The following is a 46,825-nucleotide window of genomic DNA, read 5'->3' as shown; positions in this document are numbered from 1 at the left end:
GGCGCCGGACCGACGGTAGGGGGGGGGTCGCCCGGGGGGGGGCGGCCCGCCGCTTCGTCGTACCCCCGGGGTGTGACGCCCGGATGTGCGCCGATCGACCGGTTGGCGACCGACCGCCGTCCGGCCGGTCCGGGGGCCGGTAGGCTGACCGCGCCGTGCTCCCGACCCCGAGGGTTGACATGAAGATCGCCGTGACCGGCTCGATCGCGACCGACCACCTGATGAGTTTCCCCGGCCGCTTCGCGGACCAGCTCATCGCCGACCAGCTCGACAAGGTCTCGCTGTCCTTCCTCGTCGACGAACTGGTGCTCCGGCGCGGCGGCACCGCGGCGAACATCGCCTTCGGCATGGCCCAGCTCGGGCTGCGCCCGGTGCTGCTCGGCGCGGTCGGCGCCGACTTCGCCGACTACCGCTCCTGGCTGGAGCGCCACGGCGTCGACTGCGACTCGGTGCACGTCAGCGAGGTCGCCCACACGGCACGCTTCGTCTGCACCACCGACACCGACATGTGCCAGATCGCCTCGTTCTACGCCGGGGCGATGAGCGAGGCCCGCAACATCGAGCTGGCCCCGGTGGCGCAGCGCCTCGGCGGGCTGGACCTGGTGCTGGTCAGCGCCAACGACCCGGCCGCGATGATCAGGCACTCCGGGGAGTGCCGGGACCGCGGCTACTCCTTCGTCGCCGACCCGTCGCAGCAGCTCGCCCGGATGGAGGGCGAGGACGTGCTCGGCCTGGTCGACGGCGCCGACTACCTGATGACCAACGAGTACGAGAAGTCGCTGCTGCAGAGCAAGGCCGGCCTCACCGACGAGCAGCTGCTCGACCGGGTCAAGGTGCGGGTCACCACGCTGGGCAAGCAGGGCGTGGAGATCGTCGGCCGGGAGATCGGCACGATCCGGGTGCTGATCGCGCGGGAGATCCAGGCGGTCGACCCGACCGGCGTCGGCGACGGCTTCCGGGCCGGTTTCTTCGCCGCGCTCGGCTGGGGCGTCGGCCTGGAGCGGGCGGCCCAGGTCGGCTGCCTGCTGGCCACGCTCGTGCTGGAGAACTTCGGCGGCCAGGAGTACGAGGTCCGCCGCGACCTGTTCGTGAAGCGACTCGCCGAGTCGTACGGTGACGCGGCCGCCGAGGACGTCCGGCCGCACCTGCTGTGACCGCCCCGGCCGGCGGGGTGGACCCGGAGGTCCGCCCCGGCTCCGGCGGTCCGGTGCTCGTCGCGTTCGCCGGGCTGCCGGGCGTGGGCAAGACCACGCTCGCCGCCCGCGTCGGCACCGCCCTGCGCGCCCCGGTGCTGCCGGTCGACCCGGTCGAGCGGGCCCTGCACCGCTACGGCCTCACCGGCGACGTACCCGGCATGGCCGCCTACGGCGCGGTCGCCGGGCTGGCCGAGGTGCAGCTCGGCCTCGGGCTCAGCGTGGTCGTCGACGCGGTGAACCCGGTCGCCAGCGCCCGGGGCCTCTGGCACGACGTGGCCGAACGGGCCGGCGTGCCGCTGCGGGTGATCGAGGTGCACTGCGGCGACGAGGCGGAGCACCGCCGCCGGGTCGAGGCCCGCCCGCCCGAGGAGCACGGCACCTGGGAGCAGACGCTGCGCCGCCGGGCCGAGTACGAGCCGCTGATCGGCCCGCGCCTGGTGGTCGACACCGCCGTGGCGGCCGACCCGCTGCCCGGCATCCTCGCCTACCTGCGCTAGCCGCTCACCCGGACGTCGTAGGCGGGCCCCGGGCGCTCGGCCAGGAACTCGTGGCCACGCATCCGGCACCAGGCCGGGATGTCCACCGCCGCGGCCGGGTCGTCGGCCAGCACCCGCACCACCGCACCGGCCGGCAGGCCGGGCACCAGCCGGGCGAGATTGATCACTGGTAGCGGGCAGCGCTGCCCCCGGCAGTCCAGCACCTCGTCCGGCTCGCTCACAGGTCCGTCACCCCCGCCTCGGCCCGCAGGTCCGCCACGATCCCGGGCAGTTCGGCCAGGAACCGCTCCACGTCCGCCTCGGTGGTCTCCCGGTGCAGCGACACCCGCACGTTGCCGTGCGACAGCACCCCCATCGCCTCCAGCACGTGTGACGGACGCAACGTCGACGACGTGCACGACGAGCCGGAGGACACCGCGAACCCGCGCCGGTCCAGCGCGTGCAGCAGCGCCTCGCCGTCGACGTACAGGCAGGAGAACGTCACCAGGTGCGGCAACCGGTCCACCGGGTCGCCGACCACCTCCACGTCCGGCACCTCGGCCGCCACCCGCGCCCGGATCCGGTCCACCAGCGGACCCAGCCGGGCCGCCTCCGCCGCCGCGTCGGCCGCCGCCGCGCGCAGGCTCGCCGCCGCCGCGACCACCGCCGGCAGGTTCACCACCCCGGGGGTACGCCCCGACTCCCGCTCGTCGGCCGGGTACGGCGACTCCCAGCGGGTGCCCTTGCGCACCACGAGCAGCCCGACGCCGGGCGGCCCGCCCCACTTGTGCGCGCTGGCGGTCAGCACCGACCAGCCCGACGGCAGCGGCGCCCGGCCGGCCAGCTGCGCCGCGTCCACGTACAGCGGCACACCCGCCTCGGCGCACAGCTCCGCCGCCGCGGGCACCGGCTGCACCGTGCCCACCTCGTGACTGGCCCCGATCAGCGCCGCGAGGGCCACGCCGGGCGCGGCCACCGCCGCCGCCCAGGCGTCCAGGTCCAGCCGGCCCCGCCGGTCCACGGGTACGGACACCGCCGCGCCGCCGCCGGCCGTGTGCCGCTGCGCGGCGTGCAGCACCGCCGAGTGCTCGATCGCCGAGTGCACCAGCGTCGCCCCGGCCCGCCGCCGCCCGGCCAGGCCACCGAGCACGGCGGCGTGCGCTGCCGTCGTACCGCTGGGGGTGAAGGACAGCTCGTCGGCGCGGACGCCGAGCGTCTGCGCGGCGGCCTCCCGCGCGGCGTCGAGGAGCTGGCGGGCCCGGCGGGCCGGCGCGTACAGCCGGGCCGGGTCGGCCCAGCCGTCGTCCAGGGCGGCCAGCATCGCCTGCCGCGCGACCGGATGCAGCGGCGCCGCGCTGGCGGCGTCGAGGTAGACCGGGGAGACGCTCATGACGCTCCACGCTATCGCCCGGTTACGCCCAAGATCCCCCCGATGGGGGTGGACAGCGACCCCAAGACGGCCTGGCCGGTCATGGTCGAGTAATCTGCGACCGTCGGTGACGCCTTTGCCGTCGGTGTCAAGGAGAACAACCGCCGCGGCGCGCTAGGGAGGCAGGACCAGGTGGTCGCAAGGAGTTCGGAGGTACGGCGCTCGGCCGTACGGCACAGCGCTTCCCCGGGGGCCGGTGGACGCCGGCGGCGTGGTGCTGGTCGAATCGCCGGGCTCGGTCTCGGCGCGGCGGCGCTGCTGGTCTCGCTCACCGGCTGTGACGTCGGTAAGGCGTTCGGCGGGTTCGGCTGGCCGCAGGGCGGCATCACGCCCGAGTCGCACCGCATGTACGACCTGTGGATCGCGTCCTGCATCGCGGCGCTCGCCGTCGGTGTGTTCGTGTGGGGCCTGATCTTCTGGTGCGTGGTCCGCTACCGCAAGCGCGGCAACGAGCTGCCGGTGCAGACCCGCTACAACCTGCCGATGGAGTTCCTCTACACCATCGCGCCGATCCTCGTGGTCTCCGTGCTCTTCTACTACACGGCGGTCGTGCAGACCGACGTGGTGAAGGAGTCGAAGAACCCGGACGTCACCGTCGAGGTCGTGGCGTTCAAGTGGAACTGGCAGTTCAACTACCGCGACGGCCAGGGCCGCGACGCCAACACCGTCGCCTCGGTGCTCGGCACCAGCGAGGTCATCCCGGTGCTGGTGCTGCCCAGCGGCCGCTCGATCCGCTTCGAGGAGACCAGCCGCGACGTCATCCACTCGTTCTGGGTGCCGGAGCTGCTGTTCAAGCGGGACGTCATGCCGGGCAACGTCCGCAACACGTTCGAGGTCTCCAGCATCGACCAGGAGGGCGCGTTCGTCGGCCGCTGCGCCGAGCTGTGCGGCAGCTACCACGCCTTCATGAACTTCGAGCTGCGGGTCGTCTCGCCGGAGAAGTACGACCAGTTCCTGGCGGCCAAGAAGGCCGGCAAGTCGACCCAGGAGGCGCTCGGCGAGATCGGCGAGCCGGAGTACGCCACCGAGACCAAGCCGTTCGACACCCGGCGCGACGTGAACAACTTCAACCCGTCCGACGCGACGGCCGGCGCGGGAAGCTGAGGGGTCCGGCATGAAGACCGAGTGGAAGATCTTCCTGACCATCGCCACGTTCCTCCTCGGCGCGACGATCCTCTACGGCGCCTGGACGTACGCCGACAGCGACGGTCGCATCGAGTGGATCGGCACTGTGGCGCTGCTGCTGTCCTTCCTGCTCTGCGCGATGTGCGGCGGCTTCTTCTGGTTCGTCTCCCGCCGTATCGACCTGCGTCCCGAGGACCGGCCGGACGGCGAGATCGCCGACGGCGCCGGTGAGGTCGGCTTCTTCAGCCCGGGCAGCTACTGGCCGTTCGGTCTGGCGCTGGCCGCCGCGATCGCCGGTCTCGGCCTGGTGTTCTGGCAGTTCTGGCTGCTGGGGCTGGGCCTGGTGGCGGTCGTGTTCGCCACCTGCGGGCTGCTGTTCGAGTACTACTCGGGCACCCGCCGTACCGCCGAGCACTGACCCGAAGCACCCCGCAGGCCCGCTACCCCCTCCCGGGGGTGGCGGGCCTGCGGCGTTCCCCCGCCCGCGCCCTCCCGCCCTCCCGCCCGCCCGCGCTCGCTCCGGCTTCCGCCTCGCCCCGGGGCTTGCCCCGTCGATCATGAAGTTAGCGGTGTCGGCGGTCCCTTTTGTCCCCGCCAACCTCATGATCACCGCTCGACGCGGCTTGGCCCGGTGGGCGGAACCGCAGTCCGCTCCCGAGACGCGGGTGTTGTCACGGGGCCACCGCCGACACTCACGCCCAAGCCCAGCGCCCGATGCGCTCCCGGCGCCCGCCCTGCCTCATTGATCCGGGGGAGCACCACCACCTGCCGGTCACCGGGCGGTGATCAAGGAGTTTGTGTCCGCCTGGACGACCGCGTGGGACACCAACTCCTTGGTCACGACCGGCGGACGGCTGGGCTGTCGGGCGTCGCGGGGACGGAAGGGTGGCGGGCGCGCGCGGCGCGGAGGCGTAAGAGTCGCGGACAGTCGCGGCGCGGTGTGCGGGAAGGGTGCACAAGGGCCGCGGCGCGGAAGGGAGCGGCGGTCAGGCGGCCTGGGGGTGAGAAGGGCGGCGGGCGCGGCGGCCGGACAGGCGGGTCTCGCGGAAGGCGAACGTGGCGATCACCACGGCAGCGCCGCAACCGGTGCAGATCAGCTCCGGGCAGTCGGCGCCGTGCCCGTCGCCGCACGGCGGCGCCTCGAACAGCACGACGCCCTCGCAGGTGTCACAGTGCAGCTCGCGGTCAGACACGGGTGGCTCCTCTCGCTCCGGGCGCCGGCCGAGGCGGGAGGCGCCGGCCGGTGGACCGAAGACGGATAGACCGAAAACGGAAAATAACTCCCGTGTAGTTTGGCACGCGGGTACGACAACGACCCGCGCCAGGCCGCCGTCAGGCGGCGCGCGCCACCTCGAGCCAGCGCTCCAGCGCGGCCGCGGCGGCGCCCGAGTCGACCGCCTCGGCGGCCCGGTCCAGGTTGGCCCGCAGCACCTCGTACAGGTCGCCGTCGAGCGGGCCCTGGGTGGCCAGCGCCACAGCGGCGTTGACCAGTACCGCGTCCCGCGCCGGGCCGGTCTCACCGGCGAGCAGCCGGCGGACCACCTCGGCGTTGTAGACCGCATCCCCGCCGCGCAGGTCGGCCAGGGTGGCCCGGGGTACGCCGAGCTCCGTCGCGTCCAGCACGGACTCCGTGACGGTGCCCTGCTGCGCCACCCAGACCCGGGTGGGCGCGCCGGTGCTGAACTCGTCCAGGCCGTCCTCGCCGCGTACCACGATCGCGGAGTCGCCCCGGGCCGCGAAGACGGCGGCCATCACCGGGGCCATCCGCTTGTCGAAGCAGCCCACCGCGCCCGCGCGGGGCCGCGCCGGGTTGGTCAGCGGGCCGAGGAAGTTGAACGCGGTGGGTACGCCGATCTCGCGCCGGACCGGGCCGGTGTGGCGCATGCCGGGGTGGAAGCGGGCGGCGAAGCAGAAGCCGATACCGGCCTCGGTGACGCAGCGGGCCACCTGCTCGGGTGCCAGATCGAGGGGTACGCCGAGCTGCTCCAGCACGTCGGCGGTGCCGCAGGAGGAGGAGGCGGCCCGGTTGCCGTGCTTGACCACGCGGACCCCGGCCCCGGCGACCACCAGCGCCGCCATGGTGGAGATGTTCACCGTGTGGGCGAGGTCGCCGCCGGTGCCGACCACGTCCAGCGCGGTCGTGCGTACGTCCTCGGGCAGGTGCACCGGCACCGCGCGGGTCAGCATGGCCTCGACGAGGCCGCCCAGCTCGGCGGGGGTCTCACCCTTGGTGCGCAGCGCCACGGCGAACCCGGCGATCTGCGCCGGGGTGGCCGAGCCGGCCATGATCTCGCCCATCGCCCACGCGGTGTCGGCGGTGGAGAGCTCCTCGCCGCGCAGCAGCGCGTTGAGCAGAAGCGGCCAGGTCCGTTCGCCCATGGCGGGCCTCCCGAGCGGCGTGAGGAAAGCGGTTGGGGCGCGCCACGGCCGCGTCGCCGTGACGCGCGAAGGCCGGGGGATCAGGCCGCGGCGTGGGTGCGGCGCAGCAGCTCCGCCACGGTGCTGCCGGCGACCACCGGGTCGAGCGGGTGGGTCAGCGTGGCGTCGACCTCGGCGTACGCGGCCAGCCAGCGGTCGGCGGCGCGGGCGAGCACCACGCAGGTCGGGGGCGCGTCGTCCCGGTCGTCCTTGATCTGGCGGGCGATGCCGATGCCGCCGCCGGGGCTCGCCTCGCCGTCGAGCAGCATCAGGTCGATCTCGTAGTCGTCGACCAGCCGGATGCAGGCGTTGTACTCGTCGGCCTCGACGAACTCGATCTCGATGCCGGGCGCCGGCCGGGTGCCCACGGCGAGCCGCATGCGGTCGCGGACCTTCGGGTCGTCGCTGTAGAGCAGGACGGTGCAAAGACGATCGCTCATCGTGACGTGGCTCCCACCTCGTAGCTGCCCGCTGATCGTAGCGGGCGTCACATCCGGCCTGTCGCCCCGCCCGGGCGTGCTCGGGGCGTACCCCGGAACGGGCCTCAGGCGCTCGCCTCCGCGGCGCGCTCGCGGGCCTCCTGGCGGTCCAGCTCGCGGTCGAGCCGGCGGGCCTCGCGCTCGGACTGTTTGACCCACTGGACGACCAGGACGGCGAGCATGGTGACGCTGACGAACTCGCCGCCGGCCCACAGGATGCCGCCGGCCACCACCTGGTCGTTCCAGGGGTCGGACCAGGACAGGTTCAGCGACGGGTACCAGTCGCCGCCGAACAGCGTGGTGCTCTGCATGATGGTCAGGCCGAGGACGGTGTGGAACGGCACCGAGAGCAGCATGAGCAGCGCGCGTCCCGGGTACGGCCAGCGGCCGGGCAGCGGGTCCAGGCCGAGCAGCGGCCAGAAAAAAACGCAGCCGGTGGCGATGAAGTGCGCGTGGACCAGCTCGTGCGCCCACTCGTGGCGCAGCGTGAACTCGTAGAGGTCGGTGAAGTACAGCGCGAACGGGTTCACCACGAAGATGGCGAACGCCACAAGCGGGAAGCTGTAGATCCGGATCACCTTGCTGTGCACGATCGCGAGCAGCCGCTTGCGCGGGCGTACCGGCAGCGTGCGCAGCGCCAGCGTCACCGGCGCGCCGAGCGCCAGGAAGATCGGCGCGATCATCGACAGCACCATGTGCTGCACCATGTGCACCGAGAGCAGGGCGGTGTCGTACGCGCCGAGCCCGGTGAGCGTGACCAGGGCGATTCCGCCAAGGCCGGGGCCGAGGAACGACACGGTACGGATGACCGGCCAGCGGTCGCCGCGCAGCCGCAGCCGGTGCACCCCGTAGAGGTAGAGGCCGGCGGCCAGGACGATGCCCAGCGTGAGCCAGCTGTCCAGCCGGGTCTCGGTGAGGACCCGGGCCACGGTGAACGGCGGCGGGGCGCCTTCGCCTCCCGCCGCCAGCGTCGCCGGAACAGCCGAGGTGACGGCGCGGATCTGATCGACGTGCAGCACGCTTTTCAGGGTAGGTCAGGCGAAGCGGACCTCCACTATCGGGCCACGGAAGGGCTCGGTTTGGCACCCCGCTGATCGTCGGTCCCGGTCAGGGGCAATAATGACCGCGTGACTGCGGCCCCAGCCATTGACAAGAGCCGGATCCACTCCCTGACCCGACCCAACATGGTCAGCGTCGGGACGATCGTGTGGCTCTCCAGCGAACTCATGTTCTTCGCGGCGCTGTTCGCGATGTACTTCTCCATCCGCGCGGCTGCGCCGGAGCAGTGGGAGAAGCACACCGAGGTGCTGAACATCCCGTACGCGACCACGTTCACGGTGATCCTGGTGCTCTCCTCGATCACCTGCCAGATCGGCGTGTTCGCGGCCGAGCGCGGCGACGTCCACGCTCTGCGCCGGTGGTTCACGATCACCTTCGTGATGGGTCTGATCTTCGTGCTCGGTCAGCTGAACGAGTACCGGACCCTGGTGCACGAGGGCGTGAAGATCAACGAAGACGGTTACGGGTCGATGTTCTACCTCACCACCGGCTTCCACGGTCTGCACGTGACCGGCGGTCTCATCGCCTTCGTGATCTTCATGATCCGTACCACGATGGGCCGGTTCACCCCCGCCCAGGCGACCTCGGCGATCGTCGTGTCCTACTACTGGCACTTCGTGGACGTCGTGTGGATCGCGCTCTACGCCATGATCTACTGGCTCCAGTGATCTTGGCGCGTCACGAACCGCGCCGCTGCTCCGTCCCCTGAGACAAGGTCCAACCGGTTAAGGACACAGGTCATGACTTCTGACAACGACCGCCGACGCGGTCTGCTCGCGCGGCTGCGCGGGCGGCCCGTAGTGCGCAGCAGGGGCCGCCGCCGGCTGGGCGCCGCGGTCCGGCTGTTCGCCGCGCTGATGCTGGCCGGCGGTGCCTACACCGTCTTCGCCCCCGGCGTGCAGGCGCAGGACAACCCTCCGTTGACCGCCGCAGGCAACGAGGGCAAGGCGCTGTTCGACGTGAGCTGTGTGACCTGTCACGGTCGCAACGCCCAGGGCGTCGAGGGCCGTGGTCCGAGCCTGATCGGCGTCGGAGCGGCCTCGGTCGAGTTCCAGGTCAGCAGCGGTCGCATGCCGATGGCCCGGCAGGAGGCCCAGGCCATGCGCAAGCCGCCGCAGTTCACCGACGAGCAGGTGCGCCAGCTCGGGCAGTACATCCAGGAGCTCGGCGGCGGCCCGGAGGTGCCCAACGGGAACCTGCGTGAGGGCGCCAACCTGTCCACCGGTGGTGAGCTGTTCCGGATCAACTGCTCGCAGTGCCACGCCTTCAGCGGCGGCGGCGGCGCGCTGTCCTCCGGCAAGTACGCGCCGAGCCTGGCGCCGGCCAGCGACCGGCAGATCTACGCCGCGATGCTGAGCGGCCCGCAGAACATGCCGGTGTTCGGCGACAACCAGATCACGCCCGAGGAGAAGGCGGACATCATCGCCTACATCCAGGAGACGCTGAAGCACGACGGCGACCCGGGCGGCTTCAACCTGGGCCGCTACGGCCCGTCGACCGAGGGTCTCGCGATCTTCCTGGTCGGCATCGTCGCGCTGGTCTTCGCGAGCCTGTGGATCGCGGGCAAGTCGTGACCGGACGGATCAATGCTTCCAGTGCTGTGGCGCCGACCCCCGGCGTCACCCGTAGCGAGGTGACGGCATGAGCACCCACACCGAGCACCAGGCCCAGCAGGGCCCGGAGCCGCTCGACGTGAACGACCCCCGGCTCTCCCGGTTCGACATCGTCCAGGAGGGTGCGCGTCGGGACGACATCGAGATCGTCCACTACGAGCCGCAGGTGGTCCCGGGCAGCAAGGCCGAGCGCCGGCTGACCCGTACGGTCGCCCTGATGTTCCTGCTGACCGGCGTCTTCGCGACCGCCTTCCTGGTGGTCTACATCTGGTGGCCGTGGCAGTGGGAGCCGGGCACCGGTGGCGACAAGCTCTACACGCCGCTGCTCGGCGTGACGCTGGGCCTGGCGCTGCTGGGCATCGGCTTCGGCATCCTGACCTGGGGCAAGAAGCTGCTGCCCAAGGAGGTCTCGATCCAGGACCGGCACGACCAGGCCGAGGACCCGGAGGGTCGCAAGATCACCGGCGAGACCATGCTCTACCTGGCCGACGAGATGGGCGTACGCCGTCGGCCGCTGCTCGGCATCTCGCTGCTCGCCGGCCTCGCGCCGGTGGGCGCGGTGGCCGCGGCCCCGCTGATCGGTGGCCTGATCGAGCAGCCGCACAAGAACAACCAGATGTTCACCACCGGCTTCCAGCCGGCCGAGGGCGGCAAGAAGATCCGGCTCATCCGTGAGGACGGCCGCCCGATCCGCCCGGCCGACGTCAGCGTCGGCGGCCAGCTCACCGTGTTCCCGGGCATCGACGGCGGCGTCAGCAACCTGCACGCCGACTCGCCCACCCTGCTCATCCACCTGCGGGAGGACGACGCGCAGAAGTCGCGCGCCGCGAACGAGCGCAAGGGCCACGGCGACTACATGTGGGGCAACTACGTCGCGTTCTCCAAGATCTGCACGCACGCCGGCTGCCCGGCCAGCCTCTACGAGCAGCAGACCAACCGCCTGCTCTGCCCCTGCCACCAGTCGCAGTTCCTCATCACCGACAACGCCAAGCCGATCTTCGGCCCGGCGAACCGGCCGCTGCCGCAGCTGCCGATCGAGGTGGACGAGGAGGGCTTCTTCGTGGCGAAGTCCGACTACACCGAGACCATCGGTCCCGACTTCTGGGAGCGGCCATGAAGCGCCGAAAGTTTGATGCGGCCGCGCTGCCGGCCAAGAGCGCGCGGGCGGTGGACGACCGCTTCCAGGTGGCCACGCCCCTGCGCAAGCTGCTGAACAAGGTCTTCCCCGACCACTGGTCGTTCCTGCTCGGCGAGATCGCGCTGTTCTCGTTCATCGTCCTGCTGCTCACCGGCGTCTTCCTGACGTTCTTCTTCGAGCCGGCGATGACCGAGGTCATCTACAACGGCAGCTACGCGCCGCTGCGGGGCACCCCGATGTCGGCCGCCTACGCCTCCAGCCTGGACATCTCGTTCGATGTCCGTGGTGGTCTGATCATGCGGCAGATGCACCACTGGTCGGCCCTGCTGTTCATGGCCGCGATCGTGGTCCACATGCTGCGGGTCTTCTTCACCGGCGCGTTCCGCAAGCCGCGTGAGACCAACTGGATCATCGGCTCGCTGCTGTTCTGGGTCGGCTTCCTGGCCGGCTTCACCGGCTACTCGCTGCCGGACGACGGCCTGTCCGGCACCGGTCTGCGGATCGCCTCCGCGATCATCCTGTCGATCCCGGTGATCGGTTCCTGGGTCAGCTCGTCGATCTTCGGCGGGGAGTTCCCCGGCACCATCATCATCAGCCGCTTCTTCATCGCCCACGTGCTGCTCGTCCCGGGCCTGCTGGTGGCGCTGATCAGCGTGCACCTCGGCCTGGTGTTCAAGCAGAAGCACACCCAGTGGCCCGGCCCCGGCCGGACCAACGAGAACGTGGTCGGCGAGCGGATGTTCCCGCGCTACGCGCTCAAGCAGGGCGGCTTCTTCATGGTCGTCTTCGGCGTGATCGCGCTGATGGGTGGCCTGTTCCAGATCAACCCGATCTGGCTGTTCGGCCCGTACGAGGCGTGGGTGGTCTCGGCGGCCAGCCAGCCCGACTGGTACGTCATGTTCCTCGACGGCTCGACCCGGCTCATGCCGGGCTGGGAGATCCACATCCCGATCGGCAACGGGTACGTCATCCCACCGTTGTTCTGGCCGACCGTGGTGCTGCCCGGAATCCTGGTCGGCCTGTCGACGATGTACCCGTTCCTGGAGGCGCGCCGCCTCAAGGACTACAAGCACCACAACCTGCTCCAGCGGCCCCGGGACGTTCCGGCCCGGACCGCCGTGGGCGCCATGGCGCTCGCCTTCTACGTCGTGCTGACCCTCTCCGGCGCCAACGACGTCATCGCGGACAAGTTCCACATCAGCCTGAACGCGATGACCTGGGGCGGCCGGATCGGCCTGCTGATCCTCCCGCCGATCGCGTACTACATCACGTACCGGATCTGCCTGGGTCTGCAGCAGCACGACCGGGAGGTGCTGGCCCACGGCGTGGAGACCGGCATCATCAAGCGGCTGCCCGACGGCCGGTTCGTCGAGGTCCACCAGCCGCTCACCTTTGCCGAGGGCCACGACGGTCACCCGCCGGCGCTGGACTACGTCGGCTGGGTGGTGCCGAAGAAGATGAACCGGCTCGGTGCCCTCGGCCCGGCGATCCGGGGCTTCTTCTACCCGATCGAGAAGCCGGCCGAGGCGCCGGTCTCGCCGGGGCACCCGCCGGTCGAGGCCCGGCCGGAGCGGGAGGAGATCGGCAGCGGCGAGAGCCGTCGCTGACCCTCCCCGGTACGACTGACAGTGGCGCCCGCCGGATCGTCCGGCGGGCGCCGCTGCCGTTTCCGCCCCTGCCGTCCGGTTGTCTCCCACCTGCGCCGGGCGGCCGGTGCGCGGACGGCCGTCGCCCCCGACACGGACGGGTGGAATCGCAGGAATAACCCCGGTCAGCCGGGTATCCGTGCGGTCCGACGTCTCATGGGGGAGGAACGAATGTTGGGAATCAAACGCCTGGGCCTGCTGGCCGCGCTGGTGGTCGTGGGGCTGGCGCCCGCCGCCGCGTCGCAGGCTGCGGCGCAGCCGTCGACGCAGGACACGCAGTACCTGCAGGCGGTGCACCAGGTCAACCTGTTCGAGATCACCGCCGGTAACCTGGCCCAGCAGAAGGGGCAGAACCAGCAGGTCAAGGACCTGGGCAAGATGTTCGTGACGGACCACACCCAGCTGGACCAGACGGTGCAGTCGACCGCGCAGCAGCTCAACGTGCAGTTGCCGGCCGACCCGACCGCCGACCAGCAGAAGGTCCTGGACAAGCTGAACAACCTCAGCGGCGCCGAGTTCGACAAGGCGTGGGTGACCGCGCAGCTCGCCGGTCACGTCCAGGCGATCCAGGCCACCCAGACCGAGATCTCGCAGGGCTCGGAGCAGTCGGTGGTGCAGATCGCGCAGGACGCGCTGCCGGTCCTCCAGGCGCACTACGACGCGCTGGTGGCCCTGGCCCAGACGCTGGGTGTCCCGGTTCCGCAGACCAGCGCCAGCGGCACGCCCAGCCCGGGCGGCACCACGTCCCCGGGTGGCACCGAGTCGCCGGCTCCGGGCGGCACCGAGACCGAGGAGCCCGCTCCGGGCACCACGGAGACCCCGGTGCCCAGCCAGAGCTGACGTACCGCACGGTCGACGGTGGCCGGTCCGCCCGCCAGGGTGGGCCGGTCACCGGCTCGTGTCAGTCGGCGTTCGCCAGGCCGATCGCGAACGCCTCCTCCAGGTCGTGCTGCGAGTAGGCGCGGAACGCGATGTGCGACTCGGTGTTGAGCACGCCCGGCACCTTCGAGATGCTGCCGGCGATGACCTGGGCGATCTGCTCGAACTCCCGGACCCGGACCATGGCGATCAGGTCGACGTGCCCGGCCACCGAGTAGACCTCGCTGACGCCGGGCAGGTTGGCCAGGTTCTCGGCCACCTCGGGGATGGAGTCGGTGGCGCAGTCGATCAGCACGATCGCGGTGATCACGGGACGGTTCTCCGTTCGTCGGCGACGAAGCCCATGCTAGAGCCCGCGCCCCTCACCGCGCCGCCGGGACGGTCAGGTCGTCCCCGGCCCGGATCACCTCACGCAGGCGTTCCCCGGCCGCGACTGTCGCGCCCGGCCACACCACGGACCGGTCGACGTCGCCGTGCACCCGTGCGCCGGCGCCGACCACCGAGCCGGTGACCCGGCCGTCCACCGTCGCGGCCGGGTCCACCAGCCCGTCCGGTCCGGCCGCGTGCAGGTTGGCGGCCAGGTAGTCGGCCGGCGTGCCGGTGTCGTAGAACGTGCCCCGGTAGGGCACGACGCTGAGCGCCCCGGCGGCCTCCGCGGGCCGCCACACCGCCCGGACCAGGTCGCCGAACGTGGCGGGCAGGTCGCGGACCAGCCGCCAGGGCAGCAGCGAGAAACCCACGAACTCGTGGCCGTCGAAGGTGCCGGGGGCGTCCGGGTCGTCGGCGGGCCGGCCGAGCAGGCGTACGCCGTGCCCGTCCCACCCGTCCAGCAGCGCGGCGATGTCCGGGCCGGGCGGGGCCTGCGGGTCGGCCAGGTACGCGTCGGCGTTGCCCACGAGCACGCCCCGGCCGTCGATCCAGTCCCGCAGCCGGCCCACGCCCCCGGCGGTGCCCAGCGGAGCGTCCGGCTCGACCGACAGGTGGGCCCGTCCGCCCACCCGCGCGACCACCTGGTCGCCCAGGTAGCAGGCGTTCACCGCGACCCGCTCCGGGCCGGTCAGGCCGAGCCCGGCCAGCCGGGCCAGCGCCCGGTCCAGCAGCGGGACGTTCCCGACCGGGCAGAGCGCCTTCGGCACCCGCTCGGTGAGCGGGCGCAGCCGGGTGCCCTCGCCCGCGGCCAGCACGACCGCGCACACCTCGGCCCCCGCGGCCGGGGTGCCCGCGTACGGGGCGCTCACGCGGCGGGTCGGTGCTCGCCGGCGCGCGGGCCGATGCCGTAGTACCCGAGCAGGTTGGCGGTGGCGCGGCTGAGCCGGGGCAGGTCGTCGAGCGGATGGAAGGCGGCCTCGATGACCTCGGCGCCGTCCACCTTCAGCTCGGTGGTCGACGCCGGCACCTCCGCCTCGAAGACCACGTCGACCCAGCCCTTGGCGTGCACCACCGCGTTCGGCACCGCCGGGCGCAGCACGTCGGGGGACAGGCGGACGCCGGACTCCTCGTACAGCTCACGGGCCGCGCCCACCACCGGGGCCTCGCCGCGTTGCAGCAGCCCGGCCGGCAGCGTCCAGCTGTAGCCCGGCGGCTGGCGCAGCAGCAGGATCCGGCCCGCGCCGGTGGCCTCCGCGTCCCGGACCAGCGTGACCGCGCCGACGATGTACTTCGGTACGGCCAGCCGGACCAGTCGCCGCCGCAGCGGGACCGGCAGCCGGTAGAAGAACTTGTAGCCGAGGGCCCGTCCGGTGGCACGCGCGCGGGGGATCATGCCGTCCAGGCTAGTGGTCCCGGCGCGGACCGGCTCCGTCTACTGCCTGTGGTCGACCAGATCGATCAGCTGCTGGACCACGGTGTCCGGCTCGACCGTGCGGTCGAAGACCGCCACCAGCAGCGTCTCCAGGTCGGGGTAGCCCAGTTCCTCGGACAGCCGCAGCAGCGGCAGGTCGCTGGCCAGGCCCCGGTTGTGCTTGCGCAACGCCAGGCCGATCGAGGCCCGGCCGAGCCGGACCTTGTCGGCGATCGAGATACCCGGCTCGGTGTGCTCCGCGAACCAGCGGTTGATCTGCATCTGGGCGTGCGGGGACTTCACGAAGCCCAGCCACTCCCGGCGCGGGCCGCGCGGGGCCACGTCCGCCTCGAAGCCGCTCTCCGCGTCGTTCTCGGTGAAGATCTCCACCACGTCGCCCTCCTCCAGTTCGGAGGAGAGCGGCGCGAGCCGGCCGTTGATCCGGGCGGCCAGGCAGTGGTCGCCGCGCTCGGTGCCCAGCTCGTACGCGAGGTCGACCGGGGTCGCCCCGGCCGGCAGCACCACCTGCCGCCCGTCGGCGACCACCTGGATCTGCGCCTCGGACAGGTCGCAGCGCAGCGACTCCATGAACTGGGTCGGGTCGACCGTCTCCTGCTCCCAGTCGAGCACCCGGCGCAGCCAGGCCAGCTCGTCCGCCCGGTCGACGGCCCGGCCCGCGGCCCGGGGGAAGCGGTAGTGGGCGGCCACGCCGTACTCCGCGGAGCGGTGCATCTCGGCGGTGCGGATCAGCACCTCGACGGTGCGGTCCTGCGGGCCGCAGACGCTCGTGTGCAGGGACCGGTAGAGGTTGTTCTTCGGGGAGGCGATGAAGTCCTTGAACCGGCCCGGCACCGGCCGCCAGAGCCCGTGCACGGCGCCCAGCGCGGCGTAGCAGTCGGTCGCCGGACCGTCCACCACGATCGCGATGCGGGGCAGGTCGTACGGGGCGGCGTGGTCGCCGGCGACGGTGTCCTTCCAGATCGAGTAGAGGTGCCGGGGGCGGGGGGAGACGTCTGCGTCGACCCGGTTGCGGCGCAGCGCCACCCGGGTGCGGGCGACCACGTCGGCGAGGTAGGCGTCCCAGCCGGGCCGGTCGTGCACGAACCGGGCGATCCGCGCGTGCTCCTCCGGCCGCAGGTGCAGCAGCACCACGTCGTCCAGCTCGCGTTTGAGCGTCTGGATGCCCAGCCGGTCGCAGAGCGGGACCAGCACCTCCTGGGTCTTGCGGGCGATCCGCTCCCGGGAGGCGGCCGAGCGGACGCCGAGCGTACGCATGTTGTGCAGCCGGTCGGCCAGCTTGATCACCAGCACCCGGACGTCCTTGCCGGCCGCCACGATCATCTTGCGGACGGTCTCCGCCTCGGCGGCCTTGCCGTAGAACGCCTTGTCGAACTTGGTCACGCCGTCGACCAGGTGGGCGACCTCACGGCCGAAGTCCTCCTGGAGGGCCTGGAGCGTGTAGCGGGTGTCCTCCACCGTGTCGTGCAGCAGCGCGGCGACCAGCGTGATGGTGTCCATGCCGAGGTCGGCGCAGATCTGCGCCACCGCCAGCGGGTGGGTGATGTACGGCTCGCCGCTCTTGCGGAACTGGCCGCGGTGCATGTTCTCGGCGATCGTGTAGGCCCGGCGCAGGACCGAGGCGTCGGCGCTCGCGTGGATGCCGCGGTGGGCCCGGACCAGTGCGGTGACCGGGTCGCCGTCGGCCGTCGGCCAGGTGAGCAGGGAACGCAGGCGGCGGGTGAGCGGTAACTCGCCCTGGGCGGGAAGCGCGCCACCCAGGGCGGCGCCGTGTCCGGCGTCGACGTCCACCTGGGACACCTCCCTCACCCCGGCCCTCGGCCACCGGGAACCGGCGACCGGGAGCAGAGCCCGCGAATCGGGCAGGTCTGCACTCCTTTAACAGACTAAGGGAGTCGAGGTAGTCCGATCGGTCAGTTGGTCATGAGCGTTCGGTCGAGAGTTTGGCGGATCCGCCGTTCTCCGCCTTCGTCAGCAGGTCGCGGAAACGCCCCGCGCCGGCCACCGGCGAGGCCCAGCCGTCGGTCGACTCGACCAGCCGGGTCTCCGGTCGTTCCAACCAGGACAGGATCCGCTCGGTCTCCTCGGCGGTCGCGGCCGGCACCGGACCGTGCCCGGGCAGCACCGTCTCGGCGGTGGCCCGGATCGCGGCGATCGTGGGTCGCGGGTGGACACCCGGCGGGGACACCCCGGCCCCGGCGAGCCGGCCGTGCCGGATCAGCGCCAGCTCCCAGCCGCCCCGGGCGGCCGGACGGGCGGCGGCCAGCTCGGCGATGCCGGTCAGCGCGGCCAGCCGCTGCATCCGGACCGCCGCGCGCAGCACCGCGACGAGCCGGCCGCGGACAACGGCCGCCTCCTCGTACCGCTCGGCGGCCGACAGCACCTCGATGCGGGCGAGCAGCGCGTCCACCACCACCGCGGGGTCGTCGCTGGTGGCGGTGCGGAACGGCGTCGCCGCGCGGTCGTCGTACTCCTCGGGGGTGATCTTGTGCTCGCAGGGCGCCGGGCAGCGGCCCAGCTCGGCCAGCGCGCAGGCCGGCATGGTGGTGCGCCGGGAGAGCCGGTGCGTGCACTGACGCAGCGGCACGGCGTCGTGGAAACCGGCGGCGGCCAGCTCCGCCGCCTGCCGGGACCGGAACGGCCCCAGGTAGGCCGTGTCGGTGGGCGCGAGGGCACGCACGATCGACAACCGGGGGTACGCCTCGTCGGTGAGCTTCAGCCACACCTGGCGCTCCGGATACTTCGACCGGCGGTTGTACGGCGGCGCGTGCGCCGCGATCAGCCGCAGCTCGCGGACCTCCGCCTCCAGCGAGTGCGCGCACTCGACCGCCTCGACGCGCTCGGCGGCGGCGAGCATCTCGGAGATCCGGGCCCGCTTCTCCGCGGCGGTGAAGTAGCTGCGGACCCGGGTGGCGATGTCGCCGGACGTGCCGACGTAGAGCGGCCGGTCGTCGGCGGCCCGGAAGATGTAGACGCCCGGCACCTTGGGCAGCCCGTCGGCGAGGTGCCGCTTGCGGCGCTGGGTGGGCGTGACCGCGCGGGCGAACTCGATCGCCTCGCCGACCGTGCCGACCCGGTGCCCGCCGAGACGGCCGATCAGCCCGTGCAGCACGTCGACGGTGGCCTTCGCGTCGTCCAGCGCCCGGTGGGTGGGCTGGGTCGCGGTGCGGAAGTAGGCGGCGAGCGTGCCCAGCTTGCGGTTGGGCACCTCGTCGCGGGTGAGCACCCGCCGGGCCAGCGCGGCCGTGTCCAGCACCCGGGGGTTGGGCCAGCGGTAGCCGTGCTTCGCGCAGGCGGCCTTGAGGAAACCCACGTCGTACGGCGCGTTGTGGGCGACGAGCACGGCGTCGGTGATGAACTCCAGGAAGCTGGGCAGCACCTGCTCGATCGGCGGGGCGGGCAGCAGCATGGCCTGGGTGATGCCGGTGAGCACGGTGATGAACGGCGGGATCGGCACGCCCGGGTTGACGAGCGTGGCGAGCACGCCCAGCTCCTCGCCGCCGCGGACCTTCACCGCGCCGATCTCGGTGATCCCGCCGCCGTCGGGAGCGCCGCCGGTGGTCTCCAGGTCGACCACCACGAAGGTGGTCGCGTAGAGCGGCAGCGCCGGGTCGACACCGCTGCCCGCCGGGTCCAGGCCGGCCAGCGACTCCTGGACGTACTCCGCTCGTGTCACCCGCGGGACGCTAGCGGCACGGTCCGACACTCCTGTCACTGCCGCCCCAGGAGATACCACGGGGGTACGATGAGAGATCGGCTCACTCACCGGGCGGTGGGCCCGTTCGGGGTGGGAGACTTGCCTCATGCCCCTCACCGAGCCGTACGACGACCGCTCCTCCGTGGAGGAGCCGGTGGTCGGCGTGCCCGCAGGTGAGGACGCGCCACCACCGGTCGAGCCCGAGCCCGTGCTGCCCGAGCCGGTCCGGCAGCGGATCGTCACGCTGACCGCCGCCGTGCTGCCCGGCCTGCCCGCCGACGAGGTGCCGGTGCCGCTGCGGCGGGTCGCCAAGTTCGCCCCGAACCGCCGGGCCCGTCTCGGCGCGCCCGCGATCGCCGCCCAGCTCACCGCCGACCCGCTGTTCCGGCAGCGGATCACGGCCCGGGTGCTCGCCGACGCCGGTGACCTCGGCGCGGCGGTGGTCGAGGGCACCGCGCCGGCCGCCGCCGACCCGGTCGAGGTGGCCGCCCTGGCCTACCTGGCCCGGCCCCGCGGCTGGCGGGACCTGATCGAGGCCAGCGGCGAGGCGGTACGCGCCGAGGCCGACAGCGCGGTCGTGGCCGAACTGGTACGCGAGGCCGAGCAGCGGGCCGCCCGCGCCGAGCACGACCGGGCGGTGGCCCGCGTCGAGGCGGAGAAGCTGCGCGACGAGCTGGCCCGGGTCCGGGAGGAGCTGGGTCAGCTCCGCGAGGAGGCCCGCCAGCTGACCCGTACCCTGCGGGAGACCCAGGCCCGGGAGCGCAAGGCCACCGAGATGCTCGCCACCGAGCGAGGGCGGGCGGCCCGCGCCGCGGCCGACGCGGACGCCGAGCTGCGCCGCGCCCGGGCCCGGCTGGCCGAGGCGGAGGCCGCCGCCGGCGTGGCCCGGGCCAGCGCCAAGGAGGCCCGCTCGGTCGACGACGCGCGGCTGTGGCTGCTGCTGGAGACGATCGGCCAGGCCGCCGTGGGGCTGCGCCGCGAGCTGGCGCTCGACCCGGTGGACAAGCTCCCGGCCGACTTCGTCGCCGACGCGTTCGCCGAGCAGCCGGGTGCCGCGCCGGCCGGCCCGTCGACGCGGGCCCGCGACACCGACGACCCGGCCCGCCTCGACCAGTTGCTCGCGCTGCCGCGGGCACACCTGGTGGTCGACGGCTACAACGTGACCAAGCGCGGCTTCGGCGAGATGTCGCTGGAGCAGCAGCGCAAGCGGCTGATCACCGGCCTCGGCGGGATCGCCGCGCAGACCGGGGACGAGGTCACTGTCGTCTTCGACGGCGCCGAGCGGATCCACGGCCTGCCTCCGGCGCCGCGCGGCGTGCGGGTGCTGTTCTCCCGCAAGGGCGAGACCGCCGACGAGCTGATCCGCCGGCTGGTCCGCGCCGAGCCGGCCGGGCGGCCGGTGGTCGTGGTCTCCTCCGACCGGGAGGTGGCCGACGGGGTGCGCCGGCACGGCGCGTACCCGCTGGGCGCCGACTCGCTGCTGCGGCGCCTGGCGCGTTCCTGACCTTCGCCCTTACTTGATCGACTCCAGGTCGGGGAAGTGGCGGGGTCGAGGGCGTGCTGATCGCGCCACTTCGGCGTACTGGTTCGGGTTCGCGGCGGGTGCTGCCTCGTTGTCCGGTTCTGTCGTACCCGAGCGTTAGCGTTCTGGTGACCGACGGTGGTGGTTCCTTCCCCGAGCGCCACCGGCGACCCGTCAGGAGGCGTTGATGCTGATCGACTGCGACACCTGCGGCAACCGCGGCGCCGGCTGCTCCGGCTGCCTGGTGACCGCACTGCTCGACTCCGACCCGGCCGACCTCGGCCCGGCCGAGCACCGGGCGATCGAGGTGTTCGCGCGGGCCGGATTCGAGGTGGAGGTGCTGCCACCAGCGCCCGGCGCGGTGCCCGCGCCGACACGGGCACCGGCGCCCCGCCGTCCCGCCCGTCGCCGGATCGCCTGACGCGCCCGCTGCCCGCCAGGCGCCGCCCAGGGTGCTGAAGGCAACCGCCGACCGGGTCAGCCGCCCATCGCCCGCTTGCCGGGCTCTCGCGCCGCTCCGCACGGCTTCTCGTCACCCCGTTGACCGGACCGGCGCCCGTGCGGGCCACGCTGTCGGGTCGCGCGCCGGGCACGGCGGTCCGATCGGCGGCCGGGCAATAGGATGGGCGGTCACGGCGGGAGGGAGCGGCATGACGCGGACGGGGCACGACGGCGGGGTGAGCCGGTGACCCCGCGCGCCTGGGCGCTGCTGACCCTGGCCGGCCTGGTGGTCGCGCTGCTCGTGGCGGTGGCGCTGCTGGTGCCGTGGAGCCGGCCGCCGGCGCCCCGCGCCGACCAGCTCGCGGCGCTACGGGATCTCCCGGCCGAGCAGGTGACCCGGGGCCGGGCCTTCCACGGCGCGCTGCGCCCGGCGGCCTGGTCGGCGCTGGCGGTCGGGCTGGTGGTGGCGGTGCTGCTCGGGCTGACCCCGCTGGGCGGGCGCCTGGTCGAACTGGTCGGCCGGCCCTTCGGCGGGCACTGGATCGCGCAGGCCGTGCTCGGCGGGCTGGCCGTCATGTTCCTCGCCGACCTGCTCACGCTGCCGTTCGCGGCCTGGCGCCGCACCGTGCTGGTCCGCTACGGGCTGAGCACCCAGAGCTGGGGCGGCTGGGCGGTCGACCTGCTCAAGTCGTACGCGGTCAGCGCGGTGATCGGCGCGCTGGTCCTGCTCGGCTTCTACACGGTGGTCCGGCTCGCCCCGCGCTGGTGGTGGGCGTTCGGCGCGGCCGGTGCGGCGGCCCTGGTGGTGGTGCTGTCGTTCGTGCTGCCGGTGCTGGTCGAGCCGGTGTTCAACCGGTTCACCCCGATGGAGCCGGGCCCGCTGCGCAGTGAGCTGACCGCGATGGCCGCCCGGGACGGCGTACCGGTGCGCGACGTGCTCGTCGCCGACGCGTCCCGGCGCACCAGCGCGGTGAACGCGTACGTCTCCGGGCTCGGCCCGACGCGGCGGGTGGTCGTCTACGACACGCTGCTGCGCGAGGCGGAACCGGCCGAGGTGACGAGCGTGGTCGCCCACGAGCTGGGCCACGCCAAGGACCGGGACGTGTGGACCGGCACGGTGCTCGGCGCGCTCGGCGCCGCCGCCGCTGTGGTGGCGCTCTACCTGATCGGCTCGTGGACGCCGCTGCTGCGGCTCGCGGGCGTCGACTCGATCGCCCAGCCCCGGGCGTTCCCGCTGCTGATCGCGCTGGTCACGGTCGCCGGCCTGCTCGCCACCCCGGCGCAGGGGCTCGTCTCGCGCCGGATCGAGGCCCGCGCCGACGCCCACGCGCTGGCGCTCACCGGCGACCCGGCGACGTTCGAGGCGATGCAGCGGCGGCTCGCCGGGGTCAACCTGGCCGACCCCGACCCGCCGCGCTGGGAGCGCCTCTGGTCGGCGACCCACCCGTCCACCGTGGAGCGGATGGCCGCCGCCCGCGCCTACGCCAGGGAGTCCGGTCGATGAGCCGTACCTTGCTGATCACCAACGACTTCCCGCCGCGCCCCGGCGGCATCCAGTCGTTCGTGCACAACCTCGCGGTGCGCCAGCAGCCCGGCTCGGTGGTGGTGTACGCGTCGAGCTGGCGCGGGGCGGAGAAGTTCGACGCCGACCAGCCGTTCGAGGTGGTCCGGGAGCGGACCCGGGTGTTGCTGCCCACCCCGCTGATCGCCCGGCGGGCGGCGCGGCTGGCGCGCGCGTACGACTGCGACACCGTCTGGTTCGGCGCGGCGGCCCCGCTGGGGCTGCTCGCCGCGGGCCTGCGGCGACGGGCCGGGATCCGCCGGGCGGTGGCGCTGACCCACGGCCACGAGGTCGGCTGGGCGGCGCTCCCCGGCGCCCGGTCGGCGCTGCGCCGGATCGGCCGGAGCGTGGACGTGACCACCTACCTCGGCGAGTACACGCGGGCACGGCTGGCCCGCGTGCTGGACGGGCCGACCGAGCTGCGGCGGCTCGCGCCCGGCGTGGACGTGGACACCTACCACCCGGAGGTCGACGGCGGGCGGGTCCGGTCGCGGCTCGGGCTGGCCGACCGGCCGGTGGTGGTGTGCGTGTCGCGGCTGGTGCCCCGCAAGGGCCAGGACATGCTGATCCGCGCGCTGCCGGAGATCCGCCGCCGGGTGCCCGACGCCGCGCTGCTCGTGGTCGGCGGCGGCCCGTACCGCTCGACGCTGGAGAAGCTGGCCCGACAGGCCGGCCTGGAACGCGACGTGGTCTTCACCGGCTCGGTGCCCTCGGCCGAGCTGCCCGCCCACTACGCGGCCGGCGACGTCTACGCGATGCCGTGCCGCACCCGCAACCGCGGGCTGGACGTGGAGGGCCTCGGGATCGTCTACCTGGAGGCGAGCGCGACCGGGCTGCCGGTGGTGGCCGGTGACTCCGGCGGCGCGCCGGACGCGGTCCGCGAGGGGGAGACCGGGTACGTGGTCGGGGGCCGGGACGTGGCCCAGCTCGCCGACCGGGTGGCCACGCTGCTCGCCGACCGGGACCTGGCCCGGCAGTTCGGCGCCGCCGGCCGCGCCTGGGTGGAGCGGGAGTGGCGCTGGGAGACGCAGGCGCAGCGGATGGCCGCCCTGCTGGCCGGCTGACCGCGCGCCGGCCGGGCCAAGGCCACAGGCCGGCAAGGCTCAAAAGGCCGCGCGCCGGCCGGGTCAGGAGGCGGCGGACCGGCCAGGCTCGGAAGGCCGGGTCAGGAGGCCGCGTCGACGTGGGCGGGCACCCGGCCCAGGTGCGGCGCGGCCGGGCCGGGACGGCCGAAGTGCCAGCCCTGCCCGGCGTCGCAGCCGATCGCGCGCAGCCGGTCCGCCTGGTCGGCCGTCTCCACGCCCTCGGCGGTGACGGTGAGGCCCAGCGCGTGCGCCAGCGACACCAGCGAGGCGAGGATCCGCTCGTCGGTGCCGCTGCCCGGCGCGCGCAGGCCGGTCACGAACTCGCCCGCCACCTTCAGCTCGTCGACCGGCAGATCCCGCAGGTACGCGAGGTTGCAGTAGCCGGTGCCGAAGTCGTCGATGGCGACCCGGACACCGAGGTCGCCGAGCACCCGCAGGGCGCGCACCGGCTCGACCACTGTGCTCATCATGGTGCTCTCGGTGATCTCCAGTTGCAGCCGGTGCGGCGGCAGGCCGGTGTGCCCGAGCACGCCGCGTACCTCGGTCACCAGGTCGGTGCGGTGCAACTGCCGGACGGCGAGGTTGACGCTGACGAACGGCGCGTCGCCGTCCGCGCCGGGCCAGGTGCCCGCCTCGCGGCACGCCTCGGCCAGCACCCAGCTGCCCAGCCGGACGATCAGCCCGGTCTCCTCGGCCAGCGGGATGAAGCTGTCCGGCCGCAGCACACCCAGCTCCGGGTGACGCCAGCGCACCAGCGCCTCCATGCCGAGCACCCGCCCGTCGCGCAACGACGTCAGCGGCTGGTAGTCGAGGTAGAACTCGCCCCGGTCCAGCGCGGCGGGGATCGCCGCGGACAGCGCGTACCGGGCCAGGTCGCGGCGGTTGCGGTCGGCGTCGAACAGCGACCAGCGGGCCCCGCCGGCGGCCTTGGCCCAGTGCAGCGTGCTGTCGGCCGCGCGCATCAGGTCCATCGGCGAGGTGCCCGCGACCGGGCGCTCCACGATGCCGATGCTCGCGGACACGGTCAGCTCGTGGCCGTCGACGAGCGCCGGCTCGCGTACCGCGGCGAGCGCCGCCTCGGCGACCTTCACCGCGTCGTCGGTGCCGGCGGTGCGCTCGACCAGGATCACGAACTCGTCGCCGCCGAGCCGCGCCACCAGGTGCTCGCCGAGCGCCCGGTGCAGGCGCTGGGCCACCGTCACCAGGAGCGAGTCGCCGACCTGGTGGCCCAGGGAGTCGTTGACCACCTTGAACCGGTCCAGGTCGAGGAAGCACACGCCGACGCGGTCGGCGCCCCGGCCCGGCGCGGTGATCGCGGCGGTCAGCCGTTCGGTGAACAGCGTGCGGTTCGGCAGGCCGGTGAGCGGGTCGTGGGTGGCCTGGTGCCGGAACCGGGCCTCGCTGTCGCGCAGCGCCCGTTCGGCCTGCGCACGGGCCATCATGGCGGCCCGGCGGATGGACTCCTGCTCGTCGAGCGTGCGGTCGCGCAGGGCGCGGGCGTACCCGGTGGCGACGGTGGCGAGCAGCCGCGCCATCCGGTCCTCGACGTCGTCGACGACCAGGTCGAGGTCGCGGACCAGGCGCAGCTGGATCACCTCGACGGTGCGGCCCAGCCCTTCCGCGGACGCGATGTGCGCCTGCACCAGCTCCGCGCCGACCTGCTGGCCGATCCGCAGGTCGAACGGCTCGGCGCGCAGCGCCTGGGCCAGCCGGTCGGTGAGCCGTTGCAGCATCTCCTCCAGCTGCGACTGCGTCATCGGCAGGTAGCTGGTGCCGGACACCGCCTTGGCCCAGGCCCGGGCGAACACGCCGGGCCGGCAGCGGGCAGCGTCGTCACCCACCGAGCCGCCCGACCCCGCCCATGAAGACGGCCCGTTCGGCGTTCTCCGCCTGGTCGGGGGAGTCCGGCCGCCACTGCGGCACCCACACCACACCCGGGTCGACCAGCTCGAAGCCGTCGAACAGCGCGGTCAGCTCGGCCCGGCTGCGGATCCAGAGCTGGCTGTCGGTACGCCGGTAGACCCGTTCCGCCTCGGCCCGCTCGCCGGTGCCGTCGCGGCCCTCCTCGCTGGCCTGGGAGAGCACCAGGTGGCTGCCGGGCGCCAGCGCCCCGCGCAGCGTCCGGAGGATCTCCTCGGGGCGGTCGGCGTCCGGGACGAAGTGCAGCACCGCCACGATCATCACGGCGACCGGCCGGGAGAAGTCCAGCAGCCGGGTGACCTCCGGGTGGGCCAGGATCGCCTCCGGGTTGCGCAGGTCCTCCTGGAGCACCGTGGCGTGCGCGTTGCCGGCCAGGATCTCCTGGCTGTGCGCCACCGCCACCGGGTCCACGTCGACGTAGACCACCCGCGACTCCGGATCGATCCGCTGGGCGATCTCGTGCACGTTGCCGACCGTCGGGATGCCGGAGCCGATGTCCAGGAACTGGCGGACGCCGGCCTGGGCGAGGTACTGCACCGCCCGGCGCAGGAACGCGCGGTTGGCCTGCGCCATCAGCGGGGCCTCCGGCACCGCCTCGACCATCGCGCGGGCGGCCGCCCGGTCGGCCGCGAAGTTGTGCGAGCCGCCGAGGTAGTAGTCGTACATGCGGGCGACGCTGGGGCGCTCGATGTCGATCGTCTCGGGTGCCCAGTCCGGCCGCTGCATGTCCTGCCCCTGCCCCTCGGGTGTCGGCGACACGCGGTCGTCACCGCCGCGCGGATCACCCGGGTATTCTGCCCCTCCGCCGTCGCGGTGCAAAGACCGTCGTCGCTGTGCGTCCGGCCGGTCACCGTACGCGACCACCCCGTGGACGGGAACGCCGAGAGGCCCGCGTCCGTGACGGACGGGGCCTCTTCCGGCGGTGCGCCTGTCAGAACTTCGGGGCGTCCGGGGCCTCCAGCAGCCCCAGCCGCAGCGCGGTCATCAGGGCCTGCGCCCGGTTGGCCGCGCCGAGCTTCTCGTAGAGCTTCGAGATGTGGGTCTTGGCGGTCGACTCGCTGACGAACAGCTGCTTGGCGATGCCCGCCACGCTCATGCCGTCGGCGAGCAGCCGCAGCACCTGGCCCTCACGGGGGGACAGCTGCGGGCCGGACGGCGCCAGCCGGCGCTTCATCGCCTCGGCCAGGTCGGCCGCGGTGAACGCGCTGGGGGAGGAGGCGGCGTGCCGGGCGGCGGCCACCACCTCGTCGGCCGGGGCGGTCTTCGGCACGAACGCGCTCGCGCCCGCCTCCAGGGCGCCGAAGAGCTGGTCGTCGCCGGCGTACATGGTCAGCACGACGATGCCCATGGACGCGCTGGACTTGCGCAGGGCGCGGGTGGCCTCCAGGCCGCTGCCGTCGGGCAGGCGGAGGTCCATGATCACCACGTCGGGCTGGAGCGCGCCGGCCTGACGCACGCCCTCCGCCGCGGTGGCCGCCTCGCCCACGACCTCGAACTGACGGTCGCGCTCGAACGCGTGACGCAGCCCCTTGCGGATGAGGTCGTGATCGTCGACCAGGAGAACCTTGGTACGGGTGGCCGGTGTCGGACTGCTGGTCATCCTCGGGTTACTCCCCTTCTGCTGCTGCGGCGCTGCCGCGCACCTTATCGCGCCGGGGCGACGAACCGAGCACCACCGCCACAGTCGTCCCACTCGGCTGTCGCGGCCTGATCTCCAACCGGCCTCGGATACGTTCCGCCCTCTCGGCCATGATCGCAAGGCCATAGTGCCCGTCCGGGCGCTGGTCACCGATGCCGTGACCGTCATCCGACACTTCGATTCGGGTGTACGGGGGATCCACCTCGCACGTGACCCACAGGTTCGACGCGCCGGCGTGCTTGCGCGCGTTGGTCACCGCCTCCTGCGCGATGCGCAGCAACTCGGCCTCGGTGGCGGCCGGCAGCCGGGCGGTGGACTCGTCCAGCGACAGGTGCACCCGCAGGCCGCCGGAGGCGCCCACGGTGCGGGCGTACTCGGCGATGGCGGCGGCCAGGCCACCGTGCCGGTCCACCTCGCTGCGCAGCTCGAACAGGCTCAGCCGCAGCTCGGTGATCACCCGGGTGACCTCCTGGCGCAGCGTGCGCAGCGAGTCGGCGGTCTCGTCCGCGTCCTCGTGCACGGTGGCCAGCGCGTTGTCGATGCCGTACCCGACCATGACCAGTTCCTGGGCGACCCCGTCGTGGATCTCCCGGGCCAGCCGCTGTCGCTCCTCGTTCGTCGCCAGCGAGCGCACCTCGTCGAAGAGGAGCGCGGCCTCCAGCCGCAGCGCCGCCGGGCCGGTCAGCGCCGTCACCCGGGACACCACCGGCGGCGGGTACGCGGCGGCGGTGTCCGCCTCGATCACCACCAGGCCGACCGTGCGCACGCCCGCCACCAGCGGGACGATCAGCGCCGAGACCTCGCCGGAGTGCCGGGACCGGGCCTGCGAGCGGGCCGAGACGGTCGGCTGCTGGGTGGCCCAGGCGTCGGCGATGGCCGAGTCGGCGTCGAGCGTGGTCTCCCAGTCGACCCGGTCCGCGCCGATCTGCGCGAGCACCACGAGCCGGCCGCCGCCGCTGGCGGACAGCACCGCGCCCCGGTCGGTCTTGGCCACCACCCGCAGCTCCTCCAGCAGGTGCTCGGAGATGCCGCCCGGGTCCAGGGTGGCGCCGGGCAGCTGCCGGGCGACCGTACGGAGCTGGGTGAGCAGGCGGGTCGCCTCGGCGTACGGCTGGGGTTTGCCCTCGCCGCGCACCCGCATGACGCGCTGGAGCGTGCCCGCGGTGTAGAGGCCGAGACCGGCCAGGATCAGCCACTGGGCGCAGACCGCGAGGTAGCCGACCTGGCCGAGCTGCGGCCCGCCGTCGACCTGCGTGAACGCGGCGCTGGCCAGCAGCGTCGCCGCCGCCACGGCGAGCAGCGCGGCGCCCTCACGGAACCGGCGGCTCAGCGCGGTCACGGTGACCGGCACGGCGAGGTACGGCAGCACCGCCGAGGCGCCCAGCCCGCCGGTCACGCCGGACAGATGGGTGTCGGCGGCGACCTGGCTGGCGGCCAGCCCGAGCACCAGCACCTCGGCGAAGCGGCTGATCGGGGCGAGCAGCCGGTGCTGGGGGGCGAGCACGGCGGGCAGGCCGGCGGCGCCCAGCAGCGCGATCCACCAGAGCTGGGTGGCGTCGCGGGTGGCGAACAGGGTCAGGGCGGCGACCAGCGCGAGGAGGACCGCGCGGGCCGCCGCCGCGAGCGGCTGCGTCGACGGCTGGCGGGATGTGGAGGCGGGCACGTGACGGATGGTAGTCAGCCCCGGTAGATCTCGGCGATCTCCGAGGCGTACGTCTTGTGCACGACCTGACGCTTCACCTTCAGCGACGGGGTCAGCTCGCCGGTGGTCTCGGTGAAGTCCTGCGGCAGGATCCGGAACACCTTGATCGCCTCGGCCTTGGAGACCGCCTGGTTGGCCTGGTCGATCGCGGACTGCACCTCGGCGCGCAGCGCCGCGTCCTCGCGCAGCTCGGCGATGCTCGTGGTCTCCGGGCGCCCCTGCCCGGCCAGCCACTTCGGCAGCGCCTCCTCGTCGATGGTGACCAGCGCGGCGATGAACGGCTGCCGGTCGCCGACCACCACGCACTGGCTGATCAGCGGGTGCGCGCGTACCTGGTCCTCCAGCACCGCCGGGGCGACGTTCTTGCCGCCGGCGGTCACGATGATCTCCTTCTTCCGGCCGGTGATGCTCAGATAGCCGTCCTCGTCGAGCTGCCCGAGGTCGCCGGTGCGGAACCAGCCGTCGGTGGTGATCGCCTCGGCGGTGGCCGCGTCGTTGTGCCAGTACCCCTGGAAGACGATGTCGCCGGCGATCAGGACCTCGCCGTCGTCGTCGATCCGGATGGTGACGCCGGGCAGCGGGCGGCCGACGGTGCCGATCCGGGTGCCGGTGGGCAGGTTGGCGGCGGCGGCCGGCGAGGTCTCGGTGAGGCCGTACCCCTCGCAGATGGTCACCCCGACGCCGCGGAAGAAGTGCCCGAGCCGCGCGCCCAGCGGCGCGCCGCCGGAGATGGCGTCGCGGCACCGGCCGCCCATCGCCGCCCGCAGCTTGCGGTAGACCAGCTTGTCGAAGAGGGCGTGCTGCGCGCGCAGCCCCAGGCCCGGGCCGCCGGGCAGCTCCTGGGCCTCGCTCCACGCGATGGCGACCTTCTCCGCGCGGTCGAAGATTCTGCCCTTCCCCTCGGCCTCGGCCTTCTGCCGCGCGCCGTTGTAGACCTTCTCGAAGACCCGGGGTACGGAGAGCACGAACGTCGGCTTGAAGTCCTGGAGCTCGGCGACCAGGTCCTTGGTGTCCGCGCAGTGGGCCATGGTGGCCCGGGCGTGCACCACGCCGACCTGGATGAGCCGGGCGAAGGCGTGCGCGAGCGGCAGGAACAGCAGGGTGGAGGCGCCCTGGCGGAACAGGTTCGGCAGCACCGGCACCGCGTTGGCGATGTCGGAGTAGATGTTGCGGTGGGTCAGCACGCAGCCCTTGGGCCGGCCGGTGGTGCCGCTGGTGTAGATGATCGTGGCGACGTCGTCGGCCTTCGACAGCGAGCGGCGGGTCTCCACCTCGGCCCGGTCCACCGACGCGCCGGCGGCGACCAGGTCGTCGACCGCGCCCAGCTCGATCTGCCAGACCTCGCGCAGCTCGGGCAGCCGGTCGCGGACGCCGGCGACCAGGGTGGCGTGCGCGGTGCTCTCCACCACGACGGCGACGGCGCCGGAGTCGCCGAGGATCCAGGCGGCCTGCTCGGCGCTGGAGGTCTCGTAGATCGGCACGGTCACCGCGCCGGCGGCCCAGATCGCGTAGTCGAGCAGCGTCCACTCGTAGCGGGTGCGGCTCATCAGGCCGACCCGGTCACCGGGGGAGACGCCCGCGGCGATCAGGCCCTGCGCCACCGCCACCACCTCGTCGCGGAACTGGCGGCAGGTGACCTCCTCGCGCGCGCCCGTCCCCGCGCCGGGGCGGACGAACTGCACGGTGTCCGGGGCGACCTCGGCGTTTTCCCAGACCGGGTCGGTCAGGTTGGCCGCGTCGCCGACGGTGACGATCGGCGGGACGGAGAACTCGCGCACCTGCACTCCCTCGTGCTCTACCGGCGGGGTGGCCGGCCTGGTCGGCTCTGTCGAAACCTACCCGCACACCCCCGGGGGTCGACCAGGGAGGTTGCCCGCCCGGCTGGTGGGACGCCGTCCGGCGGGTGGAGCGGGACCGGCCGGTAGGCGGCCGGGTAGCCTCCCCCCATGGCGGACTCCTCCACCCAGTCGATCATCATCGGCGCGTCACCGGACCGGGTGGCGGCCGTCATCTGCGACTTCCCGAGTTATCCCGAGTGGGCCGAGGCGGTACGCCGGGCCGAGGTGATCGAGGAGTACGAGGACGGCTACGCCAGCCAGGTCCGGTTCACGCTCGACGCGGGCGTGATGGCCGACGAGTACGTGCTGGCCTACGAGTACGCCGAGGACATCTCCCGGATCGAGTGGCACCTGGTCGCCCCGTCGAAGATGCAGCGCTCCCAGCGCGGGTCGTACGACCTGGCGGGCAACCCGGACGGGACGACCACGGTGACCTACACCCTCGAGGTGGAGCTGTCCGTGGCGATGCTCGGCATGTTCCGCCGCAAGGCCGAGAAAATGATCATGGATGCGGCGTTGAAGCAGCTCAAGCGCCGGGTAGAAGCACCCGGTGCGGCGCAGGAGACCCGACCGTCCCGGTAGTCAAGCTGGAGGAGCCGAACCATGGGCACCACTGATCCGGGTTCGGCCCGGGAAGAGGCCGAGCGCCTCGTCGCCACCCTGCTCGCCGGCGCGAAGATGGCCGCCGCCGCACCGGGCTCCGGTGCCCTGGGTCCGCTCGGTGGGATCCTCTCCGGTGTCCTCGGTCACACCCCGCCGGGCGGCGGCCCTGCTCCGGAGACGCCCGCGCCCGCCGGTTTCGCCACCGGCTCGCCGGAATGCTGTGTCTGCCCCGTCTGTCGCGGTATCGCCGCGTTGCGAGATCCGAGTCCGGAATTCGCCGAGCGGCTCGCCACCGGCGCCGGGGACCTGGCGGCCGGGGTGGCCAGCCTGCTGCGCGCCTTCACCCCGGCCGAGCCGGAGCGCCCCGCCGACGGCGCCGCCGCCGCGCCGGACGGATCCGGGGACCACGTGTGGCGCGAGGCGACCCGTACCGGGCATGATTCTCAGCCGGCACCCGAGCAGGACGTGTGGGCCGCCGCCACCCGGGGGGAGGGCGCGGCCGACTCGGGTGCCGCCGCCGACGCCGCCGGGCCGCCGGAGCCGGCGACGAGCCGGCCACCGGCCGGCCGTCCCGTGGTGCCCGCCTCGCGGGCGTCCGGAGAGGTGGGCGCGGACGCACCAGGCGACGGAGCCTGACCACCGGACATCCCGGGACCGTACGGCCGGTTCGGCCGGTCCCCGGGCAGCACAGCAGAGGGGAGTGGCAGCGGTGACGCTGACCATCGGAGTCGACGTCGGTGGCACGAAGGTGGCCGGCGGTGTCGTGGACGACGCCGGCACGGTACTCGTGCAGACGCGACGGGACACCCCCGCCGACGACGTGGCCAAGACCCGCGACGTCATCATCGAGGTGGTCACCGAACTGGCCGCCGGCCACGCCGTCGAGGCGGTCGGCATCGGCGCGGCCGGCTGGATCGACGCCTCCCGCTCCACCGTGCTGTTCGCCCCGAACCTGGCCTGGCGGGACGAGCCGCTGCGCACGTACGTCGGCGACGCCACCGGCCTGCCGGTGATCGTGGAGAACGACGGGAACGTGGCCGCCTGGGCGGAGTTCCGCTACGGGGCGGCCCGCGACGCCGACGACTCGATGGTCATGTTCACCATCGGCACCGGTGTCGGCGGTGGCATCGTGCTCGGCGGTGGCCTGGTCCGCGGCGCCAACGGCATCGCCGCCGAGCTGGGCCACATGCTCACCGTGCCGGACGGCCACCAGTGCGGCTGCGGCCGGCTGGGCTGCATCGAGCAGTACGCCAGCGGCAGCGCCCTGGTCCGCTTCGCCCGCGCCGCCGCCCGGCAGGAGCCGCACCGGGCCACCGCGTTGCTGGAGCTGGCCGGGGGCGAGGCCGAGACCATCACCGGCCCGATGGTGACCGCCGCGGCCAAGGGCGGCGACCCGGTCTCCACCGAGGCGTTCGCCCAGGTCGGCCGCTGGCTCGGCACGAGCCTCGCCGACATGGCGCAGATCCTCGACCCGCAGGTGCTGGTGGTCGGCGGCGGCGTGATCGACGCCGGTGACCTGCTGCTCGGCCCGACCCGGCGGTCGTTCGCCGACGCGCTGGCCCAGCGCAGCCGCCTGCCCGTCGCGGAGGTACGCCCGGCCGAGCTGGGCAACACCGCCGGCGTGATCGGCGCCGCCGACCTGGCCCGGCGGATCTGACATGACGGATACGGGTGTGCCGCTGCGGGTCCTGTCGTACAACATCCACAGCCAGCGCGACGACACCGCCGCGCTGGCGGAGGTGGTCCGGACGGCGGCCCCGGACGTGGTGATCGTCCAGGAGGGACCGCGCCGGTTCCGGTGGCGGCAGAAGACCGCCGCGCTGGCCGAGTCGTTCGGCATGGTGGTGGCGGCCGGTGGCCTGCCGTCGCTGGGCAACGTGCTGCTGACCAGCCTGCGGCTGCGCGTCGTCGACACCAGGTGCCAGCGGTACCCGCTGACGCCGGGACGGCACATGCGCGGTGCCGCGTACGCGCGGTGCCGCGTCGGCGGCGTCGACGTGCTGCTGGCCGGCTCGCACCTGTCCACCGACCCGGCCGAGCGTCCGGCCCAGGCGGCGGCGTTCAAGCGGGAGCTGGCCGCGTCCACGCTGCCCGTGGTGGCCGGCGCGGACATCAACGAGGGCCCGGACGGGCCGGCCTGGCAGACGCTCGCCGAGGGGCTCACCGACACGGCGCTCGCCGCCGACCGGGCCGACCGGCTCACGTTCTCCTGCGCCGACCCGCGCCGCCGTATCGACGCGCTGTTCGTCGACCCCCGGATCACGGTGGTCGACTACGACGTGGTGGACACGCCGGCGGCCCGCCGGGCCAGCGACCACTTCCCGGTCCTGGTCGACCTGCTGCTGCCCACCGCCTGACCGGCGCGGCCCGCCGGGCCGGTGACGCACGGTCAGGTCCCAGCGGCCGGCGGGCCAACCGCTTCGCCGCCTTTGCTCTGCCGCCATATCCGCACCAGCTACCCGCCGTGACCGGCGGGCCGCGTTCCGGCCGGGCGGCCGCGAGACATCGGCGCAGCTCGCGGCGGTGCTGCGTCCGTGGCGGCAGAGCAAAGGGCACCCGAGGGTACGCCTCCGGCGTTGCCGGTCCACTCACGCTCGGTCACCGGCCCGGTGGTGACGCGGTGCCAGGGGGACCGGGCGGGTGGGCGGTGCCGGATCCGGTGGCTGGACAACGGCGGGCATTCTCGGCAGGATTTCGCTCCGACCCGGCACGCGTGCCGCACAAAGGAGAATTCGCGGTGTCCTCCTCCACCGACCCCGGCCGCCCCGATCCGGACCGGACGGACGTCCCGATCCGCGACGACCGCCCGGTCTCCGACCGGGGCGACACGGTCTGCGTCATCGGCGCCGGCGCCAGCGGCCTGACCGCCGTGAAGAACCTGCGCGAGGCCGGCTTCGGCGTCGACTGCTACGAGCGGGAGACCGGCGTCGGCGGCGCCTGGAACTGGCGGCACGACCGCAGCCCGGTGTACGGCAGCACCCACCTGATCTCGTCCCGGCCGTTCACCCAGTTCCCCGACTTCCCGATGCCGGACGACTGGCCGGACTACCCGCACCACAGTCAGCTGCTGTCCTACTTCGAGCGGTACGCCGACCACTTCGACCTGCGCCAGCACGTCTGGTTCGGCACCGAGGTGGTCCGCGTCGAACCGGTCGAGGGGGACCGCTGGGACGTGACCACGCGCAGCACCGGCGGCTACGGCCCCGAGCGCACCTCCCGGTACGCCGCGGTGGTGCTCGCCAACGGCCACAACTGGTCGCCGAAGCTGCCCCGCTACGAGGGGCTGGAGGAGTTCCGCGGCGAGGTCATGCACGCCTCGTCCTACAAGGACCCGGCACAGTTGCGCGGCAAGCGGGTGCTCGTGGTCGGCGCCGGCAACACCGGCTGCGACATCGCTGTCGAGGCGGCCCAGCAGGCGTCGCACTGCTGGCACTCGACCCGCCGCGGCTACTGGTACGCCCCGAAGTACGTCCTCGGCCGCCCCGCCGACCAGGTGAACGACACGCTGCTGGCGCTGCGGGTGCCGTTGCGCGTACGGCAGTGGCTCTACCACTGGACGCTGCGCCTGACCGTCGGCGACCTGACCCGGTTCGGCATGCCGAAGCCGGACCACCGCGTCTACGAGACGCACCCGATCGCCAACAGCCAGCTCGTCTACTACGTCGGCCACGGCGAGATCACCCCGGTGCCGGACGTGGCCCGGTTCGACGACCGCGCGGTGGAGCTGACCGACGGCCGGCGCATCGACCCGGAGCTGGTCGTCTTCGCCACCGGCTACCTGCCGCGCTTCGAGTTCCTCAAGGGCCGGGTGCTCGGCGACGAGGACGGCTCCGGGCGGCCCCGGCTGTGGCTCAACGCGTTCACCGCCGGTCATCCCACGCTCGCCGTGGTCGGCCTGGTGCAGCCGGACTCCGGCATCTTCCCGATCTCGCACTGGCAGAGCGTGCTGTTCGCCCGGCTGCTCACGCTGCGCGCCACCCGCCCGGAGCGGGCCGCCGCGTTCGACCGCAGGGTGCGGGCCGGCCTCGGCGAGCGCTACTCGGCGAAGGTCAAGGACAGCACCCGGCACTGGTTCGAGGTCGGACACGCCGACTACCTGCGGGCGCTCCAGCGGGCGCTGCACGAGCTGGAGGGCAGCAGGTGAGCGCGAGGAACGCAGCGCAGCGGAGTCCCGCAGTCGCGAACGAAGGGCAGGCACGGTGACGGCCGAGCGGGTGCGGGTGGTCCGGTCCTGGGAGTGGGCCCGGCCCGAGCGGGCCGCCCGCCGCGAGGTGCTCGCCGCCGTACCGGAGCGGGAGGAGGCGAAGCCGCCGCTGCTGTTCGTGCCCGGGTTCGGGCACGGCGCGTGGGCGTTCGCCGAGCACTGGCTGGGGCACGCCGCCGGTCGCGGCTTCCCGGCGTACGCGCTGAGCCTGCGCGGGCACGGCGGCAGTGAGCCGGCGCCGGAGGCGACGCTGCGGTCGTACACCCATGACGTGACGCAGGTGGCGGCGAGCCTGCCGCGGCAGGCGGTGCTGGTGGGGCACGGTGCCGGCGCCCGGGTCGTGGCGCATGCGATGGCCCGCTACCCGGCGCGGGCCGCGGTGCTGGTGGCGCCGGTGCTCGGCGGCTGGGGGACGTTCGGGACGGCGTTGCGGCGCAACCCGGTCGGCACGGTGCCGGCGGTCTTCGGCGCCGGGCTGCGGCTCAACCGGCGGCAGTTGTTCAGCCGGGAGCTGCCGGACGCCGACGCGCGGCGGCACCTGGCCCGGCTGGGCCGGGCCGGGCGGCGGGCGCAGTGGCAGCTGCTGACCGGCCGGTCGCCGGAGCCGGCGGTGGGCCGCCCACCGGTGCTGGTGCTCGGCAGCCCGGACGACCGGGTGCTGCCGGCCACGGCGCTGACCAGGGCCGCCCGCGGGTACGCCTCGGCGCCGCTGCTGTTCCCCGGCATGGGGCACGACCTGATGCTCGACGCCCGCTGGCGCGAACCGATCGACGCGATCCTGGACTGGCTGGACAAGGACCCGGCGCCCGCCGCCGGGTGAGCGCCGGGGCGCCGGTCAGCGGGGGGCGGGGCGGCGGCCGACCAGCGTCCCGCTCTCCTCCAGCGCGCTGAGGTAGGACGCCGCCCAGGCGTGGATGTCGTTGTGGGCCAGGTGCTCGCGCATCGCGCGCATCCGGCCCGCGACGTCCTCCGGGCCGGCGCGCAGCGCGGCCAGCAATCCCTGCTTGAGGCCGTCGAGGTCGTGCGGGTTGACCAGGTACGCCTGCTCCAGTTCGGAGGCGGCGCCGGCGAACTCGCTCAGCAGCAGCGCGCCGGTGCCGTCGACCCGGGCCGCCACGTACTCCTTCGCGACCAGGTTCATGCCGTCGCGCAGCGGCGTCACCGCCATCACGTCCGCGACCCGGTAGAGCGCCACCAGTTCGGCGCGGTCGAACGGCTGGGTGAGGTAGTGGATCGCCGGCTCGCCGACCCGGCCGAACTCGCCGTTGATCCGGCCGACCTGGTGCTCCACCCGGTCGCGCAGGATCTGGTACTGCGCCACCCGGTCACGGCTGGGCACCGCCACCTGGACCAGCACCGTGTCGCGGACCTTGATGTCGCCGTTGGCGAGCAGCTCCCGGTACGCCTTGAGGCGCTGCTCGATGCCCTTGGTGTAGTCCATCCGGTCGACGCTGAGGATCACCTGCTCGGGGCGGCCGAGATCCTGCCGCAGCCGGCGCGCCCGGTCGGCGACCTCGGGACGGGCGGCGAGCGCGGACATCTCGGCGGTGTCGATGGCGACCGGGAAGGCCCCGATGCGCACCACCCGGCCGTCCACCCCGATCCGCCGGTCGGTGGCGGGCAGGCCGAGCACCTTGGTGGCGAGCTGGGCGAAGTTGTGCGCGGCCTGGGCCCGCTGGAAGCCGACCAGGTCGGCGCCGAGCATGCCGCGCAGCAGCTCGGCCCGGCGGGGCAACTGCATGAACAGTTCCGGCGGCGGGAACGGCACGTGCAGGAAGAAGCCGATCCGCAGGTCCGGGCGCAGCTCGCGGAGCAGGCCCGGCACCAGCTGGAGGTGGTAGTCCTGCACCCAGACCAGGCCGCCCGGCTCGGCCACCCGGGCCGCGGCCTCGGCGAACCGCTGGTTGACCCGCTGGTACGCCTCCCACCAGCGACGGTGGTACTCCGGCTGCTCGACGGCGTCGTGGTAGAGCGGCCAGAGGGTGGCGTTGGCGAAGCCCTCGTAGTGGTCGCGGAAGTCCTCGGCGCTCAGCGGCACGGTGTGCATCCGGACGCCGTCCACGTCCGGCAGCTCGGGCGCGGGACCGGTGCCGCCGGCCCAGCCCACCCAGGTCGCGGGTGTGTGCCGCAGCAGCGGGTGCAGGGCGCTCACCAGGCCGCCAGGGCTGCGGCGCCACTCGAAGGCGCCGTCGGGCGCCACGCTGTCGTCGATGGGGAGGCGGTTGGCCACCACCACGAGGGGGCTCTGTCGCATCTCGGGCAATCCGCTCAGCAGGGGACCGGCGACCCGGAAGGAGACGCAAGCCGGACAGCCGGTGCGGGACGTGACGTTCAGCCTATTCCTACTGACTGTAAGTTACACGTTTGTTACGCCCTCGCCCAGGGCGGGCGGCGTCCCGCCATCCGGGCGGCGCCGGGGATGCGGCGTCAGACGACGGCGCCGTCGTCCGGGTCGTGGTCGTCCCGGTCGCCCGGGCGCAGCCGCCAGATCAGCATCACGAAGCCGGCCAGGATGCCGGTGAAGCCGAGCAGCGTGACCACCGACGGGTCGACCAGCGTCACCACGGTGGGGGACAGGAACAGCAGGAAGCCGAGCACGATGCAGGTCACGCCGAGCACCGCGTACTTGGAGAAGCGGGGCAGCGGGGGCGGCGGGGGCGGGGTGTAGTGCTCCTCGTCCGACGCCTCGTCCGGCAGGTTAGCGCCGAACGTGTCCAGACCGTCGAGCAGCGAGGGCTCGTCGTGCCGGTCCCGGCTCAGCGAGACGCCGGAGATGTCGGCGGCGTACGGCAGCCGGCGCACATCGGTGGCGGTCGGGCCGGCGGGCTCCTCGGCCCGGCCGCCGGCGCCGGTGCCCGGCGCGGGCGGGTCGTCCACGTCCTCCGCGGCGGGCCAGGGGTGGCTGCCGGCGCTCGGCGTGGTGTGGAAGCCGGCCACGATCTTCGCCCACTCGGCCTCGATGTCCGGCTCGTCGGCGCGCGGCGGGTCGCCCGCGCCCTCGTCGGCGAGCTGGGTCAGGTAGTCGCGGGCGGTGGTCAGGTGCGACCTGTCGACGTAGAGCCGGTCGACCGGGCGGGCCGGGACGGTGGTGGTGCGGGTCACCGGGTTCAGGTCGGCCGAGGGCTGGAGGTAGGCCGCGATGCCACCGGCGGCGAGCACGTCGAGCAGGTGCTCGCCGACGCGTGGATCGACGTCGCCCGCGACCGCGTACTCGGCCGCGTCGAGCCCGTTGTCCCGTCGTCCCCGACGGGGCCCGCCCCCTGACACGCGGACACCCCCTTCGCCGTTCCCTGCCCGTGCCCTGAATCGTGACACGTCGGCACCCGGTTCCGGGAGTGCGTTGTGGCGTGCCGCTCGTCGTTCGTACCCTCTTCCCGGACTCCCGAGGGCGCCGCCGGCGTCTGCGGGGCCACGCGGCGACCCGTCCGCCGCCGCCGACACGGGAAGGACGCCGGTGCTGTACTGGCTGCTGAAGTACGTCGTTCTGGGCCCACTGCTGAGGTTGATCTTCCGCCCGCAGGTCGAAGGACTGGAGCACGTTCCGGAGACCGGCCCGGTGATCCTGGCCAGCAACCACCTCTCCTTCTCGGATTCGATCTTCACGCCGCTGATCGTCAAGCGAAAAGTCACCTTCATCGCGAAAGCCGAATACTTCACCGGTAAGGGACTCAAGGGCCGGCTCACCAAGATGTTCTTCGTCGGCTCCGGCACGATCCCGGTCGACCGCTCCGGCGGGCGGGCCGCCCGGGCCGCCCTCGACACCCAGCTCGCGGTGCTGCGCGCCGGTGGCATCGCCGGGATCTACCCCGAGGGCACCCGGTCGCCGGACGGCCGGCTCTACCGGGGCAAGACCGGCGTGGCGCGGCTGGCGCTGGAGAGCGGCGCCCCGGTCGTCCCAATGGCCATGCTCAACTCCGACGCGATCCAGCCCACCGGCCAGATCGTCCCGAACCTCGGCCGGGTGCGGATCCGATTCGGGCCGCCGCTCGACTTCTCCCGCTACGCCGGGATGGCCGGCGACCGGTTCGTCGAGCGGGCCGTCACCGACGAGATCATGTACGAGCTGATGGAGCTGTCCGGCCGCGAGTACGTCGACACGTACGCCCAGAAGGCCAAGAGCGTCGCGGCACGGCAGCCGCTCCCCGCCTGACCCTCAACCCGCCCCGGCGATCCGCAGCAGCCCACCGGCGGCGTGCCGCCCGGCGAACGCGCGTACCCGGGCCAGCGTCGCCACGGCGGCCGGCGGGTCCGCCTCGGTCAGCGGCCCGACCGCCAGCGCGGACGCGATCATCTGGTCGGTGACGTCGGTCATCTCCGCGTACCCCTCGGCCGCGGCGGTGAGCAGCCGGCCCGCCCGCGCGGCGTCCCCGTCGCCCCGGGCCAGCGCCGCCTCGGCCGACCGCCCGGCCTCCCGCGCCCAGCGGGTCACCCGCGGCGCGTGGGCCAGCAGGTCGCGCACCAGGATCGCGGCGTCGCCGCCGAGCAGCGCCGCGACGTGACCGACAGCCGGCACCCACTCGGCGAACGGGATCATCGTGGTCTGCCGCCAGTCCTCGTCCAGCTCGGTCAGCAGCGCCACCGCCTCGTCCCGGCGGCCCTGCACCGCACGGCAGAGCGCGGCGTGCGCCAGCGTGGAGCGCAGCACGCGCTGGAAGCCGCTGCGCCGGGCCGCGACGAGCGCCTGGTCCACCAGGTCCTCACCGGCGCCCGGACCGGCCGGCCCGTCGCCGAGCGCCCGGATCCACCCGGACACCGCGACGATGTGCAGGTCCCACTCGTCGGTCGGGCGCCGGGTCGACCCCTCGGCCATCCGCAGCGCCGCCGTCCAGTCCCCGCTGTAGTACGACCGGGCCCACTGGTCGCTGAAGCTCACCGTCAGGGCGTGCTCGCCGGCCAGGTCCAGCGAGCGCTGCTCGTCGACCAGGCGGGCCGAGCCGGTCAGGTCGCCCTCCTCCTGGAGCACCCAGGCCAGGTTGTGCACCGCGCGGCGGCGGCTGGTCAGCCGCTCCACCCGGCACTCCTCGGTCACCTCGGCCAGCTCGGCGTACGCCTCCTCGGCGCCGGCCTGGTACCGGACCACCGCGAGCGTGATGCGCGCGTTCGCCCGCGCCTCGCGCAGCCCCAGCCGCTCGGCCAGCTCGGCGGCGGTACGCGCGGCCACGCACGCCGGCTCGGTCTCCGCGTCCAGCATGTGCGCCCGGGCCAGCTCCAGCAGCACGCCCACCTTGTCCTCGCTGTCCGGCAGCGTGGCGTGCAGCCCGATCGCCCGGTCCAGGCAGCGCATCAGCTCCGAGCGGTCGGCCCGCGCGAAGGCCGCCGTGGCCAGCAGCCGCCACGCCTTCGCCGCGCCGGGGCGGTCGCCGGCGTCGGCCAGCCGGCCGGCCAGCGTGGTGAGCAGCGCCGTCCCGCCGCCGTCGAGGAAGCCGTCCCGGTCCCGGTAGAACGCCAGCTCGGCCTGGAACAGTTCAAGCGCCGGATCCGGGCCGCACTCCACGCTCAACGCGCGCTCCACCAGCGTGGCCGCCGTCTCCAGCGCGTGCAGGTCGTACGCCCGGCGCGCGGCCCGGTGCAGCGCGGACCGGGTCGCGGAGGCGTGCGGGGCCTGGTCCAGCCCGACCGTACGGGCGATCTCGTGCGCCGCCCAGCGATGGTTGGCCAGCACCTCGGCCAGGTCGTGCAGCCGGCCGTCGGCGAGTTGCTCCAGCCAGTCGGCGGTGCGCTGGTGCCGGGCGACCCGCTCGGCCCGGGGCAGCCGCTGGTAGCAGACGTCCCGGACCAGCACGTGCCGGAACCGGTACTCCGCCTGACCGGGCATGGTCGAGACGGGCAGCTCGTAGACGAGGTCACGGCGCTGGAGGTGGTGCAGCGCCCGTTCGACCCACTCCGTCGGGCGGCCGAGCGCCAGCGCCACCGGCGCCGCCCAGAACTGCACGCCGACCACCGAGGCGGCCTGGAGCACCGCGCGGTCGGCCGGGTCGAGCAGGTCCAGCCGGTTGGCGATGACCGCCTGCACGGTACGCGGCATCCCGGCGCCCCCGACCGGGTCGGCGAGCGCGAGCGCGGCGGTCCGCTCGGCCAGCCCGCCGTCGAGCAGCATCCGCGCGTACTCCTGGGCGTAGAGCGGGTTGCCGTCGGCGAACTCGATCAGCGGCGCCCGTGCGTCCTGCGGCAGCGTGGCCTGGCCGAGCAGCAGCGAGTAGAGGGTGTCGATGTCCCCGTCGTGCATCGGCGGCACCGAGATGGACATCGCCCCGCTGATCGTGCCGGTCCAGGCCGGGTGCCGCTCGCGCAGCTCCGGCCGGGCGGTCGCGACGACGAGCAGCGGCACGTTGCGGGCCGCCGCGCCGAGCTGCTCGACGAAGGACAGCATCGCCTCGTCGGCCCAGTGCATGTCCTCGAAGACGAGCACAGTGGGACCGGTCGCGGCCAAGGTGAGCAGGAAGCGCCGCCACGCCGCCTCGGTCTCGGCCGAGGTGAGTCGTTCGCCGGAGACGCCGACGAGCGGGCCCAGCGCCTCGGCCAGCCGTACCGCGTGCGGGTCGGCGAGGCGGCCCAGCCGCTCGCGCAGCCGGTCCCGGATGGTGGCCGGGTCGTCGGCGCCGGTCAGCCCGGCCCAGCTCCGGACGATGTCGGCCAGCGCGGCGTAGGTGACGTTCTCGCCGAACGGCGGGCACTGGCCGGTCAGCCAGGTGACCCGGGTGCCGGGCAGGCTGGCGGCGTGCCGGGCCAGCTCGCGCAGCAGCCGGCTCTTGCCCACCCCGGCCGGGCCGAAGACGGTGAGCAGCTGCGAGGTGCGCTCGGTCAGCGTGCGGTGCAACGCGCTGACCAGCAGGCCCCGCTCGTGGTCCCGGTCGACCATCGGGGTCAGCTCGGCGGTCTGCCCGTCGCGCCGGGGCCGCGCCCGTACGGCCAGCCAGATCCGGCTCACCGACGACCGGCCGCGCAACGTCACCGGTGGCTGGTCGTCGTACTCCATCTCGCGCCGGGTGGCCGCCCAGGTGCTCTCGTCGACCACCACGCCGCCGACCGGGGCGAGCCCCTGCAAGCGGCTGGCGGTGTTCACCACGTCGCCGGTGACGAACGCCTGGCCGCCGTCGCGCGCCGCGGACAGGTCGACCAGGGCCTCGCCGGTGGCGATGCCGACCCGGAACCCGAGCGGCGGATGCGGTCCGGCGGGCTGCCGGGCCAGGCTGCGTTGCAGCTCCAGCCCGGCGCGTACGCAGCGCAGCGCGTCGTTGTCGGTGGCCACCGGCGCGCCGAACAACGCCATGACGGCGTCGCCGATGTACTTCTCCACCACGCCGCCGTACTGGTGCACCAGCCGGCGCACCGTGGCGAAGTAGGCCTGCTGCAGGCCGCGGGCCTGCTCCGGGTCGGCCCGCTCGGCGTATGTCGTGAAGTCGACGATGTCGATGAAGAGCACGCTCACCTGGCGGCGGTCCTCCTGCACCGTGACCGCGTGGTCGCGCAGCGGCTGACCGCAGTTGGTGCAGAAGTTGGCGCCGGTGTCGTTGGCGTGGCCGCAGGACGGGCAGGCCGCGGCCAGCGGACGGCCGCACCCACCGCAGAAACGGTCGTCCGGCCCGGCGGTCCGGGCGCAGTGTCCACAGGTGAGGTCGATGTCCGGCTCCGTACGCGTGAGGTCCCCAGTGTCCCGCGCGGCCGCGCAGTCGGGTACCCGACGGGTCGGCGGGACGTCACGGCTGTTCGGCCGGGTCTAGTCTCCCCTAGCAGGAAGTCCCGTCGACAGGGAGTTTGCCGTGCACGTCCGGCTGTCCGCCTCATGGACCGATCCACGGGGGACGGTGTGGGCCGTCGGTGACACGGTCGACGTGGACGCTGTCACCCTCGCCGAACTGGAGGAAAAAGGCATGGTGGAGCAGCCCGCGGGTAGCGGATCGACCGAGACCACGACCACCACGACGACCCCGCCGAAGAAGACCGACCCGTCGAAGATCGGCCCGGGGCCGAGCGCGCCCCCCGCCGACACCACGAACGACTGACCGGGCGCGCGACGAACGGGCGTACGACGAACGCGGCGGGGGCCGGCGGGACGACCGCCGGCCCCCGCCGTCGTCGTGTCAGCGGTCGTTCATGCCGGCCCGGCGGCGCAGCGCGGCCACGTCGGTGACCACGATGCGGCGCCCCTCGGTCCGCAGCCAGCCGCGGCTGGCGAACGAGCCGATGGCCTGGTTGACGCTCTGCCGGGAGCCGCCGGCCATCTCGGCGAGCTGGCTCTGGTTCAACTCGATCGTGATCATCGGAGCCTGGCTCTCGCCGGCCAGCCGGACCAGCGTCTTGGCCACCCGGCCGGGCAGGTCGAGGAAGACGTGGTCGGCGTTCTGCTCGGTGAGCCGGCGGATCAGCTGGCCCAGCGAGCGCATCACCGCGTCCAGGATGCGCGGGTTGGAGTGCACCAGCTCCATGAACGCGGGCCGGGACAGCGCGAGCGCGGCGCAGTCCTCGATCGCCTCGGCCGACGCCGAGCGGGTGGAGGCGTCCAACAGGGACACCTCGCCGAGCACGTCCGGGGGTCGGATCACCGACAGCACCGCGCGTTCGCCGGTCGGTGCGGTGCGGAACACCGCCACCGCGCCGCGGCGCAGCACGATCAGCGACTCGCCGGGGTCGTTCTCGACGAAGAGCAGCTGGCCCTTGCGGTACGTGCGCGGTACGGCCGCGGCGATGACACGCTGCCGCACCTCCGGCTCGAGCCCGGCGAACATCTCCACACCCGTGAGCGCGTCACCCGGCTCCGGCAGGCGAGACTCCACGGCTCAACCCCTCCCCGGTCAGAAGTCACGACTCGCACACCGGGTGAAGCTGTCAGTCCCGGTACGAGGCAGCTCAACCGGTTCGGCGCCCGACGGCGGTACACATCAGATCATGACGGTCCCGTCGCGTGCTGTACACCCCCGGAAACACTTCCGTGACCATGCCCGGCCGTCGCCGGGACGGCCGCCGACCTCGGCGGACGCCCCGGCGACCGGCCCGTGCCGGTGATGGGCGAGGATGAGTGCGATGGTTTACCGCTATTTCTACGACTGCGAATTCATCGAGGACGGCCGCATCGTCGACCTGGTGTCGATCGGCGTCGTCGACGAGTACGGCCGCGAGTTCTACGCGGTCTCCACCGAGTTCGACGACTCCCGGGCGGTGCCCTGGGTGCGGCGCAACGTGCTGGACAAGCTCCCCTCGCCGGCCGACCGGGCCTGGCGCTCCCGGGAGCGCATCCGCGACGACCTGCACGAGTTCCTGATGGAGCCGGTGCGGGACCGGCCGGGCGAGCAGCTGGAGCTGTGGGCCTGGTACGCCGCGTACGACCACGTCGTGCTGGCCCAGCTCTGGGGCGCGATGCCGGCGCTGCCCCGGGAGATCCCCCGCTTCACCAAGGAGCTGCGCCAGCTCTGGGACGACCGGGGCCGCCCCCGGCTGCCGGACGCCGAGGCCGACCGGCACGACGCGCTCGTCGACGCCCGGCACAACCTGGCGCGGTGGCGGGCGATGACGGCGCGGGAGGTTTGACCGGTTCCGCCCAGGGCACGGGACCGGCATCTACGCCGATCCGAGACAGGAGTGCCCCATGAGCCATGAGCCGACCAGCGCCGCGGACGCCCGCCGCCGGGTCACCGAGCTGATCCGGGACGCCCGGATCTGCCTGCTCACCACCACCGGCGTGGACGGGCGTCTGGTGAGCCGCCCGATGGGGTTGCAGGAGGCGGAGTTCGACGGCGACCTGTGGTTCTTCGCGTACGCCGACTCGGCGAAGGTGCGACAGATCCGGGTGAACCCGCAGGTGAACGTCGGTTTCTCCGACCAGCGGCACCACGCCTGGGTGTCGGTCGCCGGCACCGCCACCGAGGAGTGGGACCCCGAGCGGGCGAAGGAGCTGTGGAGCCCGGTGCTGAAGGTGTGGTTCCCCGACGGGCTGGACACGCCGGGGATCACGTTGATCAAGGTGCACGCCGGGTCGGCGGAGTACTGGGACTCGCCCGGCAGCACCGTGGTCAACCTGCTCGGCTTCGCCAAGGCGGCGGTGACCGGCAAGCCGCCGAAGGCGGGGGAGAACCACGAGGTCAGCTACTGACGGGTAGCCCGTCCGCCGTCCGGAACGGCCCGGGGTGCGGTGTCGGCGTACACCTGCGCCGACTACAGTGCGCAGTGACGGCCCGCCCCGGGCCGGCAACGGCGCCGATGGTCTGATCTGACACATATCCTGGGGCTTATCCGGGCTTCACCTGATGCTCCAGGAGGATGAGCAGATCATGCGTATCGGCGTGCTCACCGGCGGCGGCGACTGCCCAGGTCTCAACGCGGTGATTCGGGCGGTGGTCCGCAAGGGCGTCGCCACCTACGGTCACGAGTTCGTGGGCTTCCGGGACGGCTGGAAGGGCCCGCTCGAGGGCCTGACCAAGCCGCTCGGCATCGCCGAGGTGCGCGGCATCCTGCCCCGCGGCGGCACCATCCTCGGCTCGTCCCGCACCAACCCGTTCAAGATCGAGAACGGCGTGGAGCGGATCAAGGACAACCTCGCGGCCCAGGGCGTGGACGCGCTGATCGCCATCGGCGGCGAGGACACCCTCGGCGTCGCCACCAAGCTGCACGAGCTGGGCGTGAACGTCATCGGTGTGCCGAAGACGATCGACAACGACCTCGGTGCGACCGACTACACGTTCGGCTTCGACACCGCCGTCAACATCGCCATGGAGGCGATCGACCGGCTGCACACCACCGCGGAGAGCCACCACCGCACGCTCGTGGTCGAGGTCATGGGCCGGCACGCCGGCTGGATCGCCCTGCACGCCGGCCTCGCCGGCGGCGCCAACGTGATCCTGCTGCCGGAGCGGCAGTTCGACGTCGAGCAGGTCGCCGGCTACGTCGAGAAGCGCTTCCAGCACCAGTACGCCCCGATCGTCGTGGTCGCCGAGGGCGCCCAGCCGCTGGACGGCCAGATGGTCCTGCACAACCAGGAGCTGGACGCGTTCGGTCACGTCCGTCTCGGCGGCATCGGCCAGTGGCTGGCCGAGCAGCTGGAGGCGAAGACCGGCAAGGAGGCCCGCACCGTGGTGCTCGGCCACATCCAGCGCGGTGGCACCCCGACCGCGTTCGACCGGGTGCTGGCCACCCGGCTCGGCCTCCACGCGATCGACGCCGCGCACGAGGGCGACTGGGGCAAGATGGTCGCGATGCAGAGCACGGACATCGTCCGCGTCCCGCTCGCCGACGCCACCCGGGAGCTGAAGACCGTGCCGCTGGAGCGGTACGCCGAGGCCGAGGTCTTCTTCGGCAGCTGATCGACGGCGCACGGGCGTGGGGGGGGGGGGGGCGGCCCGCTCCACAGGAGTGCGGGTCGACGG

The 46,825-nt window shown here is 73.6% G+C and carries 44 protein-coding genes; 24 read left to right on the top strand and 20 right to left on the bottom strand.

Features of this window, described 5'->3' with window-relative positions; genetic code table 11:
• Window positions 1-179: 179 nt before the first annotated feature.
• Both M8C11_RS27500 and M8C11_RS27495 read left to right on the top strand, forming a co-directional pair.
• On the top strand, window positions 180-1,154 hold the full coding sequence (locus M8C11_RS27500) for a carbohydrate kinase family protein (protein ID WP_252454253.1): 975 nt from the start codon (window positions 180-182) through the stop codon (window positions 1,152-1,154).
• Window positions 1,151-1,693 (top strand): ATP-binding protein, encoded by a 543-nt coding sequence (locus tag M8C11_RS27495; RefSeq protein WP_121686074.1) that lies wholly within the window; start codon window positions 1,151-1,153, stop codon window positions 1,691-1,693. The genes M8C11_RS27500 and M8C11_RS27495 overlap by 4 nt, the downstream gene beginning before the upstream one ends.
• Here the strand turns inward: M8C11_RS27495 and M8C11_RS27490 are convergent.
• Together M8C11_RS27490 and M8C11_RS27485 are read right to left on the bottom strand one after the other, a co-directional pair.
• A complete protein-coding gene (locus M8C11_RS27490; RefSeq protein ID WP_121686073.1) occupies window positions 1,690-1,914 on the bottom strand; it encodes a sulfurtransferase TusA family protein in 225 nt (74 codons plus the stop codon). The two genes, M8C11_RS27495 and M8C11_RS27490, sit on opposite strands and share 4 nt — an antisense overlap.
• Window positions 1,911-3,062 carry a cysteine desulfurase family protein gene (locus tag M8C11_RS27485; protein ID WP_252454252.1) on the bottom strand — a complete coding sequence of 384 codons (1,152 nt, stop codon included), beginning with the start codon at window positions 3,060-3,062 and terminating at the stop codon, window positions 1,911-1,913. Before M8C11_RS27485 ends, M8C11_RS27490 begins: the two co-directional genes overlap by 4 nt.
• A gap of 171 nt (window positions 3,063-3,233) precedes the next feature.
• On the opposite strand from M8C11_RS27485, the gene coxB reads away from it, so the two are divergent.
• Window positions 3,234-4,205 carry a cytochrome c oxidase subunit II gene (gene coxB, locus M8C11_RS27480; protein WP_252454251.1) on the top strand — a complete coding sequence of 324 codons (972 nt, stop codon included), beginning with the start codon at window positions 3,234-3,236 and terminating at the stop codon, window positions 4,203-4,205.
• Between the two features lie 10 nt (window positions 4,206-4,215).
• Complete coding sequence (locus M8C11_RS27475) at window positions 4,216-4,644, top strand: cytochrome c oxidase subunit 4 (RefSeq protein WP_120568755.1); 429 nt, start codon at window positions 4,216-4,218, stop codon at window positions 4,642-4,644.
• Window positions 4,645-5,212: 568 nt separating this feature from the next.
• On the opposite strand, the gene M8C11_RS27470 is transcribed toward M8C11_RS27475, so the two are convergent.
• The 4 genes from M8C11_RS27470 to M8C11_RS27455 form a co-directional block, all read right to left on the bottom strand.
• Window positions 5,213-5,419 carry a hypothetical protein gene (locus tag M8C11_RS27470; protein WP_091421048.1) on the bottom strand — a complete coding sequence of 69 codons (207 nt, stop codon included), beginning with the start codon at window positions 5,417-5,419 and terminating at the stop codon, window positions 5,213-5,215.
• A 139-nt stretch (window positions 5,420-5,558) separates the two neighbouring features.
• A complete protein-coding gene (gene trpD, locus M8C11_RS27465) occupies window positions 5,559-6,605 on the bottom strand; it encodes an anthranilate phosphoribosyltransferase (RefSeq protein ID WP_252454250.1) in 1,047 nt (348 codons plus the stop codon).
• Between the two features lie 80 nt (window positions 6,606-6,685).
• Window positions 6,686-7,084, bottom strand: a complete 399-nt coding sequence (locus M8C11_RS27460; RefSeq protein ID WP_091421042.1) for a hypothetical protein — start codon at window positions 7,082-7,084, stop codon at window positions 6,686-6,688.
• A 104-nt stretch (window positions 7,085-7,188) separates the two neighbouring features.
• Entirely contained in the window at window positions 7,189-8,142 is a 954-nt protein-coding gene (locus M8C11_RS27455; RefSeq protein WP_091421037.1) for a cytochrome c oxidase assembly protein, read from the bottom strand.
• 108 nt (window positions 8,143-8,250) lie between these two features.
• Between M8C11_RS27455 and M8C11_RS27450 the strand changes: the two genes are divergently transcribed.
• The 5 genes from M8C11_RS27450 (at window position 8,251) to M8C11_RS27430 (ending at window position 13,419) form a co-directional block, all read left to right on the top strand.
• A complete protein-coding gene (locus M8C11_RS27450) occupies window positions 8,251-8,850 on the top strand; it encodes a heme-copper oxidase subunit III (RefSeq protein ID WP_120568759.1) in 600 nt (199 codons plus the stop codon).
• Between the two features lie 72 nt (window positions 8,851-8,922).
• Window positions 8,923-9,756, top strand: a complete 834-nt coding sequence (locus M8C11_RS27445) for a cytochrome c (RefSeq protein WP_252454249.1) — start codon at window positions 8,923-8,925, stop codon at window positions 9,754-9,756.
• A 67-nt stretch (window positions 9,757-9,823) separates the two neighbouring features.
• The gene (locus M8C11_RS27440; protein ID WP_120568760.1) at window positions 9,824-10,912 is read left to right on the top strand and encodes a ubiquinol-cytochrome c reductase iron-sulfur subunit; all 1,089 of its coding nucleotides are present in this window, start codon (window positions 9,824-9,826) and stop codon (window positions 10,910-10,912) included.
• Window positions 10,909-12,540: a cytochrome b N-terminal domain-containing protein gene (locus tag M8C11_RS27435; RefSeq protein WP_252454247.1), complete on the top strand. Its 1,632-nt coding sequence runs from the start codon at window positions 10,909-10,911 to the stop codon at window positions 12,538-12,540. Before M8C11_RS27440 ends, M8C11_RS27435 begins: the two co-directional genes overlap by 4 nt.
• Window positions 12,541-12,750: 210 nt before the next feature.
• Complete coding sequence (locus M8C11_RS27430; protein ID WP_120568762.1) at window positions 12,751-13,419, top strand: DUF4142 domain-containing protein; 669 nt, start codon at window positions 12,751-12,753, stop codon at window positions 13,417-13,419.
• A gap of 61 nt (window positions 13,420-13,480) precedes the next feature.
• Here M8C11_RS27430 and M8C11_RS27425 read toward each other — a convergent pair whose 3' ends face one another.
• From M8C11_RS27425 to M8C11_RS27405, 5 genes are all read right to left on the bottom strand, one after another.
• On the bottom strand, window positions 13,481-13,768 hold the full coding sequence (locus M8C11_RS27425) for an Lrp/AsnC family transcriptional regulator (protein ID WP_088999172.1): 288 nt from the start codon (window positions 13,766-13,768) through the stop codon (window positions 13,481-13,483).
• A gap of 52 nt (window positions 13,769-13,820) precedes the next feature.
• Window positions 13,821-14,696, bottom strand: coding sequence for an NTP transferase domain-containing protein (locus M8C11_RS27420; RefSeq protein WP_252454245.1), 876 nt, complete (start codon window positions 14,694-14,696; stop codon window positions 13,821-13,823).
• Window positions 14,693-15,220: an NUDIX hydrolase gene (locus M8C11_RS27415; RefSeq protein ID WP_120568764.1), complete on the bottom strand. Its 528-nt coding sequence runs from the start codon at window positions 15,218-15,220 to the stop codon at window positions 14,693-14,695. Before M8C11_RS27415 ends, M8C11_RS27420 begins: the two co-directional genes overlap by 4 nt.
• Window positions 15,221-15,259: 39 nt before the next feature.
• On the bottom strand, window positions 15,260-17,047 hold the full coding sequence (locus M8C11_RS27410) for a bifunctional (p)ppGpp synthetase/guanosine-3',5'-bis(diphosphate) 3'-pyrophosphohydrolase (protein WP_252454243.1): 1,788 nt from the start codon (window positions 17,045-17,047) through the stop codon (window positions 15,260-15,262).
• 130 nt (window positions 17,048-17,177) lie between these two features.
• Entirely contained in the window at window positions 17,178-18,932 is a 1,755-nt protein-coding gene (locus M8C11_RS27405; protein ID WP_252454241.1) for a DEDD exonuclease domain-containing protein, read from the bottom strand.
• 127 nt (window positions 18,933-19,059) lie between these two features.
• Between M8C11_RS27405 and M8C11_RS27400 the strand changes: the two genes are divergently transcribed.
• From M8C11_RS27400 to M8C11_RS27385, 4 genes are all read left to right on the top strand, one after another.
• Window positions 19,060-20,457, top strand: a complete 1,398-nt coding sequence (locus M8C11_RS27400; protein ID WP_252454240.1) for an NYN domain-containing protein — start codon at window positions 19,060-19,062, stop codon at window positions 20,455-20,457.
• 205 nt (window positions 20,458-20,662) lie between these two features.
• Window positions 20,663-20,896 carry a hypothetical protein gene (locus M8C11_RS27395; protein WP_121683511.1) on the top strand — a complete coding sequence of 78 codons (234 nt, stop codon included), beginning with the start codon at window positions 20,663-20,665 and terminating at the stop codon, window positions 20,894-20,896.
• 264 nt (window positions 20,897-21,160) lie between these two features.
• Window positions 21,161-22,420, top strand: a complete 1,260-nt coding sequence (locus tag M8C11_RS27390; RefSeq protein WP_120568768.1) for a M48 family metallopeptidase — start codon at window positions 21,161-21,163, stop codon at window positions 22,418-22,420.
• Window positions 22,417-23,541: a glycosyltransferase family 4 protein gene (locus M8C11_RS27385; protein WP_252454238.1), complete on the top strand. Its 1,125-nt coding sequence runs from the start codon at window positions 22,417-22,419 to the stop codon at window positions 23,539-23,541. Before M8C11_RS27390 ends, M8C11_RS27385 begins: the two co-directional genes overlap by 4 nt.
• Before the next feature lie 101 nt (window positions 23,542-23,642).
• Here the strand turns inward: M8C11_RS27385 and M8C11_RS27380 are convergent, their stop codons facing one another.
• The 5 genes from M8C11_RS27380 to M8C11_RS27360 form a co-directional block, all read right to left on the bottom strand.
• Window positions 23,643-25,319, bottom strand: a complete 1,677-nt coding sequence (locus M8C11_RS27380; protein WP_252454255.1) for a bifunctional diguanylate cyclase/phosphodiesterase — start codon at window positions 25,317-25,319, stop codon at window positions 23,643-23,645.
• A gap of 76 nt (window positions 25,320-25,395) precedes the next feature.
• Window positions 25,396-26,208, bottom strand: a complete 813-nt coding sequence (locus M8C11_RS27375) for an SAM-dependent methyltransferase (protein WP_120568771.1) — start codon at window positions 26,206-26,208, stop codon at window positions 25,396-25,398.
• Window positions 26,209-26,413: 205 nt separating this feature from the next.
• Window positions 26,414-27,082, bottom strand: a complete 669-nt coding sequence (locus tag M8C11_RS27370; protein WP_013287678.1) for a response regulator transcription factor — start codon at window positions 27,080-27,082, stop codon at window positions 26,414-26,416.
• Window positions 27,083-27,089: 7 nt separating this feature from the next.
• The gene (locus tag M8C11_RS27365; protein ID WP_121683507.1) at window positions 27,090-28,784 is read right to left on the bottom strand and encodes a GAF domain-containing sensor histidine kinase; all 1,695 of its coding nucleotides are present in this window, start codon (window positions 28,782-28,784) and stop codon (window positions 27,090-27,092) included.
• A gap of 14 nt (window positions 28,785-28,798) precedes the next feature.
• Complete coding sequence (locus M8C11_RS27360) at window positions 28,799-30,601, bottom strand: long-chain fatty acid--CoA ligase (protein ID WP_252454236.1); 1,803 nt, start codon at window positions 30,599-30,601, stop codon at window positions 28,799-28,801.
• Between the two features lie 168 nt (window positions 30,602-30,769).
• On the opposite strand from M8C11_RS27360, the gene M8C11_RS27355 reads away from it, so the two are divergent.
• From M8C11_RS27355 to M8C11_RS27330, 6 genes are all read left to right on the top strand, one after another.
• Window positions 30,770-31,243, top strand: a complete 474-nt coding sequence (locus M8C11_RS27355; RefSeq protein WP_121683506.1) for an SRPBCC family protein — start codon at window positions 30,770-30,772, stop codon at window positions 31,241-31,243.
• Window positions 31,244-31,264: 21 nt separating this feature from the next.
• Window positions 31,265-31,900, top strand: a complete 636-nt coding sequence (locus M8C11_RS27350; RefSeq protein WP_252454234.1) for a hypothetical protein — start codon at window positions 31,265-31,267, stop codon at window positions 31,898-31,900.
• A gap of 73 nt (window positions 31,901-31,973) precedes the next feature.
• Window positions 31,974-32,921, top strand: coding sequence for an ROK family glucokinase (locus M8C11_RS27345; RefSeq protein WP_026267860.1), 948 nt, complete (start codon window positions 31,974-31,976; stop codon window positions 32,919-32,921).
• Window position 32,922: 1 nt separating this feature from the next.
• Window positions 32,923-33,621: an endonuclease/exonuclease/phosphatase family protein gene (locus tag M8C11_RS27340; RefSeq protein ID WP_252454232.1), complete on the top strand. Its 699-nt coding sequence runs from the start codon at window positions 32,923-32,925 to the stop codon at window positions 33,619-33,621.
• A 380-nt stretch (window positions 33,622-34,001) separates the two neighbouring features.
• On the top strand, window positions 34,002-35,408 hold the full coding sequence (locus M8C11_RS27335) for an NAD(P)/FAD-dependent oxidoreductase (protein WP_252454230.1): 1,407 nt from the start codon (window positions 34,002-34,004) through the stop codon (window positions 35,406-35,408).
• Window positions 35,409-35,463: 55 nt separating this feature from the next.
• A complete protein-coding gene (locus M8C11_RS27330) occupies window positions 35,464-36,288 on the top strand; it encodes an alpha/beta hydrolase (protein ID WP_252454228.1) in 825 nt (274 codons plus the stop codon).
• 15 nt (window positions 36,289-36,303) lie between these two features.
• Here M8C11_RS27330 and M8C11_RS27325 read toward each other — a convergent pair whose 3' ends face one another.
• Both M8C11_RS27325 and M8C11_RS27320 read right to left on the bottom strand, forming a co-directional pair.
• Window positions 36,304-37,722 carry a trehalose-6-phosphate synthase gene (locus M8C11_RS27325; RefSeq protein WP_121683686.1) on the bottom strand — a complete coding sequence of 473 codons (1,419 nt, stop codon included), beginning with the start codon at window positions 37,720-37,722 and terminating at the stop codon, window positions 36,304-36,306.
• A gap of 173 nt (window positions 37,723-37,895) precedes the next feature.
• Window positions 37,896-38,735: a DUF308 domain-containing protein gene (locus tag M8C11_RS27320; protein ID WP_252454226.1), complete on the bottom strand. Its 840-nt coding sequence runs from the start codon at window positions 38,733-38,735 to the stop codon at window positions 37,896-37,898.
• 187 nt (window positions 38,736-38,922) lie between these two features.
• On the opposite strand from M8C11_RS27320, the gene M8C11_RS27315 reads away from it, so the two are divergent.
• Window positions 38,923-39,618, top strand: coding sequence for a 1-acyl-sn-glycerol-3-phosphate acyltransferase (locus tag M8C11_RS27315; RefSeq protein WP_252454224.1), 696 nt, complete (start codon window positions 38,923-38,925; stop codon window positions 39,616-39,618).
• A 3-nt stretch (window positions 39,619-39,621) separates the two neighbouring features.
• Here M8C11_RS27315 and M8C11_RS27310 read toward each other — a convergent pair whose 3' ends face one another.
• A complete protein-coding gene (locus M8C11_RS27310; protein ID WP_252454254.1) occupies window positions 39,622-43,089 on the bottom strand; it encodes an AAA family ATPase in 3,468 nt (1,155 codons plus the stop codon).
• Between the two features lie 139 nt (window positions 43,090-43,228).
• Between M8C11_RS27310 and M8C11_RS27305 the strand changes: the two genes are divergently transcribed.
• Window positions 43,229-43,471, top strand: a complete 243-nt coding sequence (locus M8C11_RS27305) for a hypothetical protein (protein ID WP_120568782.1) — start codon at window positions 43,229-43,231, stop codon at window positions 43,469-43,471.
• Between the two features lie 78 nt (window positions 43,472-43,549).
• Here the strand turns inward: M8C11_RS27305 and M8C11_RS27300 are convergent, their stop codons facing one another.
• Complete coding sequence (locus M8C11_RS27300; RefSeq protein ID WP_013287664.1) at window positions 43,550-44,242, bottom strand: Crp/Fnr family transcriptional regulator; 693 nt, start codon at window positions 44,240-44,242, stop codon at window positions 43,550-43,552.
• A gap of 247 nt (window positions 44,243-44,489) precedes the next feature.
• On the opposite strand from M8C11_RS27300, the gene M8C11_RS27295 reads away from it, so the two are divergent.
• The 3 genes from M8C11_RS27295 (at window position 44,490) to M8C11_RS27285 (ending at window position 46,762) form a co-directional block, all read left to right on the top strand.
• Window positions 44,490-44,993, top strand: a complete 504-nt coding sequence (locus tag M8C11_RS27295) for a polyadenylate-specific 3'-exoribonuclease AS (RefSeq protein ID WP_120568783.1) — start codon at window positions 44,490-44,492, stop codon at window positions 44,991-44,993.
• Between the two features lie 58 nt (window positions 44,994-45,051).
• Window positions 45,052-45,555: a pyridoxamine 5'-phosphate oxidase family protein gene (locus M8C11_RS27290; protein WP_121683682.1), complete on the top strand. Its 504-nt coding sequence runs from the start codon at window positions 45,052-45,054 to the stop codon at window positions 45,553-45,555.
• Between the two features lie 178 nt (window positions 45,556-45,733).
• Complete coding sequence (locus tag M8C11_RS27285) at window positions 45,734-46,762, top strand: 6-phosphofructokinase (RefSeq protein WP_030273929.1); 1,029 nt, start codon at window positions 45,734-45,736, stop codon at window positions 46,760-46,762.
• Window positions 46,763-46,825: the final 63 nt, after the last annotated feature.

It is taken from the genome of Micromonospora sp. CPM1, assembly GCF_023896895.1.
GTDB classification, from domain to species: domain Bacteria; phylum Actinomycetota; class Actinomycetes; order Mycobacteriales; family Micromonosporaceae; genus Micromonospora; species Micromonospora tulbaghiae.
The sequence above is the reverse complement of the archived record's forward strand: the minus strand, read 5'-3'. Positions and strand labels throughout refer to the sequence as shown.

Bases quoted from the DNA above. Each gene is read 5' to 3' on its own strand.
- M8C11_RS27385 (WP_252454238.1), top strand. From the start codon at position 22,417: ATGAGCCGTACCTTGCTGATCACCAACGACTTCCCGCCGCGCCCCGGC.
- M8C11_RS27435 (WP_252454247.1), top strand. From the start codon at position 10,909: ATGAAGCGCCGAAAGTTTGATGCGGCCGCGCTGCCGGCCAAGAGCGCG.
- M8C11_RS27350 (WP_252454234.1), top strand. From the start codon at position 31,265: ATGGGCACCACTGATCCGGGTTCGGCCCGGGAAGAGGCCGAGCGCCTC.
- M8C11_RS27290 (WP_121683682.1), top strand. From the start codon at position 45,052: ATGAGCCATGAGCCGACCAGCGCCGCGGACGCCCGCCGCCGGGTCACC.
- M8C11_RS27445 (WP_252454249.1), top strand. From the start codon at position 8,923: ATGACTTCTGACAACGACCGCCGACGCGGTCTGCTCGCGCGGCTGCGC.
- M8C11_RS27415 (WP_120568764.1), bottom strand. From the start codon at position 15,220: ATGATCCCCCGCGCGCGTGCCACCGGACGGGCCCTCGGCTACAAGTTC.
- M8C11_RS27370 (WP_013287678.1), bottom strand. From the start codon at position 27,082: ATGACCAGCAGTCCGACACCGGCCACCCGTACCAAGGTTCTCCTGGTC.
- M8C11_RS27395 (WP_121683511.1), top strand. From the start codon at position 20,663: ATGCTGATCGACTGCGACACCTGCGGCAACCGCGGCGCCGGCTGCTCC.
- M8C11_RS27460 (WP_091421042.1), bottom strand. From the start codon at position 7,084: ATGAGCGATCGTCTTTGCACCGTCCTGCTCTACAGCGACGACCCGAAG.
- M8C11_RS27475 (WP_120568755.1), top strand. From the start codon at position 4,216: ATGAAGACCGAGTGGAAGATCTTCCTGACCATCGCCACGTTCCTCCTC.
- M8C11_RS27295 (WP_120568783.1), top strand. From the start codon at position 44,490: ATGGTTTACCGCTATTTCTACGACTGCGAATTCATCGAGGACGGCCGC.
- trpD (WP_252454250.1), bottom strand. From the start codon at position 6,605: ATGGGCGAACGGACCTGGCCGCTTCTGCTCAACGCGCTGCTGCGCGGC.
- M8C11_RS27380 (WP_252454255.1), bottom strand. From the start codon at position 25,319: ATGACGCAGTCGCAGCTGGAGGAGATGCTGCAACGGCTCACCGACCGG.
- M8C11_RS27440 (WP_120568760.1), top strand. From the start codon at position 9,824: ATGAGCACCCACACCGAGCACCAGGCCCAGCAGGGCCCGGAGCCGCTC.
- M8C11_RS27485 (WP_252454252.1), bottom strand. From the start codon at position 3,062: ATGAGCGTCTCCCCGGTCTACCTCGACGCCGCCAGCGCGGCGCCGCTG.
- M8C11_RS27400 (WP_252454240.1), top strand. From the start codon at position 19,060: ATGCCCCTCACCGAGCCGTACGACGACCGCTCCTCCGTGGAGGAGCCG.
- M8C11_RS27430 (WP_120568762.1), top strand. From the start codon at position 12,751: ATGTTGGGAATCAAACGCCTGGGCCTGCTGGCCGCGCTGGTGGTCGTG.
- M8C11_RS27355 (WP_121683506.1), top strand. From the start codon at position 30,770: ATGGCGGACTCCTCCACCCAGTCGATCATCATCGGCGCGTCACCGGAC.
- M8C11_RS27325 (WP_121683686.1), bottom strand. From the start codon at position 37,722: ATGCGACAGAGCCCCCTCGTGGTGGTGGCCAACCGCCTCCCCATCGAC.
- M8C11_RS27340 (WP_252454232.1), top strand. From the start codon at position 32,923: ATGACGGATACGGGTGTGCCGCTGCGGGTCCTGTCGTACAACATCCAC.
- M8C11_RS27285 (WP_030273929.1), top strand. From the start codon at position 45,734: ATGCGTATCGGCGTGCTCACCGGCGGCGGCGACTGCCCAGGTCTCAAC.
- M8C11_RS27500 (WP_252454253.1), top strand. From the start codon at position 180: ATGAAGATCGCCGTGACCGGCTCGATCGCGACCGACCACCTGATGAGT.
- M8C11_RS27375 (WP_120568771.1), bottom strand. From the start codon at position 26,208: ATGCAGCGGCCGGACTGGGCACCCGAGACGATCGACATCGAGCGCCCC.